We start from the raw sequence: 54,407 nt of genomic DNA, 5'->3' as shown, positions 1-54,407 counted from the left end.
TGCCGGAATGTGGCGGAGGAGACGGTTTCATGCAATTTCATCTCGACGGCTTCAAGACCGGTGATCCGGTCATTCATGAACCTATTTCCGACGCCACTGCCCTGGCGAACACAGACAGCCTGCCGGAAGAAGTCGATGTCCTCATTGTCGGTTGCGGTCCCGCGGGCCTGACGCTTGCCGCTCAACTTGCGGCTTTCCCGGACATCCGAACCCGTATCGTGGAGCAGAAAGCCGGCCCCCTGCAGCTTGGCCAGGCGGATGGTGTCGCCTGCCGGACAATGGAAATGTTCGAGGCGTTCGGCTTTGCCGAGCGACTGGAAAAGGAAGCTTACTGGGTCAACGAGACCACTTTCTGGAAACCGGACCCGGCGTCTCCGGACACGATCGCCCGCAGCGGCAGGGTTCAGGATGTCGAGGACGGTTTGTCCGAGTTTCCGCATGTCATTTTGAACCAGGCGCGCGTTCACGACTTTTATCTCGAGATCATGCGCAATTCGCCAAACAGGTTGGAGCCCAACTACTTCCGCCGGCTGGTCGATCTGGATATGGCGGTTGAAGCAGGGCAGGAGTGGCCGGTTACGGTTCAGCTGGAACGCATGGACCCCGGACACGAAAGTGAAACGGAAACGGTACGCGCAAGATACGTGGTCGGTTGCGACGGCGCCCGCAGTTCCGTGCGCAGGGCGCTGGGCCGCGAGTTGAAGGGCGATAGTGCCAATCAGGCCTGGGGCGTGATGGACGTTCTTGCCGTGACGGACTTCCCGGATATCCGCTTCAAGGCGTTGGTGCAGTCGGCCAGCGAAGGCAGCATCCTGATCATTCCGCGTGAAGGCGGATATCTGGTCCGCATCTATGTCGAACTCGACAAGCTGCGGCCGGACGAGCGGGTCGCGAACCGGAACATTACGGTCGATCATCTGATCGCCGCAGCCGGACGCATCCTTCATCCCTACTCTCTCGACGTGAAGGAAGTCGCCTGGTGGTCGGTCTACGAAATCGGTCAGCGGCTTTGCGACAAGTTCGATGATGTTCCGGCAGAAGGTGCTCCGGGCCGCTTGCCTCACGTTTTTATTGCGGGCGATGCCTGCCACACGCACAGTCCGAAGGCAGGGCAGGGCATGAACGTCTCCATGCAGGACACGTTCAATCTTGGCTGGAAACTCGCCCACGTACTGAAGGGACTGAGCGAACCGGAGCTGCTTGCCAGCTATTCGGCCGAACGCCAGGCGATTGCGCAGAACCTGATCGATTTCGACCGGGAATGGGCAAAGCTTGTCAGCGCGCCGGTGAGATCGGAAAGCAATCCCGATGGCGTCGAACCGGCTGAAGTTCAGAAATACTTTTTGCAGCATGGCCGTTATACCGCCGGCACGGCCTCGCGCTATCTCCCGTCCCTGTTGACGGGGGACGGCGCGCATCAGCAATTGGCGGAAGGTTTCCAGATCGGCATGCGGTTTCATTCCGCCCCTGTCGTTCGTCTTGCCGACGCCAAGCCGGTACAGCTGGGCCATGTCGTAAAGGCGGACGGTCGCTGGCGGATCTTCGCCTTTGCCGATAAAGGCGACCCGGCGGCGGAAACGTCGGCTATCCGTCGTCTTTGCAACTTTCTGCAAGACGATCAGAGCTCACCGGTTTTGCGTCATACGGCGGCAGGTGAGGATATAGATTCGGTTATCGATCTTCGCGCAGTCTTCCAGCAAAACCATCGCGATCTGACCCTTGAGCGCATGCCGTCACTGCTGCTGCCGGCAAAAGGCCGCTACGGGTTGAGGGACTATGAAAAGATGTTCTGCCCGGATCTCAAAAGCGGCAACGACATTTTCGAAATGCGTGGCATTGACCGGGATAAAGGCTGTTTGGTCATCGTCCGGCCGGATCAATACGTCGCCGAGGTATTGCCGCTGGATGCCCATGAAGCATTGTCGGGCTATTTCCAGGGCATTCTGAAAGAGCGGCGCTAAGTCTGCGTTTCCCAGCATAGGCGCAACGCGCCAGGCCGGTTTGACGTCATCCGTGTGGAACCTGGTATCAACGTGCGCCGATACGCCAGGCGACGGCCATGGACTTGAGCGCGGCGAGAACGGCGAAATAGGGCATGATGACCAGAGGCTCGGCAAACGAGCCCAGTGCGAAGGCCATCACGAGATAGAACAGGGAAACGATTGTCGCAAAGAGGCTGGCTGAAACAGCCTTGAACCCGCCGCCGCGGGCCTGGACGAACACGACCACCACCCAGACAATGGCAATTGCGAAGGCAATGCCGACGAATATGCTGACGATCAGATTGTCTTCCAGGAAATTACGCAGATCATACCAGTCGAACATGCTCTTCCTCCAGGTGATGGCATGACCGGAAGCTAATGCACGGTGGAGCTGGCCGCATTCCCCATTTGGGGCGTAAGTTGGAGGGCGCGTTGCCTACACTAACCCCCTCGCAACGCAGAAACAAAAAGCCCGGCATTGCTGCCGGGCTTTTCGCTTTCAACTCTCGTGAGAGAGACGAAAATCTTAGTCTTCGGACTGCTGCTTCAGAGCTGCACCGAGGATGTCACCGAGGGACGCACCGCTGTCGGAAGAGCCGTACTGAGCGACAGCTTCCTTCTCTTCTGCGATCTCGAGAGCCTTGATCGACACGGTGACCCGACGGGTCTTCTTGTCGAACTGGGTGATGCGGGCATCGAACTTGTCGCCAACGGAGTAACGCTCCGGACGCTGTTCCTCGCGATCGCGGGACAGGTCGGCGCGACGGATGAAGGCAGTCAGGTCGCTGTCTGCGATCTTGACGTCCAGGCCGCCGTCTTTGATTTCGATGACTTCACAGGTCACGACGGAATTCTTGCGCAGTTCGCCAGCTGCACCCGATTCCATCGGATCGCCGGAAAGCTGCTTGATGCCGAGGGAGATACGCTCCTTGTCGACGTCAACATCCAGAACGACGGCCTTGACCATGTCGCCCTTCTTGAACTCTTCGATAACCTGCTCGCCCGGGCGGTTCCAGTCGAGGTCGGAGAGGTGAACCATGCCGTCCACGTCGCCGTCGAGGCCGATGAACAGGCCGAATTCGGTCTTGTTCTTGACTTCGCCTTCGACTTCGGTGCCGATCGGGAACTGCTCGGCAAATGCATCCCACGGGTTCTGCAGGGTCTGCTTGAGGCCCAGGGAGATGCGGCGCTTGACCGGGTCGACTTCCAGGATCATCACTTCGACTTCCTGAGAAGTGGAAACGATCTTGCCCGGATGGACGTTCTTCTTGGTCCAGGACATTTCGGAAACGTGGATCAGGCCTTCGATGCCCGGCTCCAGTTCCACGAATGCGCCGTAGTCGGTGATGTTGGTCACGCGGCCAGTGAACTTGGCTTCGATCGGGTACTTGGCTTCGATGCCATCCCACGGATCGGTTTCAAGCTGCTTCATGCCGAGGCTGATGCGATGCGTGTCCTGGTTGACGCGGATGATCTGCACCTTGACGGTCTGGCCGATGGTGAGAACTTCCGACGGATGGTTGATGCGGCGCCACGCGATGTCGGTGACGTGCAGCAGGCCATCGATACCGCCGAGGTCGACGAACGCACCGTAATCGGTGATGTTCTTGACCACACCTTCCACGGTATGACCCTCTTCCAGGCTCTGGACCAGTTCCGAACGCTGTTCTGCGCGGGTTTCTTCCAGAACGACACGGCGAGACACGACGATGTTGCCGCGGCGCTTGTCCATCTTCAGGATCTGGAACGGCTGCGGGGTGTGCATCAGCGGGGTCACGTCGCGAACCGGACGGATATCGACCTGCGAACGCGGCAGGAAGGCAACTGCGCCATCCAGATCGACGGTGAAACCACCCTTGACCTGGTTGAAGATCTGGCCGTTGACCTTTTCGTTTGCTTCGAAAGCAACTTCCAGGCGGACCCAGCTTTCTTCGCGGCGAGCTTTTTCGCGCGACAGAACAGCTTCGCCAAGAGCGTTTTCAACGCGCTCCAGGTAAACCTCGACTTCGTCGCCGACCTTCATTTCGCCGTCACGGCCTTTTGCGCCGAATTCCTTCAGCGGCACGCGGCCTTCGACCTTCAGACCGACGTCGATGACTGCCAGGTCTTTTTCGATCGCGACGACGGTGCCCTTTACGACGGCACCTTCATACAGGTCGTTCTGAACGAAGGACTCTTCGAGAAGAGCGGAGAAATCCTCCATGGAGGGATTGTAATCAGACATATATGCTCCTGGCGCCTTCAGGCGCGCCGCCGGCGGGTTGGTGTTGCACTCCGGATCTGTCCTTCTCCCGGGATCGCGGTTTCCGCTGATCCTGCCGCTATCGAAAGCGGGCCGGCGGGGCGAGAGGCGGAAAATCCGGTCTCGTCACAGGTCGCCGGAAAAGGCGCCCTGCCGAAATTCTCTGGTCGTTCCGTAAAGAACTGATGGCCTGAGGCCACATGCGTTCCGGATGCACAAACAGGGGCGCACCGGTGGTGAACCCCTTGTCCTTATCAGGCACCCCTGGCGCGGGAGATGATATCCACAGCCGCCTGGAACGCGGTCTCTATATCCATTTCTGTCGTATCAAGCAAGACCGCATCGTCCGCCTGGCGCATCGGAGCTACGGTTCGCTTGGAATCGCGCTCGTCCCGGCGCTTGAGATCCTCCAGAACGGCGGCATATTGCGCGTCCTGGCCCTTGGAGACCATCTCGTCGGTTCGGCGCTTTGCGCGAGCCTCGGGAGAGGCGGTCACGAACAGCTTCACTGTTGCATCGGGGCACACCACCGTGCCGATGTCGCGCCCGTCGAGAACGGCGCCGGGAGGTGTCTGGGCGAAACGCCGCTGCAGTTTTACCAACTCGTCGCGAAGGCCGCCGAGAACTGCGATGCGTGATGCCGCTTCGCCGATCTCGTGAGCCGACAGGACGGACTTGTCCATCTGGGCCAGATCGAGATTATGCGCAATCTCGATGGCAACACCTTCGTCGCCAAGCGGCAGGCCATTGGCCAGAAGCGCGGCTGCAACCGCGCGGTAGGTCAGCCCGGTGTCCAGGTGGCGCAGTCCGAAATGATCTGCCAGCCGGCGGGAGAGGGTCCCCTTGCCGGAAGCCGCCGGTCCGTCGATTGCGATGATCATGCGGCCTCGCTGGTGTTTGCGGAAATCTTAGCGCCAAGGCCGTCGAAGAGACCGGTGAAGGTCGGAAAGCTGGTCGCGATCACAGCGCCGTCGTCAACCGTCACCGGCTTGTGGGCAGCCATGCCCAGCACCAGGAAGGACATGGCGATGCGGTGGTCGAGATGGGTCACCACCGTGCCGCCGCCGATTGCATCGGCACCACCGGTCACGGTCAGCGTGTCCTCGGTTTCAACGCAAGGGATGCCGTTGGCTTCCAGCCCGCGGGCAACAGCGGCCAGGCGGTCGGATTCCTTCACGCGCAGCTCCTCGAGCCCCGGCATGAACGTATCGCCTTCGGCAAATGCGGCAGCAATGGCCAGCACCGGATATTCGTCGATCATCGACGGCGCCCGGTCGGCCGGAACAGTGATGCCCTTCAGCTTGCTGGCCTTTACATGCAGATCGCCCACTTCCTCGCCGCCCGTCTCGCGGCGATTGACGATCGAGATGTCGCCACCCATTTCGATCAGGGTGGTGATGAGACCGGTGCGGTGCTCGTTCAGGAGAACGTTTTCGATGACGACGTCCGAACCCGGCACGATCAATGCCGCCACCAGGGGGAAGCCCGCCGAGGAAGGATCGCCAGGCACATCAATGTCCTGCGGCTTCAGTTCAGGCTGGCCCTGCAGCTTGATCACGCGCTCGCCGGCCTCGTTCACGGATACGGAAATGTCGGCGCCGAAACCTTTCAGCATCTTTTCCGTGTGGTCGCGTGTCGGGATCGGTTCGATGACGGTGGTTTCGCCGGCGGCATTGAGGCCGGCCAGCAGAACGGCCGATTTGACCTGCGCCGAAGGCATGGGCACCCGATAGGTGATCGGCAGTGCCTGCTCCGGGCCGCGGATGGATGCCGGCAGACGGTCGCCGTCGCGGGCAATCACGTTGGTACCCATGTCGCGCAGCGGATTGAGCACACGGCCCATCGGTCGTTTGGAAAGGGAAGCGTCGCCGACAAATGTAGCGGCGATGTTGTGGCTTCCGAAGATGCCCATCGTCAGGCGCACGCCGGTGCCGGCATTGCCGAAGTCGATGACATGCTCCGGCTCAAGCAGGCTGCCGAGGCCGATCCCGTCGACGGTATAGCTGCCGTCCTCGAGCTTGGTGATGGTTGCGCCGACAGCACGCATGGCGTCAGCCGTGGCCAGCACGTCTTCCGATTCAAGCAGTCCCTTCACGGTGGTGCGGCCGACGGCAAGCGCGCCAAACATCAGGGATCTGTGGGAGATGGACTTGTCGCCGGGCACGCGGATCGTGCCGGTCAAGGGGCTGCCCAGGCTGGAAGTCAGAGGCTTGGGCGCAGAATCGTGTGACATTTTCAATGTCCGCAAATTGGATCGGTTGTCAAAAGGTGACACGTCCTATCATGTGGATGCGCCTGCGTCATCCGTTCAGACCACCCTAATCCGAACTTCGCAAAATTTCCCGGCATTGGCAGAACGACAAGCAGATTCAAACGTGTGCCGGTCTGCAGGGCGTGTGGGTAACGCGGTCAGGTGCTTGAAATTTGAGTCACAACGTGCAGAACAATAATCCGAAGAATGTTTTTCGATTGATTTGCCTTTGACACCGGAACGGCTTGAGGCTATGGGGCGGCCCACGAATTCAAGTCGATTGCATAACGAAGAAGGGTGAGCACAGTGGCAAAACCTGAACTTGGCACAAAGCGGCTCTGCCCGAGCTGCGGCGCCAAATACTACGATCTCAACCGGAACCCGGTCACCTGCCCGAAATGCGGCACGGTGTTCGAGGCGGTCATGACCTCCCGTGCCGCGAAGGCTGCGAAGGTTGAAGAGACGCCGGAAGACGATGAAGAAGAAGACGATGTCGCAGCTCCGGAAATCGTGACCTTGGAAGAGGCCGATGCGGAAGCGGAAGGCGGCGACGACGATGTGCCGGATCTGGAAGATACGGACGTCGATCTCGACGACGACGAAAATAGTGACGACGACGACGACGTCTTTATCGACGATGAGGATGAAGACGAAGAATCCGTCCCGGGCATCCGCGTCGAAATCGACGAAGATACGGATCGCTAAGCTATTGTCCGGACAGGCTTTTCAGTCTGTCCGGGCTTTTCCACAAGCGGCAGAAAAGATCCTGATATTTTCTGCTTGATCTTGTGTGGAGGTGTGACTATAACCCGCCTCCATCGACGCCGGCACCCAAACCGGCTCTCATATGGAACATGGGGCCATAGCTCAGTTGGGAGAGCGCTACAATGGCATTGTAGAGGTCAGGGGTTCGATTCCCCTTGGCTCCACCATTCCAGTCTTTCTTCGAAAAATTTGCATTTTGAGCCGACCAGGCAGTAGGCCGTGTGGGGTTTGTCATTGCCGCGAGCGATCGCCGATTGACTGTTCTGCTGCCACCGGGAATCTGTTCCCGAACCCTTGCATCGCATCCCAGCGGTCGTTGGCACGGACACCTTCCACATATCCAGATCCATTGTCAGATTCGCCGATTAACGGCATTGAAACAATTCACCGCTAGTGTTTCCCGGCATGAGATAAGGTCGTTTCGGTCAGCCAGTTCGACGGAAACGGCTTCTTTGTTTTCAGGATGTGAACAGGTTTTTCCGATGCCGGCCGAGCGCAATTTCAGCATATGGATCGACCGTCTTTCCAGCGGTTGCTGACGGTGGTTTCATGAAGGACGCCGGGAGCGCATCTACTGTCGTGGAACGCGACGGAAACCAAAAGTCAGGGTCGTCTTCCTTGAACCGTTACAATGCGATCGCAAAGCGCTTCTCGGGATTTGCCCTGATCTCCGGCATAGGCTGGTGCCTGGATTTCCTGACCATGGCAACGCTCACGCAAAGTGGCCTGCCCGTGTTCTGGGCAAACTTCATCGGTGCCTTCTGCGGCGTGACCTTCGTTTTCTTCGTTGCCGGCAAGCACATCTTCGAGAAGGCGGGCAACAGGTCGACGACAGTGCTCCTGGCGCTCTACTGGATCTGGCAGCTTGTCGCGGTAACCGCCGCCTCGGCTCTGACGGCCGGGTTGAGCTGGGCTTTGATGTCGTTGCTGGTCACAGTTGACGGCACTGCCTTCGTTGCCGGTTTGGGACTGAAGCCAGTGACCTTGTGCGGGGTCACGGCCAAGATGCTGGTCACGCCTTTCACCCTTGTCGCGAATTTCTTTTTCATGCGGTTTCTGCTCGAACACCGCAAGTCAGATTGAGGTGGCCTTCATGACCGGCCGGGTTCTCGTTTTCATTCCCTGCTACAATTGCGAAGCGCAGATCCCGCGTGTGCTGAAGCAACTGGAGGCACCGGAGGTTCGGGCTGTCGTTGATGGTGTCCTGTGTGTCGACAACCGGTCGACGGATGGCACGCGCGAGGCGGCACAGGCGGGGTTGGCGAAACTCGGATATGCCGAAACGGCCCTGCTGCACAACGACGACAATTACGGTCTCGGCGGTTCGCACAAGGTCGCGATCAATTTCGCGATGGTGAACGGCTACGACTATCTTGTGGTGCTGCATGGTGACGATCAGGGCGCGATTGCCGATCTGGTGCCGCATATCGCGGCCGGCGGTCACAAGGATCTCGATTTCCTGATGGGCGCGCGCTTCATGAAAGGCTCCAAGCTGGAGGGTTATTCCTTGCTGCGCACGGCGGCCAACCACACCTTCAACCTGATCTTTTCGGCAATCAGCGGCCAGCGTCTCTTCGACCTCGGCTCCGGACTGAACCTGTTCAAGGTAGAGGCCTTCAAGTCCGGCTTTCACCTGAAATACGCCGACGACCTGACGTTCAACTATTACCTGATCCTGGGTGTTGTCCGGAACCGGTTCCGGCTGGGGTTCTTTCCGCTCACCTGGCGTGAAGACGACCAGATATCCAATGCCAAGCTGAGCAAGATGGGCTTTCAGCTTCTGCGCATTGTCAGCTTCCGTCTGTTCAAACCGGCCGCTTTCTTTGCGACCGATCACCGGCAGACACCGCGCGCCGCCTATCCCTCGACACGGATTGCCTGAGGTGAGGTCTGTGCGGACATCCTCACGCTTGCGGCAGGCCAGGTTGCCGGCCGGCCTTGCCCTGCATTACGCGGTCCTGTTCCTGCCGTTCGGTCTCGCGATCTGGTGGCTGGCCGAGCAGGGGCTGGGTGAGCTTGCGGGCAAGCCGTGGCAGGCGCTCTTTGTTGCAGGCGGCATCTATCTCGGCTCGCATTGTGTGCGAGCTGTTCGTCTTGCGATCATGGCCTCGCGGCTGCTCGGCATTTCCGGGCGCTCCAGCGCGCTGCTGCATCTGGTGACCAGCCCGGGTGCCCTCGTCATTCCGTTCAAGCTTGGCGAGATCCTGAGGCTGCACCAGCTCTGGTATCTGGGCAAAAGCTTTCCCGGCGCGCTGATTATCATCCTTCTGGAGCGGTTCTTCGACGGATTGATGATCCTCGTCCTACTCGTCGTCGTTTATGCCTACCACGGTCCGCTGGCCACCGGGCCGATGGTCCTTTTGGCCGTCACCAGCCTTGCAGTGCTGGCGGGCCTTGTCGTCTTCGTGCTTGGCCCCGGCATCCTGCGGGCCGTGCAACATTATGTGGTTCTGAACCACCGGAACCCGAATTCCCTGCGGCACCTGGGTCAGCTGGACGGATTGCGTCAGATCACGACACGTGGGGCCGATCTTTTCCGCGTACAGGGACCGGTGCTGCTGGTCATGTCCATGGTCATCTGGGGCCTGGAAGCCCTGGCGGCGACTGTGCTGGCATACACCTCCGCCAATTTTGTCGAAACCAGCGGGATCGTGCTTCTGGCCGAGCGGGTGTTCGAGGGGCCGGTTGCCAGTTTCCAGGGCGCCATCGGCGCCTGGAGCAGCCTGTGTCTTCTGTCCCTTGCGCTGGTCTGGCCGCTCGCCATGTGGATCTACCTTCCGCGAGTGCGCAACGAACCGCTACGTGCCCAGAACAGGACCGGTGCCTTATGACGAAAGCACTTTCCGTAATCCTAGACGACCGGGATCCGCCGGCAGAAAGCGTGCGGGCCGCGCTTGGCGAAGTCCGGTTCTCCGACATCATGCGCCGCCGCCAGACACTGGCTAAAGAACTGACGGCCATGTCCCTGGAGGCCGGTGCGGAAACGGTGGAACACCTGATGTCGCCTGAAAGCGGTGTCGAGCTTGCAGACCGCATCCGCGACCGGGGCGACGCCGCAATCTATCTGCGCGTGCCGCTCTGTCTGCCGCCGCTCGATCCGGAAGGCTTTTCGGTGCTGGTGCGCAAGGCCGGATACGCCTTGAAGACCATGCTCGCCAGCCCGGTCATCGACGATGAGGCCGTCGCCGTTCTTTTCCATGCCGAAGCTGCGTCGCTTCTATGCGCGGAAACGCCTGAGGCCCGCCGTCTCCTGCTGCTGTCGTTGCGCGATCGTACAGAGATCATCACGGACCACGCCCGCTTCATCGATATCCGCGAGCCGCGCAACCTGATGCTGTTTCTGTCCGGTGCGACGGAACTGCGTCATTTCAATTCCGCCCGTTCGGAAGACAACGTCTTTCACAAGCAGTCCACCGACATTGCAAAAATGCGTGCCGAGCACGGCTTCTTCCATGCAGCACCGCCTGAACTGCAACGTTTCCTGCTGCCCACGTTCGGGTTCTGGGAAGACGGCAAGAAGGCCGGCTACCAAATGGAGCATCTGGCGATCCCGGACGCGGCGTTGCAATGGGTGCATCACTCGTTCACGGAAGGTGATTTCAAGGTCCTGCTCGATCAGATCTTCAACTATCTGAACGCAAGAACGCCGGGAAAGAAAGATCGGGCGCGGGCCGAAACCCAGATCGTGGAAAAACTGGACAAGCGGCTTGCGGGGTTCCTGGAGACGGAGCGTGGCAGACAAACCAACCAGATTCTGGAAAAAGCCGGCCCGCGCGGTGGTTTGCCCGACATGCTGGAGCAGGCGCGCCCCTTCATTCGTAAGGCGGTCGGCACGACGGATCAGCTGGTGTTTTCCCACGGCGATCCGTGCTTTTCCAACGTCCTGTTCGACAGGCGGATCGGGCTGATGCGGTTGATCGATCCGCGCGGAGCGTTGGCCGCGGATGATGCGATGATGCATCCGCTTTATGATGTCGCCAAGATCAGTCACTCCATTCTGGGCTGCTATGACTACGTCAACAACGGCCTGTTCCGCGTCTATCTGAACAAGGAACTGCGGTTGGAACTCGACTGGACGATCGCGCCCCCCGCGGATTGGGCCGAGCGGCATTTCTGCGACAGGCTGGAGGCGGAAGGCCTCGACATCGCCCATGTGCGTGCGGTCGAACTGTCACTGTTCCTGTCGATGCTGCCGCTTCACACCGACCACCCCGACAAACTCGTCGGCTTTGCGCTGATCGCGGCCTCGATCCTCGATCAGCTTGAACGCGGACAGAAACGGCAGAGAAAGGCCAGCTGATGAGCGGCGTAGTAGCGATTACGATGGCCGGGATGGGCAGCCGTTTCACCAAGGCGGGCTACGACCGTCCGAAGTATGAAATCGAGGCGCTCGGCCGGCCCCTGTTCGACTGGTCCATGCTCTCGATGGAGGCCTACCGCGAGGCGGGCTGGTCGTTCTGCTTTGCCGTGCGCAGCGGATTGAACGCACCCGATTTCCTGACAGCCCGCTGCAAGGCGCTCGGCATTAAGGTTGACGGCATCGTCGAGCTTGACGAACTCACCGACGGCCAGGCGACAACAGCTCTGGAACTTGTTGCCACGGCTTCGGAAAACCAGCCACTCGCCATCTTCAACATCGACACCTACGTGGCACCGGGTGCGATGAAGCCGGCAGACCCGGCGGTTTGTGCCGGGCATGTGCCGTGTTTTCCCGGACCGGGTAACGGCTGGTCCTTCGCACGCACCGATGCGGATGGACGTGTGGTGGAGCTTCGCGAAAAGGAGCGCATTTCCGATCATGCGACCGTCGGCCTCTACTGGTTCGACAGCGTCGCCCGCTACCGGGACGTCTATGCCCGCTTCTTCCGCAACAGCGGCGAGGAGAAGGGCGAGCGCTACATCGCGCCGATGTACAACCAGATCATCGCGGACGGGGCGGCTGTCTCGATCAGCCAACTGGCGTTCGAGGATGTCGGAATGCTCGGTACGCCGGAGCAACTGGAGGCGTTCATCGCCTCTCCGCCACCTTCCGCAGCAAAGTGGACGATTGCCAAATGATTGCCCTTTCGACTTATGCCTTTGCCATCTTGCTGTTTCCGGTGCTTGTCGCAGTCTGGTATTTGCGAAAGGACTATGCCTCCGGCTTTATCGGCTTGCTTGGCCTGTTGGCCGCCGGTGTGCTGATTGCCGTCAGCGCGACGCTGCCGCACCTGTTCTTTGATCACGAGCGTTACCTGCACGACCTTTGGACCGCCTTCGATACGGCAAACAAATCTGCCTATGGTCAGGCCTCCAGCGTCGATTATTTCAGTCCGATCGGACCGGTCTATGACTGGGTTTTCCGGATCGCTGTCGAGCTGCGCCCGCAGGATGCGACGTCTGTTCCCCTGGCAAGTGCCATATTCGGGCTTGGAACCTTCGTTCTGGCGGTTCTCACTCTGACGCGACAGGTGAGTTTCGGGACGCTTGGCCTCGTTCTGCTGGTCGCGGTCGCGACAGTCGTGACACCGCGCGAACCGGACATGATCTTTGCCCAGACCAGCATGAGCTGGCTTGCCCCCTATAACCGTTGGGCGGCGGCCCTTGCAGCTGTCGTAACCGTGGCCTTTTGCTGTCCTCCGGGACGCAGGGGTGTGCCGGAGGCTTTTCTGCTGGGCTTTTCGATTGCCGTCGTCTTTCTGATCAAGGTCACATTCGGCGCCGCCCTCGTGGGCTTGCTGGTCGCGGCAACGGTGTTCCGGAACGTCTCGATCAAGCATGCTGTTGTGGTCTTGCTCGGCCTTGCGGCGTCGCTTGCGGCCGCAGAGCTGGTGACGGGCCAGGTCAGCGCGAACCTTGCGGACATCAAGACCGTCTCCGGATTTGCCAAGGAAACCTGGCGCATCATCAAGCTGATTACCCAGCTTGGGGAGGCTGCGGTCTGGGCCATCGGCAGCGCTGTGCTTTATCTCCTGCTGTGCGAAAACAGTGCTGAACCCAAACGCTTCACACCTGTCGTCCTGATCCTGGTCGCCGCTGCCATGGCCTGCGTCATTCTCATGCAGAACCATTGGCTGTCGGAAAGCCCGGTCTATGCCATGCTTCCGATCATCGCCGCACAGTGGGCCGGACTTTTCCGCAAGGGGGAAACAGCGGCGGTCTCCGTCGAAAGACAGTCGAAGGCCCTGACGCTGAAGATCCTGTCGGTCCTCACCATTGCGATCGCTCTCATCTATCCGGCCCGTGATGGCGGTGCCATGGTCGCGCAATTCCTGCAAAGCCGGCAGTATCCGGCAGACGAACGGCTGGCCAATACCGGGCAGGCAGGCTTCGTGCTGCATCCGCGCTGGCTCGAGCAGCCTGATGAGGAAGTAACCGTCGACTACAACAGGATGCTGGATGGTTTCAGCCTGCTGCAGGAAGTCGGGGCTGCAGATCCGGATGCCGGGCCGGTACTGGCACTCAACTTCGCCAATCCGTTTCCGGCCCTTCTCAACAAGCCTTCACCCGCCAGGGTGCCGATCTGGTTCCACAATGGCAGAACCTTTTCCAAAGAGATCCACCAGCCGGAAGAAGAGTTCTTCTCCGATGCGGAATTCGTGATCCTGGGTCATGGCGACCCGTCAGGAGAAGCGCTTTGGGAAATCTACCGGCCGTATGTGCAGGAGCACTACGAAGAAGCTGCCAGCAGCCCTTCCTGGACCGTCTACCGAAAGAAAGGTCAGGACGGTCAGAACCTGTAACACCGATAAATCAGCCGGCTAAAAGATAGACAGGCTTCGCGGTCAGCCGGCTGCGAAGCCTGTGTTGACGTCAGTTTTTCGGTGCGTTGTCGAGCAGGGTGTCGATCTCCGATTTTGACATGCGGACGAACTCGTCCGGCCGGATGGCGCGGTCGTCTACATAAAATCCTTCATGTCCGCACCAGGGCTTGCCGACGAAGATCTCGTCGTAGGGAATGTCGTGCTTTTGCAGCCACTCGATGATGATCGGCACCGTGTGTGCCGTGATCTTGCCGACATTGTTTTCATGAGTCCGCATGTTGCGTGCGGTCTGGATCACGATCTCGAAGCCCTGTTCCTTGTACTCCCGCAGCTTCTCGATGAGGGGCAGGTTCGGTGAGACGTTCCTGTAGTCGGACGTGTCTGCCAGGGTCAGAGTTCCGTCCAAATCGATAACAAGGCGCTTTATGGGTTCAACTCCCCGCTGGTCCGGCTTCTCAGAAGCCGGAACGTCATGAAAATTGTTGTTCGGGGTGTTGCTATAGCCAAAAATCATCAAGGCCGAGTAAAGCGCCCCTCCGTCTGTCGTCTCGCCGTCGTGATCGGCTTTTATGATCAAGATGAAGCCAGGGTCGTCGCATTGTCCGGCACCTGAAATTCGCAACGCTGTCACATGCCCGTAATACCCGCCCGCTAGAACCCGCTTTGCACACGTGTGCAAAACATGTTTATTTTTTCCACATGGCACTTCCGGGAGGGAGGTGTCGTAACACAGACAGCAGGCGAAATACGATGAGCATTCTCGTTTCCAAACTGCGCCAGTCCACAGCGGCTGCCGTCCTGGCTCTCACCACCGCGGCTTTTGCCGGAGACGCCCTGGCAAAAGACCTCACCATCACCGTCTGGGCAGGCGGTTCCAACGACAGCGACGTCTACCGTCTCGATGCCATCTCGATGGCAGCTGACATCCTGTCCCGCGAATATGCGATTGCTGGTGAAGACCTGAACATCACTGTCGAAAAGAAGCGTGACTTTGCCGGTTGGGAGGAATTCAAGCAGGCCGTGACCCTGGCCGCTGAAGCCGGCAGCGCCCCGAATATTGTTGTGACCAGCCACCTGGATATCGCTCCCTGGAGCCAGTCCGGCCTGATCGTTCCTGTCGAGGATTACGTCGACATGGACACCTGGCCGATCAACAACATCTACGAAAACCTGCTCGATATCACGACCTACAACGGCGTCGTCTACGGTCTGCCGCAGGATGCCGAAAGCCGTCCGTTCTTCTTCTGGCGCGAAACCATGAAGAAGATCGGTTACACGGATGAAGAGATCGACGCGCTTCCGGCCAAGGTCGAAGCCGGCGAATATACGCTCCAGAACGTACTGGAAGACGCCAAGAAAGCCGTCGACATGGAAATCGTCGAAGAAGGCTACGGCTTTTATCCGCGCGTTTCCAACGGGCCGGATTATGCCCAGTTCTACCAGTCCTTCGGCGGCGAACTGATGGACAGCGAAACCGGTAAACTGATCCTCGACAAACAGGCGATGACCGATTTCTACCAGTTCTTTGTGGACGCAGTCGAAGCGAAAGTGACCCGCAAGAACCACATCGGCACCGAGTGGGACCAGTGGTATGCGGAAGTGGCAGCCGGCAAGGCGGCCCTGTGGCACGGCGGCACCTGGCACTATGCGCGCTATACCGGTAAGGAAGGCCTGGACGATTTCTTCGGCAACATCCAGTTCTCGCTCATTCCGGCAGGCAATGAAAACGGCCAGGCCAACACCATCACCCATCCGCTGGCCTATCTGCTCACCAAGCAGGATGACGAAGACGATATCGAGATCGCCGCACAGCTGATCAAGATCGCGTCCGAACCGCGCATCAACACGCTGCACGCGATCAAGTCTGCACACCTGGGCATCGCCCGCGAGCAGTCCAACATCGAGCTTTACGCCAACGACCGTTGGGCGGCCGAAGCGACCCGTCGCCTGCTGCCGCACGCCAATGCACAGCCGAACAACCCGAATTACGGCAAGTTCTCGGAGATCATGTTCAAGGGTCTGGAAACAGCCTGGACCGGCACGAAGTCTCCGGCTGACGCAGTTGCCGAAGTGGAAGCGGAAATGACGACCGTGCTCGGCGACGACCTGATCGTCCGCTAAGCCATCCATCCTCCATCTGCCTTGCCGGGCGGTCCGCCGCCCGGCTCACATTTCAAGGGGACAAGATGCGACGCGCGCACCTGCTCGGGCTGGGGTTCATGGCCCCTGCGCTCTTCATCATTGTGTTTCTGTTTCTGGCGCCGGTGGCGCTGACAATGATGTTTTCCTTCACCAGCATGAGTTCCGGTACCGGCATTTCCTCCGGCGGTGCCTATGAGGTTACGGAACGCACGATCCGGATGCTCAAGGACCAGGGCTTTCCGGAAGCCACGGCAGATCGTCTGGCCGAGGACACCTACAAGATCGACGCGGCCGGTATCGCAGCCGTTGAAGCCGAATACGGCAAGGCTTTCGCGCAGGAGATCGAAGCCAGTTTGTCCGGCAAGAGTTTTGCCGGCCGGCGTGACCTGGAGCGCGAACTGAAGCGCCTGAAGGAACGCCCGCGCTCGACACGCGACCTGAAGAAAGCCGCCGATCTCTTCAAGCGCTCGATCCTCAACACGCGCTTTGAAACGGAAGAAGCCTTCTTGACGGGCATTGGCGAGCTGGGGCTCGGCCTTCCGGAAAGCGAAACCGACCAGCTTGCCAGGACCGCCTACACCGGCTGGGTCTGGACGACGGAAAACTACAGCCTGATCGCCTCGCTGCCGTCTTCGCTCCGGGCGGCCGGCAACACGCTGATCTACGTATCGCTGACGCTGTCCTTCAACATCGGATTCGGTCTCTTCCTGGCTGTGACGACCTTCTATCTGCCAGCCGCGGCCGCAACCACATTCCGGACGATCTGGTTCCTGCCGCGCATCCTGCCGCCCGTCATCTACGTGATGATGTGGAAGTGGATGGCCTGGGACACCGGTTTCCTGTCCAGCTTTCTGGCCAATTTCGGCGTACCGCCGCGAAACTGGATGCTGCATTCGGACATCAATGCCTGGGTGGTTGTCATCCTCATCAACGGTTTCGTCGGGGCGTCGCTCGGCATGATCCTGTTTTCCAGCGCCATCAAGGCGATCCCCGAAACCATGCTGCATGCAAGCGAGGTGGATGGCGCCAATCGCCTCCAGCAGATCCGCTACATCATCCTGCCGCAGCTCAGATGGCCGATCCTGTTCACCACCGCCTATCAGACGCTCTCGTTGCTGACGTCCTTCGACTACATCTACCTGTCGACGGACGGCGGACCGGGCAAGGCAACCGAAGTGTGGGCGCTCTACACCTTCCACACCGCGCTGAACAACTATGGCGGTGTTCTGCAATACGGTCTCGGGGCTGCGCTGGCGATGGTCCTGGTGGTCATCGGCATTGCCGCATCGCTGATCTATCTGCGCCTCTTCAATTTCAACGAACTCGTGGCCAAGCCGCGTATCGAGCAATAGGGGAGAGACGGACATGAGACCCAACTTCCGCGTCTGGCCTGTCCTGGTGCTGCTCAGCATCCTGTCGCTGCCACTGGTGCTAATGTATTTCTACCTGGTGGTGGACACGTTCACCGACACCACGGCAGGTTCACTCCTGCCGGACAGCTTCACCCTCGAACACTGGAAATTCCTGTTCGAAACGCCTGAAACCGGACGGGCAAGCATCTGGCCGGTCACGGCCAACACCTTCCTGTTTGCCGGTTCCACCAGCCTGATCGTGGTGATGGTGTCGCTGACGGCAGGCTACGCTCTGTCCCGATTGAACATGCCGTTCCGCAAGTTCTTCCTTGGCGGCGTCCTGACCCTGCACGCCTTCCCGACAGTGACCCTGATCATCGCCATCTTCCTGATGCTGCAGATGAGCGGCCTCTACAACACGCTGATCGGCGTGATCCTGGTGAAGACGGCTCTGGAGCTGCCGCTCGGCATCTGGATCATGAAGGGCTTTTACGACACCGTGCCATGGGAAATCGAAATGGCGGGCATCACCGACGGCGCCAGCCGCTTCACCGTGTGGTGGAAACTGGTTCTGCCTCAGGTGCAGCCCGGCATCGCTGCTCTGGCGCTGTTCTCCTTCCTGGAAGCCTGGAAGGAATTCATCCTGCCGCAGGTTCTGGCCCCCAGTGGTGCGTCGCAGGTGCTGGCGACCTATCTCCAGAACATCATCGCGGACGACCGCAAGCCGGACTTCAACCTCTTCAAGTCCATCGGGCTGTTCTACGCCCTTCCGGTCATTTTCATCTACGTGGTTTTCAACCGCAAACTCATGAACATCTACGGCGGAGGCACGAAAGGCTGATGCGTATCGCACTTGAAAACTTCACCAAGAAATTTGGTGAGACCACCGTCATCGACAACATGTCCCTGACGATCGACAGCGGCGAGATGCTGGCCCTGCTCGGGCCTTCCGGCTGCGGCAAATCCACGACGCTGTTTGCCGTGTGCGGCATTCACCGCATGGACGGTGGCCGTCTTCTGTTTGGCGAACGGGACGTCACGACCGTTCCCTCGCAGCAACGCAACGTCGGCGTCGTATTCCAGAACTATGCGCTCTATCCGCACATGACCGTCCACGAGAATATCGCGTTTCCGCTGAAGGTGCGCCGGGAGAACAAGGCCGATATTGACCGCAAGGTCCAGGAGATCGCCAGTCTCGTCCAGATCGGAGAGTTGATGGCGCGCCGCCCCGTGCAGCTGTCCGGTGGACAGCAGCAGCGCGTGGCCCTGGCACGGGCACTGGTCCGTGAGCCCGACATTCTGTTGCTCGACGAGCCTCTGGCGAACCTCGATGCGAAACTGCGTCTGGAAATGCGCTCGGAGATCCGGCGCATTCAGCAGGAAACCGGCATTACCGCGGTGCTTGTCACACACGATCAGGTCGAAGCCATGTCCATGTGCGACCGGATCGCGATCATGAAGAAGGGCGAGATCGTTCAACTGTCCAGCCCCTCGGAAATGTATGACAACCCCTCGTCGGACTTCGTCGCAGGCTTCCTCGGCAATCCGCCGATCGCGTTTCTGGACGGGGCCACGGAAGATGGTGGTTTCCGCCTGGCAAACTCGAAGGTCAAACTGCCGATCCCGTCCGGCATTGCAGCCCCCGGTCACGGCGCACCGATGCGTCTCGGCATTCGTCCGGAGTTCTTTCAGCCGGACCACCCGCTGAAGGTGACCGGAAAGGTCAGCTTCGTCGAGATCCAGGGCCGGGAAGAGCTTTACGACGTCACCCTGGAAAACGGTGCCGTGCTGCGGTCGATCCAGCCGCATGGCGGCAATTACAAGCTGGGTGACGAGGTCACCTGGGGCATTGCGGAAGACCGCATTCTTGCCTTTGGTCCGGACGGCGGCAGGCTCTGATGGAAACGGCATTGCAAGCTTTCAAGCCGGGCCGCGCCTGGCTCGGCGAACCGAGATCCGTTCCGCTTTCCATCGCCCACCGTGGTGCCAGCGCCTATGCCTTCGACAACACCTTGCGGGCATATGAAATCGCCCATGAGCTTGGGGCGGACATGTGGGAAGTTGATGTTCGGCTGACCGTGGACAGGATCCCGGTTGCCTTTCACGATGAAGACCTCAAGGCAATCTGCGGACTTGACCTCAAGGTTGCCGACGTGACCGCCGCCCGGCTGCAGGCTCTGACCGCCGAGTCTGGCCGTGAAGCTCCCCTGTTCTCGCAGATTGCCGGGCTTGCAGCCCGTCTTGGCGCGGGCATCTATCTGGATGCCAAGGAAGGCGAGGCGGCATCGCTGGCCATCGCGGAGCTTCTGGACCACCGGATCGAGCGGGTGATCGTTGGTGCAAACACGCCTGACTATGCATCCGAACTGATCTCTGGCGGCTGTCCCTATCCCGTGTCCATCCTGGTCGGGGTGGGCACGGATCCTTTTCCGATTGCCGATCAGTGCGGCGCCGAAATCGTCCATCCCTGCTGGGAGCGCGCGGGGCAACGGCCGGACCGTTTGCTGGATGAAGCGTTCTTTGCAAGGGCAAGAGAGCGCGGACTGCCGGTCGTGACCTGGCATGAAGAGCGTGTCGATGTGGTCGAAGCTCTGGTGAAGATGCCGATCCTCGGTATCTGTTCAGATCAGCCGGAAATGGTCGCAAGGTTCGCCCGCTCGGCTGTCACAAGCCCGGAAATCGTCTGCCATCGGGGAGCCTGCAAGGTGGCTCCGGAAAACACGCTGGCTTCAGCAAAGGCTGCCTGGGCAGCAGGTTTCGACTATGTCGAGATCGATGTCCAGGAAACGGCGGACGGGCAGCTTGTTGTCCATCATGACGCCACGCTGGACCGAACCACCAGTGGCAGTGGAGCAATCACGGAAAAGACGGGTGCGGAGTTGGCATTGCTGGATGCCGGCCGCAAGTTCGATCCGTTTTTCGAAGGAGAAAGCATCCCGCCCCTGTGTGCGGTTCTGGAAACGGCACTGCGAATGGGTGGCAAGCTCTATGTCGAGCTGAAACAGGCGGATCCGCATCAAACAGTGTCCAAGGTACTGCGAATGATGGCGGCCGAAGACGTGTTCTTCTGGGCCCACGATGTCGGGAGACTGCGAGCCATTCACGATGCCTTTCCGCAAGCGAAACTGATGGTGCGGGCGGAGGATTTCGAGTCCCTCGACACGTGCCTCTCCACCTTCCGTTCCGGGATTGTCGAATTCAATGCGACGAATGCCGGTCCGGCAGCCTTTGAGGCGGTGAGGGCGGCCGGGCGCAAGGCGATGATCGCCTACATGGGCAACGACCCTTCCGAGATCAAACGCCTGCTAGCCTTGAAGCCGGATCTCTTCAACGTGAATGAGCCCTTTCTCGTCGCCCGGATGCTCGGTAAAAGCATATAAACGGAAGAAACATGCCTGACGCTCCTGGTCACAAGAAAACAGTCAATTCCTTCGACGTCGCACGCCTGGCGGGCGTGTCACGGTCGGCTGTTTCCAGAACCTTCACCGACGGTGCCAGCGTCTCCAAGGAAACCCGGGACAAGGTGATCGCAGCCGCGCGTCAACTCGGTTATCGGGTCAACGTGCTGGCCCGCTCGCTGCACAAGCAGAAGTCCGACCTGGTGGGCGTCGTCGCGGCCGATCTCGACAATCCGTTCCGCTCGGAGCAGATAGACCTTCTGTCCAAGGGGCTGCTGGAATGCGGGTTCAGGCCGATCCTGCTGCGGGGAGAAAAATCGACGGATGTTGCCGACCTGATCGGGTCCCTGCTGCAATACAGTGTCGCCGGGGTCATCGTCACGTCCGATACCCCGCCGGAAGAGATCTGCATCGAATGTCTTGAAAACGGTGTGCCTCTGGTGGTGGTCAACAAGCGTGACCCGGGAGCACCGGTCGACCGGGTCGTGACCGCCTTCGAGGACGGTGGCCGGAAAGCGTATGAACACCTGATCGCAAGCGGATGCCGAAAGCTGGCGGTCGTCACGCCGGAACGCTCGTCCTTCTCCATCAACGGCCGCGCGCTCGCATTCGAACAGGCGGCCAATGACGGTGGTGTTCCGGTGATACGGATCGCCTGGGGCGCGCAGACCTATGACGGCGGACTGGCGGCCGCGGAATTCGTTCACCGGGTGCGCAGCGAGGTCGACGGCGTCTTTTGTACAGCTGACTACCTGGCGCTGGGGGTACTTGACGGCCTGCGCCACATCCACGGGCTGCGCGTGCCGCAGGACATTCAGGTGGTCGGCTACGACGACATTCCCCAAGCCGCGTGGAAGGCTTACGACCTGACCACCTTCTCCCAGAGCCGTCATGACCTGTGTGAAGCGACGCTCGATCTGCTGATGCAACGTCTGGAAAACCCTGACCTGCCGCAGCAGGTCAGGGTATGCGATGTACATCTTGTTCAGCGGGCAACCTCCCGGGGGCCAGCTGGCGATTGAGCGAGGTGCTTGTTCAGGGGTACCAATCGAACTGCTGCTGCCCAACAGCATGTTGGATTAGCAGCGCCGGTCAGCTGTTGGGCGCCATATCCGGCCTTTCTCCGAAGGGCTGTCCCGTGCCAAGCTCCGGAGAAATCTGGAGCAGATGATGAAAAGCATTCTTGCAACGATCGATATTGAAACCGGGTCGGAAACCGTTTTGTACGAAACGGACCGCCATCTGGAAGCGCCCAACTGGACGCCTGACGGGGCCGCACTGATTGTCAACGGTGGTGGCCGGCTCTACCGCTTCCCGCTCGACAATCCGGCGTTGATCGAGATCGGCACAGGCTTTGCCAAAGCTCTCAACAATGACCACGGCCTGTCACCGGATGGAACGATGCTGGCGGTCAGTGACGGGACAGAGACAGGGGAAAGCTGCATCTACACGTTACCGGTAACAGGCGGCGTGCCGCGGCGGATAACTTCGCAGACACCATCCTACTGGCACGGCTGGTCACCGGACGGAGAGACACTTGCCTACGTCGGCAAAAGGCCGGAAACCGGCGACACCTTCCAGGTGTTCACGATTGGCCAGAACGGTGGCGCGGAAAAACAGGTCACCCGTGACTTCGACCATTGCGACGGACCGGACTATACGCCTGACGGCAAGTGGATCTGGTTCAACGGTGAAAGATCGGGATCTGTTCAGCTCTGGCGCATCAGGCCGGACGGCAGCGATTTGCAGCAGATGACAAGCGACGAGCGGGTCAACTGGTTTCCGCATCCTTCGCCCGACGGCAGGTTTGTTGCCTATCTTGCCTATGAGGCTGGCACGACGGGACACCCGGCCAATCGGCCGGTCGAGCTTCGCCTGATGCCTGCCGACGGTGGTACTCCGCGTATCCTGCGGTCACTCTTCGGCGGCCAGGGAACGCTCAATGTTCCCTCCTGGGCCCCGGACAGCAGGCGCTTTGCCTATGTGAAATACGAGCCGTGACGGGACAGATGCGCGAGCGCTAGCGGGAGGTGGGCGGTACAAGCTGTGCATCGGCGGCTGTGGTCAGTCTCCGGACGCCCCACCGCAGCGTAACCGCAAGGCTGGACAGGATGATGAGCCCCAGGCCGGCAAGTTGCAGTGCGCTGATCAGATGGCCATAGGCAAGAGCATCCACCAGAACCGCACTGGCCGGATAAAGGAACAGCAGCACGGCAATGACTGGCGTCGTCAGTTTCGGCAAGGCCTTGTAGAGTACGACATAAACACCGCCTGTATGAACGAGGCCGATGATCGCCAGCCATCCCCATTGGTCTGCCGATAGGGTCAGTGGACCGGCCGGGCTGAAGGCTGCCAGCATCAAGGTACCGGTGGCAAACTGAACGGTGGCAAGTTGTGGAGCGGAAATTCCCGTCAGTCCCTTGGCGATGATTGTCACGCCGGCATAAAGAAATGCGGCCGCCAGGGTTGCGGCGAGGCCAAGGAAATAGGACCGGTCTGCCGTCAGTTCCATTCCGCTCAGCCCGGTGGCCAGTGCAAGGCCGACCAGAGCGAGACCGATCCACAGGAGGGTGACGGCCTGTAGCCTTTCCCGAAAGACGAAGGCGCCCAGAACCACCACGAGAAACGGCTGGATGTGGAACGTGATGGTGGCAACGGCAATACCGGTTCTCTGGATACCTTCGAAGAACAACACCCAATTGCCTGCCATCAGAACGCCGCTGGCAACAGCCATGGCCAGGATGCGCGGCGATAGTCTGGCAAGCCGGGCTAGATCACCCCGATACCAGCAGTAGAGAGCCAGGGCCAGACCTCCGATCGCACATCGATAGAAGGCGACGGTAACGGGGTCCGCACCACTTTCCAGAACGCACAATCCGATTGTACCAAGCAGGGTCTGCGCCGCGATAAGGCCGATCATGCCTTCCATCTGTCTGGTCATGGGACGTGTCCTGACTGGCGGCGATTGCACACCGCAAACTGATACAACATCGACGCATTTCCGCCGCTGGACTGTAAATTGAGGCCTCTTTCATTGTTTGGTCAAACGATATAATCTGAATATACTTGTTGAAAAAATTGAAGAATAATGCAGCTCGATCACGCTCTTCTGCGAACCTTTCTCGCCTGTGTCGACGCGATGAGCTTCTCTCGCGCGGCAACGCGCGTGCACAAGTCACCTGCGACCGTGTCCATGCAGATCCAGCGGCTGGAAGACCGCATCGGCAAGCCGTTGTTTGTGCGCGATACACGCAACCTCGCGCTCACGCGCGCTGGAGAGGAGCTGGAAGGTTACGCCAGACGGATCCTGCGCCTGCATGACGAGGCGGTGGAAGCCTTTCGCAGGCCTGACATGGAAGGCTCGGTCACCATCGGTGCGCCGGACGATTACATTGCCGCCATGCTGCCGGATGTTTTGCGACGGTTCGCAAGCCTGTTTCCACGTGTGGAGCTGAATGTCGTCTGTGCCCAGTCGACGGCACTGCTGCCGCAGGTCGATGAGGGCAAGATCGACCTGGCGATCGTTACGCGTACGGGCGGCACGGAAGGGCGTCTGATCCGCCGGGAGCCGATGGTCTGGATCAGCTCCCGCGATGGTCAGGCGCTGGAGCGTGACCCGCTCCCCGTAGCCCTTTACGAGCCTGGCAGCCAGGCTCGGACAGTGACCCTGGCGGCGCTGGGCCGCAGCGGCCTGCGATACCGCTCCGCCTATTCCAGTTTCAGCCATTCAGCGCTGGTCACGCTTGTCGAGGCGGGCCTTGCCGTTGCCGCCGTCGTGCAGATGGCGGTTCCCCCAACAGTGGAACGTGTAGATCAGGACCGAGGTCTGCCGCCACTGGAGCCGCTGGACATCATCCTGGTACGCAGCAAACGGGCTGAATCCAGAGCTTGTGAAGCCCTTGCAACAGCCCTCCTGGAAGGGGAGGTGAAAACGAGATGAACGGATGTCCTGAATGCACAGGACAGGCATCGTTCAATCGTCGTCCTTCAGCCCGTCAAAAGCCGCCAGTGCTTCAGCGCCGTAGATCATGGACGGACCTCCGCCCATATAGACCGAGACGCCGATCACTTCGAGGATCTCGTCCCTGTTCGCGCCGAGGCGTGCTGCGGCACGAGCATGATAGGCAAGGCAGCCGTCGCAGCGCGCGGTAATGCCGATGGCCAGTGCGATCAGTTCCTTGGTTTTTGCGTCGAGCGCGCCGGGAGCAGTCGCGGCTTTCGCCAGGGATCCGAAGCCTTTTGCGACCTCCGGAATGCCTTTGCGCACGGCGGCCATGCGTTCATCGGTTTGTGCAACGAATTCGTTCCAGTCGGAAACGGCCATACATCATCTCCATGTTGCCGGAAATCACGTCGGGCAGCCTAGGCTCGGACCGCAATACAGGCGTTGATGTGGCTCAAGCTTTGGTTGGCAGAGGATGACTTTGTCAGCCAGACAGCAAACGCCGCCCGAAACCGGGACGAAGCGATGGGCGCGGAGCCGATGTTGGTGACCAGACTGCGCCCATCGTCAATTTCAGCTCATGCGCAGTCTCAGTGAGCCGTCATTTCATGGACGATCTCGTCTCCGTTCAATGCCGCCGGATAATAGGTCGGCCAGTTGGTCAGTTCCTGGAGGATTTCCTGCCGGTCTTCACCCCAGTAAAGATGATAGTGATCGGACTTCGACGGTGCGATCCGGTGATCGCTGAACTGGATGAAGGCCGGGGCACTGTCATCACCTGCGGTTTTCCTGAAAATGAAGCGGACGCCGCGATTGCCTTTTTTGTAGTTCAGGATCTCGAAGCCGTCGGCAATGTACTGCCCTTCGAAGGCGCCGGCTTCGGTCTGGAAGGTCACGCTGTCCGCACCGATCACGATCCGGTCGACATCGGTGCGATAGCCCGTCTCGTAGTAGGCTTTGTACTCTTCAGCCGACTTGCTGCCATGTTCGGCCTTGTGGGCCATGACAGGATCGAGCGTTCCATCCTGAAGGTATGGATAGACGGATTGCCATTCGCCTTGCCAATCGGTGAGCTGACGCGGCTGGATCTGGCTGTCCTCGAAGTAACCCTTGTAAATCTGCCGCTCGGCATCACTCGAGTGATCATGTGAATGCTTGTGCGAATGGTCGTGTTTAGCCGAGTTGTCCTTGGCTTCTTGCGCCTGGATGGGAGCGGCCACGAGAAACGACGCTATGAGCGCACATGCGCCCGCCAGCCTGCCAAACCGTGATTGCATGGATCTGATCCTCTGCTGATTGGGGGAGGGAAAGTATCAAAATGATTAGTAATGTTATTACATTACTAAAACTGCCTACCGCAATCCACGTGGCCTGGCAATGTCAAAGTTACAATTTCCAGCCAGCCAGCCAGACAGACAAGCAGCCACGCCGCGGAGTGGGAGATAATCAGAAGGGATAAAGAGCGGGGTGTTCTTCTTGGGAAGACGCGCCTTCTGAAGGACAGCCGTCCGCAAGAGGGCGTACACGCCTGATAGCGAGTTGTTCGCTTCGTTTGAAAAGGTGCTGTAGATCGCTTCCGGGGATCAGGATCCGGGCAGGGCCTTCTCGATCGCGGCGGTCACGTCCGATGAAGTCGGCGGCACAGGCGTCGGGAACCAGGCAAGGATGCTGCCGTCTGGCCCGACGAGATACTTGTGGAAGTTCCAGTAGGGGCGTGCCGTGGGGCCAAGCTCGCTTGCGGCCCATCGATAAAAAGGATGGGCCTTTTCGCCTTTCACGACCGTCTTGGCGGCAAGTGGAAATTCGGCACCGTACTTGGCTTCGCAGAACTTTGCGATGTCGCCGTCAGCGCGCGGTTCCTGGCCGCCGAAATCGTTGGACGGAACCCCGAGTACAAGCAAGCCGCGGTCCGAATAGGATTCATGCAGCTTCTGCAAGCCGGCCAGTTGCCCGCTGAAGCCGCATTCCGTTGCCGTGTTAACGATCAGAATGGCCTTGCCGGCGTAATCCTTGAGCGCAATCGGTTCGCCATAGGGCATTTCGAAGGTGAAGGCATGGGCCGACTGAGCTGCTTCGCCTTGGCCCTCGAGATCCTTGGCTTGAGCAACGGCACAAAGACACGTTGCCGCCAGACACCAGACGAAAGAAAGAAGCCGGTACATTTCAACACCCTCACGCTTTGGCAATGGTACGCGCCGGGGCTGGCAACAGATCACCGCGTGTGTGCCGCAGTACCTGAATGCCGGTTGCCTTCTGTCGGCCGTTACCCGCCGCGGAACCCGGAACTCGACCGACTGCCGAAACCGCCACGTGAAGCGACGGAAGTCCTTGTCTGGACTTTTGCCGGCTTGGGCGGTGTCTTCACCGCATCGTCATAGGTACGCCAGCTGCCGCCGCCATAACTGCCGACGTAATAGCCGCCGGATGTGTAGTAGCGTTTGCTGCCGCGTTCCGGATAAACCGGGCGCACGTTGCTCTGGATCAGTTGGTTGGTAACGGCGCCGGTCAGTGCCCCTGCCAGGAAATAACCTGCCGGAAACGGCGTGTAGTAGGAAGATCCGTCGGTGGCACTGTCGTAGGCGCAAACGTTGTTGCCGTGTTGCTCGTTACACAGGTTGACGGTGTCATAGCGTGGTCCGGAGGCCTTGTGGATTGACTTGCCGGCGGTAATTGCCTCGACACAAACCTCGTCCGGGACGTAGCTGTCGGCGACACATTCCGCCTCGGTCTTGTAGACCCGGCCATCCAGCGTCGGTTCGTCCGAGCAGCCTGCAATGGTCACGGTCGTCGTTGCCATGACCACCAGCTTGATCGACTTGGAGCGTTTCATGAATTTTCTCCCGACCTTCAAACGGTCTGATGAAATGCTTTGCGTGATACGGTTCGGGGCATCAGCGCAGGGCGGCCCGTACCGCCACGGTCAGTAGGTGATGCAGGCGGCGTTCAGCAGGCCGACCGTCAATGAAATGGCAGCAAGATTGGTGCTGATTGCCATTTCACCACCCTTGATCCGGTCCGTGACCTTCGGGAAGAACCGGCGGAAGACCTGGTAGACCACAAGCTGTGCGGCACAGGCGATGATGCCCCAGATGATGAAGTCGATGATGCTCACGGAATTCGCCGCGGCGCTGGCCAGCGGCAGCGAAAAGCCGAGGAAGGCAGCGCTGAAGACCACCGAAGCGGCAACGTTGTTTTCCTTGATCAACGCCATTTCGTCATGCGGTGTCATGACGGTATAGATTTTCATGAAAATCAGCAGCATGACGATGGCTGTAATGAAATAGGCAATAAAAGGAACAATGCCTGAAAGGGACGCCTGAAGGTCTGCCATATTGGTCTCCACTATTCAGTTCAGACAGAAAAATTGTGCCGCTCAAGCGGGAAGCCTAGCATGAACGCGACGCTGCGTTCCGCATTTTCCGGCTCTTCCATGTTGACGAGCAGCATTTCGTCCCGGCCGTCCTGCAGGGGGCGGGCAAAAAGCATGGCGGTCTGGAATATCTTGCGCCTTCCGCGGCCTTCGCGGTCGTCGCACACTTCCTCCCAGTAGGTCATCGGATCTTCCGGCGCAGTCGACGTATCGAACCAGGCCCGCTCGAAACGGTAGTCGCGATCTTCGCCCGGCAGTGAAAAGCTCGTCTGTCGGATCGCGGATTTCACCCGGTTCCACTCGGTGTCGCCGGTCGGGTACTGCACGTCATAGAAGTACCACAGCATGATCTCGTCGACCCGCTCGTCGTTCTTGCCGTCGCCGCCCTGAAACTGGATCAGGAAGCGGTCGTCGTCAGGATAGAAACGATGCATGTGCGATTGTTCGCCAAGGTCGCAATGCCCCTGGGCGGTGATCATCAGCGTGGTGTCGGGACGTTCGATCAGACTGTCGGCAGGCAGCAGGCGAAGCGCGATCGGATCAAAGGAAATGCCTCTGCCGATGGTCAGACCGAGAACTTCCGGCGGCTGCCAGCCTTTGTCCTTCTTGTTAAACAGTGATCCGAACATCAGCTCCCCCCAGACCGGCCGTGATCTCGCCCGCCGCGAGACGTTTGTTGGCGAGATAATAGATCGAGCCGCCTGTCTTCAACGTCTTGGGGAAAGGTCTGAACAGGAAATCCGGATCGTCCGGCTGGGAAACCGCAATCAGCGTACCTTCAGCGCCTGAAAGGGCCTGTTCCAGTTTGTCGGTTTCGGTGCCGCCACCGCTTTGGACGATGGCCGAATAAATGGTCGCGCCGAGGCCCGCTGTGGAAAGGGCCATCAGGATCTGACCCGCGCCGGGGTCCTGCGCAGCGCGTACCAGTGCTTCGCAGGCGTTCGACACCACCGGTTCGATTCGCGCAAGGTTGCCTGCGCGCCGGGCGGTGTCTCGGTCCTCGAAATAGGCCGCAATGTGAACGGTCTCGTTAAGTTCGCGAATGGCAAGGCAGGTGTTGAAGGTTTCCGCATCCGAGCCGGCGTAGACCAGCACTTTCTGCGCACCTGGAATGGCCGCACGGCGCAGCGACTGCAGGGCGTCCATGCGTTCGGCCCGGATCAGCCGCACGCCCTCCGGCACTTCCACGTTCTTGGAGTCCGCAAGCAGAATGATCTTGTCGTCTCCGTCCTGGCCGGCAACCAGGTTCTCCACCATCAAGGGTGTCTTGTCCCGGTGATAGCCGACAATCACCGTGGCGTTCTGCACGCGCTCATAGTTTCCGTTGCCGTCAGCCATACGCCTCACTCCTTCCACAAGGACACCCGTCAACCGGCCCAGGACGGCCGAGAAAATCAGCAACGCACCCGGAAAGAACCAGAAGGCGGCCACCATCCGGCCTGCTTCCGTCGACGGAGACAGGTCGCCGTAACCGACCGTCGAGGCGGTTGTCGCGGCAAAATAGATGAAGGTCAGCGGATTGCCCGTCAGGCCTGTTTCACCAGCCAGGAAAAACAGGATCCACGAGATCACCATATAAGCGCATATCAGCGTCGCAAGCAGCCAGAGCTTGAGCTCGAGGACGTGTTGGTAGAGCCGAGAAATGATGAGTTGCAGGATTGGCACCGCTGAAATTTGCCCCCTGTTTCGGTCGCCGGCTACTCTGACCAGAGCCCGCCCTATTGTCAATTCGGCATAGCTTTCCGAATAATCGCTTGAAACGGCTAGACGGGGCTTCTACTTGTTCGAGGCCGGATCCCGGCACCGGATTTGAAATGGAGGGCTTTGGATGAGTACGCGGCAATCTCCCTGGACACTTGCGGAGCTGAAGGAAGCTCTGGAGCAATCGGATTCCTTCGCGGCAGGTGAAATCAGCTGCACGGTGAGTTCCGATCAGGCCGGCGTGCTGGAAGTCCAGCTTCACTCGGCCGGTGAAATCACCCTGTTCATGGTTGTCGGCGAAACCCAGATCCTTACGTCCACGGTTCTGTGGCCTTGCGATGCCCAGGAGGACCCGGCCTCCTTCGAGGCGATGATGCTGCGCAATCACAAGAAGCTGCTGCCGCTCTGCGCCCTGTCCATCGATATGATCGACGGACGCGAATATTACGAGCTCTTCGGCGCCATGTCCGTGCGCTCGACACTGGATTCGGTCGAGACGGAATTGCGCACCATCGCCAACAGCGCTCTGGAGCTGGCCGCCGACGTCGGTCCCAAGGCCGCTGCCTGATCCCGCCGCCAATTTGAAGAAGGACATTTGAAAATGAGTGTTTGGGGCAAATTGATTACGGCGTTCAAGGGCCACGCCCACAATGCCGCGGAATCCGTTCAGGACGCCAACCTGATGACGATCCTGGAACAGGAAATCCGCGAAGCAAAACAGGCGATCGGTGCAGCCAAGGACGAAAAGGCGCGCATGGCGGCTAACCGCAAGCTGAAGGAAAAATCCGTCGCCGAACTGATGAGCGAAATCGAGCGGCGCACGGAAGCAGCCCGCAGTGCCAAGGCACAGGGCGACGAGCCGCTGGCCATCGAGATCATCGAGAGCGTGCTGAAACTGCGCGACAAGGCGGAAGCCGACCAGGCTCTGTTCGATCAGTACAAGTCCACCGAAGAGCGCATGGACAGCACCATTCGCCAGTCGATGAACAAGATCGAGACGCTGCAGCGCAAGATGGAAAGCGCAAAGGCCAACGAAGCGTTGATCAAGGCCCAGAAGGCGGCGTCCACCAACACCACGGCTTCCGACGGCCGGCTGGCCAGTGCGGTCGACAGCCTCGCACGCCTGGAACAGCGCCAGGCGGAACAGCAGGCCATGCTGGAAGCGGCTGAGGAAGACGCTCGCCTGGAAAGCGGCGCCGATCTGGAAGCCAAGATCAAGGCCCTGGAGAATCCGGCCCGCAACGACGTCCAGGCTCTTCTGGCGAAACTCTGACGCCCCGCTTGCACCATGAAGCGGATCGCAGTTCCTGAAAGACCGGGGTGGAAGGAAGAAGCCGAGCGCCTCGGCTTCGGCTTTCATACCATGTACGGCGCACCGTACTGGGACGAGACCCACGCCTATCAGTTTACTCTGCGCGAGATTGAGGACGACCTCGAGGACCCCTCGCAGGAGCTCTACGGCATGTGCCTCGATCTGGTGGATCGGGCTGTCCGTGACGACAGTCTCATGGACAAGATGGCGATCCCGGAAAAATACCGCTCCTGGATCCGCAATTCCTGGGAGCAGCAACAGCCCTCGCTTTATGGCCGCTTCGATTTCTTCTACGACGGCAACGGGCCAGCAAAGCTTCTCGAATTCAATGCCGACACGCCAACGGCGCTTTACGAAACCGGCTTCTTTCAGTGGATCTGGCTGGAGCAGCAGATGGCGGCTGGCGTTCTGCCGACCGACAGCGATCAATTCAACTCCGTTCAGGATCGCCTGATCGAGCGGTTCGCCGCCATGTTCGCGCCCGGCTATCACATCCACTTCGCGTCATCGAAGGATCACGATGAAGATCGTGCAACCGTGCGCTATCTGGAAGACTGCGCGCGGCAGGCGGGGCTGATACCGCATTTTGTTGCTGTGGAAGAGATCGGGCTCGACGGCGAGGGCCGGTTCGCCGACGCCGACAGTTTCGTGATCGACGCCCTGTTCAAGCTGTATCCCTACGAAGACATGCTGCGCGAGGATTACGGCCCCTATCTGCCCGATGCGCCGATACAGTTGCTTGAGCCACCCTGGAAGGCCGTGCTTTCGAACAAGGCAATCCTGCCGCTGCTCTGGCAGATGTTTCCGGACCATCCGAACCTGCTGCCGTCCTACTTCGAGGCGGAGGCGGATGAGGCATTCCTGAAGGGCCCGCATGTGCGCAAACCTTTCTTCAGTCGGGAGGGTGCCAACATCACGGTGCGCGGTATCGGATCTGAAGAACTCAGCACACCCGGCGGGTATGGCGCGGAAGGCCACATCCTGCAGGCCTATGCGGAACCGCCGAAATTCGTCGACGACTACGTCATGATCGGTTCATGGATTATTGGCGGCCAGGCATCGGGCATCTGCCTGCGTGAGGACAAGGCACCGGTGACGCAAGACCTGTCGCGGTTTGTGCCGCATGTCATTCTGGAAAGCTGATTGCCGAAAACGCGCTAGTTGACGGGGTATGGTTGGATGTGAAACCGACCCGGCGGCCGGGCGCGACCGTTATTATGGGTCGTTCTTGTTTTCGTGCGCCTCACGGCCGCCGGTCGGTTCACAGGCAGGCTGTGTCAGCCCGCCCTGAAGTGAAACCCGGTATCAGGACCGGCCGGCGGCAACTGATCTCGGCGGTGCCATGCCGTCATCCTGTTCCTGTCCGAAAAACGTTCCACCAAGCTGTCCGCCGGCGTTGGACTTGTCAGCGACCCGCTTGATCTTTTCTGCCTCCTGTTCGGCTTCCTTGCGAAGCTTCGGGCTGAGATCGTTCATGGAAAGGTCCATCTGGTCCTCCTGTGTTAGTTATGGGTCCATGGAATAAACGGAGCGCGCACAGGATGGTTCCTTGTCCGGCCTGGAGAGGGGGACGGCGGAACGGATTTCTGGACGGACAGAAACTCTGTAAATCGCGAAAAAGCGGGCTGTCTGGACGGTTCATGTTCCAGGCAGATTTTTTGCGGAAAATTTAAGTCGCGGGATGGAGAGACGCAGCTCCTCAAGAAGCTGCGTCTCTCGGCAAAAGGCCGTTTACAACGGTTGGAACGCTCCGTTCCAGTAAACCAGCGCGCCCGATGACTGGCTTTGCCGGATTGCACGCACCTTGCCGATGACAATCGAATGGGTCGCCCGGTCGATCATCTCCTCGACCTCGCAATCGAAAGCGGCCGGAGCATCTTCCAGCAGAAGAGCCCCGGTTTCCGCCGTGCGCCATGTGGCTCCGGCATAACGTTCCGCTCCCTTGACGCCGCCGAACCCCGAAAAGTTTTCGGCAACCTTGCGGTGCTCGGGCCCAAGCGAAGACCAGCCGAATTTCGGATACTTCTTCAGCAAGGGCCAACTGGAGGAAGCCTTGTTGACGCAGGCAAGCACCAGCGGCGGATCGGCGCTGAGAGACATTGCCGATGTGACGAGGAGGCCTGAAATGTCCTCTCCCTCACCGACCGTGATGATGGAACAATTGCCCACCAACGCCCGCATGGCGTTGGTGAATTCTCTGGACGGCACGGGGTCCATCACCGGATACCGGCTTCCGCAAGCAGCGGCAGAACATTGTCACGGAAATACGGGAACTCCTCGACATAGTCGACAAAGGAGAGCGTCGTTCCGGCAAAGCCTGTTTCGTGCAGTTTTAGGATGCCGTCGGCCACCTGCCGCGGAGTTCCAACCAGCGGGAACCCGCCGTGGCCCATGGCGAACAGGTTCTTGATCTGGGCCAGCAGGTCGTGCGGAAACGACTGCGCATGCGCGAACTGCAGATTGACCAGATTGTCCACCGCTTCCCAGTCTGCCAGATCGCCCATCAGCCGGTCTCGGAGGGCGGTCGCCTCTTCCTCAGTTTCCCGGCAGATGACGTGGCTGAAGGTCAGAACACCCACATCGCGCCCCTTCTCCGCCGCCTGCGCTTTCAGTTCCTTGATTTCATCGACGGACCGGTTGAGATCGATGGCAGGCGTGAACAGGTAGTCGGCATTGTCGGTGGCAAAGGTCCGTCCGGTTGCTGATCCTGCCGCGTTCAGGATCGGTGGCCGGCCGTTGACGGGCTTGGGGTCGCCAGCAACGTGCTTCAGGTTGAAGTATTTGCCCTCCCAGTCGAAATACTCCTTCGAGGTCCAGAGCTTCTCGACCACATCGAACCATTCCTGGGCGTAGCCGTAGCGGGTTTCGTGATCGTCGGGCAGGGTCAGGCCCAGGGCTTCGTATTCCGGCTTGTTCCAGCCCGCGACAATGTTCAGTCCCGCGCGGCCATTGCCCACCTGATCCATCGTGGCAATCTGCTTGGCGACGACCACCGGATTGTTTGCAGCTGTATGCACCGTGGCGAACACAGTGATGTTTTTCGTTGAGGCCAGCAGCGCGGTTGCCCAGGTGACCGTTTCCAGCACGCTGCCGTGAAAGTCCGTCTCGCCGCCGTAACCGATCCAGCGGGCGATCGGCAGCATGAAGTCGATGCCGGCATCATCCAGCATCTGGCCGAGTTTCAGGTTGTTTTCCCAGCTATTGACCCATCTGGACGGCGATTTGGTGACCGTCATCCCGGACGAGCAATTGGACGAAAAGGTCCCGAGTTTGAAGCCGTTCTTGTCTTGCATCATGTTGGTAGGCATGGATCCCCTCCATTTAGGATAGATTTTCAATTGTATTTTTTATTTGAAACTATGTGCAAAAACGCCCTTACGTCAAACTGAATCGCAGCTATATTCGATCTGAAAAAACGAAGAGGGACCGATGACCGGCAAGTCGGACGATCAGAAGCTCAACTATCACTGGCACCTTTCGGAGAACGATGCGGAGGTCGTCTGCACCGAGCTGGAATTCGCGTTGATGCGCTGTTTCGAGGCGTTCGGGCGATGGCAGACAGAATGCCTGGCGTCTGTCAGCGACGTTGGGGCGACCGGCCCGGAAAACGCACTGCTGCATATCGTGCGCATGAACGACCGGGCAAAAAGCATCAAGGAACTGGCCCGGCTTACCAACCGCGACGACATTCCGAACATCCAGTATTCGATGCGAAAACTCGTGGCGGCGGGGCTGATTGAAAAGCAGGGCTCGGGCCGCACGGGTGTGACCTATCAGGCGACACCGGAAGGCAAGAAGATCACCGATGATTACGGCGCTGTGCGCAAACGGCTGCTGATTGAGCAGATCTCAAGTCTGCCCGAATTCGACAAGCGCCTGAAAGAGGCAGGGCAAAGCCTCAATATCCTGGCGGGCATCTACGAAGAGATATCCCGCATCGCCGCGACCTACCGCCGGTAACGGTGGTTCCATACCATTGACGTGTATGGCCAGGCTTATCGCGCTGTTCCAGCGAGGAGCCGTCTCGCTGCGGCTCTGCTGCGGTTGGTGAGGTAAGTTTGCGCACTGTTGCGTTGCGGCTCTGGCAAGCGGGAGGAACTGTGATATGAGCGGGCCAGACGGCCTGGTCGAGACGGGCCACACCTTCAGCGCGGGTTAATTTTCAAAAATGTTGTCAGGGGTTTGTATCGGCGCCAACGATCTTTCGGCTGCCGGCCGGTTTTACGACGAAGTGCTTGCGACTATTGGCATGAAGCGGGTTTTTTCCGATCCCCGCGAGCTTGGCTATGCAGGTGCCGATGGCCGTATATCGCTGTTTGTCTTGTTGCCGTTTGACGGGCGGGCAGCCACATCGGGCAATGGTACGCAGGTCATGTTCTATGCGCCGGATGCGGAGGCCGTCAGGGCGTTTCATGCTGCTGCACTGCGGTGCGGTGGACGTGATGAAGGGGCACCCGGCCCTCGTTCCTATCACCCGGATTATTTCGGCGCTTATGTGCGTGATCTCGACGGTAACAAGCTGAATGTCTCCGTCAGCCTGGAAAACGGCACCACCGCCTGAACACGCAGTGTTGATCATCAGGCAAAGGAGTTGTCTTGATCGGGCCGGCCATTTTGGGTGCAAGAGGCGCTGGCCAGTTTCAGGAGATGCCAGCCCATGCCCAGATCAAGTCAGTCGATAATCGAGTTTGTGCGCCTGCCGGACATTCCGCTGGAAGAGCTGGTCGCGCATATGTCCGACCCGCGTGTCGGCACCCACATGCCGCTTCTGACCTTCTCATGGGATCTCGAGATGGCTGCGAAGTTCGTAGCGGCCAAGGAAGCCTGCTGGCAACGCGACGGACTTGGTCACTGGGCCTTTCTGGCAGACGGCCGCTATGTCGGCTGGGGTGGTTTTCAGAAAGAAGGCGAGGAGTGGGATTTCGGGCTGGTGCTGCACCCGGCAGCCTTTGGCCTCGGCATGCCGATCACCAGAAAGGCGCTGGCCTTTGCCAGTGAAGACCCGCGCATTCCATTCGTCACCTTCCTGCTGCCGCCGTCCCGACGGAACCTCGGTGCACTGCGTCGGATGGGGGCACGTTTCATCGGCGAGACCGATTATGACGGCACGCGTTTCCTGAAATACCGGCTGGAAACATCAGGCCCCGTTGGCGCGGTCAGCCGGACAGCTTGACCGTCTCCACATTGACGTGACTTGCCTTTCCGGCGAACCAGCCGTTGATGGCGGCGCCAAGGCCAAGCGCCACGAACAGCACCGCACTCCAGGCAAAGCTTCCCGTCCAGCTTCGGATGAGGCCGACGATCAGTGGGCCGATGGCGGCAAGCGTATAGCCGACGCATTGGGCCATGCCCGAAAGCTGCGCAGCGGAATGGGAATCCTGTGTCCGCAACACGATGACCGTAAGCGCCACCGCAATCAGTCCGCCCTGGCCGATGCCCTGCAGCACCGCCCAGATCCAGACGGTGGACAGTGGCGCGAATTGCAGGCCGAGCAGGGCTATAACCGCTATGGCGCAAAGTGCGACGTTGATCAGCCGCTGGTCCTTGCCGCGAACGGCAAGATGCGGTGCTATCAGGCAGGCGGCAGCCTGCACCATCACCGACACCGACACGATTGCGCCGGCAGTGACGCCGTCCAGCCCGCGGGCGCGGAGGATCGGTACCAGCCAGCCGAAGACGCAATAGGCAAGTGCGGATTGCAGACCCATGAACAGGGTCACGTGCCAGGCCAGCCTGTCACCCCACATGCCCTTCACCACATAAGTCGGACCCTTGGGGCGCTTGCGCGTCGCCATGACCTGCGGAAACCACAGGACGGCCACCACGAGTGCCGGCACGGCCCAGATCGCAAGCGCGCCCTCGATCGAACCACCGAGGGCCGCTTCAAACGGAATGGTCAATCCTGCGCCGGCGGCAGCGCCCGCGCAAAGTGCCATGGTGTACCACCCGGTCACCAGTGCGGCCTTGTCGGGGAAATCGCGCTTGACGAGCCCGGGCAGAAGTACGTTGCCAACCGCGATACAGGCACCCGCCAACGCCGTTCCAAGAAACAGCAACGGCACGGAGGACGTTCCTCGTGCTGCCGTTCCAATGGCCAGCAAAACCACGACAGCAAGCAATGTGCGTTCCGTGCCGATGCGGCGGGCAAGGCGTGGAGCCAGCGGTGAGAACAGGCCGAGACACACAACGGGCAGTGTCGTCAGAAGGCTTGCGCCCGTTGGCGACAGGCCAAAATTTTCGCGGATTTCCAGAAGCAGCGCCGACGCGCTGGAAAAGACCGGACGCAGGTTGAAGGCGATCAGTACCAGACTTGCGCCCAGCAGAAACCGCACCAGTCCGCTCTGCGTCGCCGGCTGGGATTGCTCAGCGGAAACGTCAATGTCTTCGGCATCGATCAGTTCGATCGAGCCGGGATCGATTTCAGATGCCTGTGTCATGAGCCGAGCAGTCGCTCCAGGTCTCTCAGGACAGGGGCCATGAACCGGCGGACGGCGGCCTCGGCCAGTTCCGGGTCGCCTGTCTCGATGGCATCGACAATGGCCGCGTGGGCCGCCATATCGGGTTCCTGCAGGTCTTTTCCAAGCGTAGCCTCGATGGTCTCGCCGATCAGACTGGAGAAGAATTCGTACATGTTGACCAGAACGAAGTTTTGCGAGGCCGCGACAACAGCCCGGTGAAAGGCAAGGTCGCGCTCCACGAAACCGGCCTTGTCGTGACCATCATAGTTTCCGCGCTCCGTGAGCAAGCGGCGCAGCTCCGAAATCACCTCTGGTGTCTGGCGATGAGCGGCCAGCCTGGCGGCCTCCGCATCCAGCGCCAGCCTGGCCTCGAACTGGTCACGCAGGGTCGCGCGACGCGCCATGGTCAATGGCCCGATGGCATCGACGACCGACAGCACATAGGTGCCCGAGCCCTGCCGTGTTTCCAGGTAGCCTTGCGAAACAAGCACGCGCACGGCTTCGCGCACGGTGCCACGGCTGATGGAAAGCTGCGCCGAGAGCTGAGCCTCGTTGGGCAGCTTTTCCCCCACGGACCAGCGATTGCCCACGATTTCCGCCCGGATCGCCTCGGCTGCGCTGTCAACCAGGCTCGTTTTTGCCAGAGATTGCATTTGAAGTCACCAAATCATCAGATGACTTGATCATAGGGGTGATGACGCGGCTTGTCCATCGGCGAAATCGCGTGACGGAAAGACGCCTTTTCAGGTGTTGTCCCTGTCGAACAGCTCATGTGTCCGGTCGCGGGGATGTCGAGGCTTCAGTTGCCTCGCAAGGGCGCATCGCCTTGATCGCATCTTGCTGGCCGAGATCCCTCAAAAGGTGTGATGCTGCGCATTGCAACAATGACAAATAATGTGACGTGGAAGACAGACGCATTCGCGGGGGACGTGGCTATTTGGCTGCACCGGCAAGCCTACGAAAGACGCCGATTACGCATACAGCTTCAGGGGCCATTGAGGGGGCCTAACCAAGGGAGAGTGAATGTGGCCGAGTCTTTTTTTCTGCCTTACGAATACGTCGACGTTCTGACAAATCCTGGCCTGCAGACCAGCGCCGGCCGGGTCAAGCTTACGCAGTATCTTTGCAAGGACCGTGGTAACGGCGGCAACGACAGCGCAACCAGTTTTTTCAAGAATTTCCGTTGGATCAAGGATCCCCACGGCATCACGCTGAACCAGCATGTCGGCGGCCGCGAGATCGACCTGGCGCTGAAAGGCCAGGGAAACGACAAGACATTCGTCAAGATCTGGAACTTCATGCTGAAGAACAAGGATCTTTTGGACAAGTACAAGGTTGAGGTCTGCGGCCGCGCGAACAAGGACGGCTCCAAGGATGTCGAGCAGACCGGCAAGATCAAGAAACTCTACTTCGACAAGATGTCCGATCAGGCGGCACTGCAACAGATGGTGCAAGACCGCTTTTTCGGTATGGATTGCATAGGTTTTATCGCCAATTTCCTGATATTCACTGGTGAGTGGGACAAGTATTACGGTGTTTCACCCCGGCGGTATCCGGATCATGTCGCCAAGACCAACATCGACGACATCAACGAGGTCAAGCCACTCGATTTCATGGTCTGGAACGGACATGTGGCGATGATCGACTGGGTCTGGGAAGTTCTGGACGAGAAACGCGCGCGTATCGACATGTGCCAGAGCTCCAGCGGTGGTCCGCAATGCAACGAATACGTGATCCTGCGCCGTACCGGTGGCAAGGGTCTAAAGGGCGGTTGCGAATTCACGATCGACGGCGGCACCCCGGCCCCACCTGTGCGTGGCCATTTCACCATCTGGCGGCGGGAAGGGTTCTGGTATTGAGCACCAAGGTCCATTGGCGCGACAGGTTCATGTTGTCACTTGCCGCGCCGTTCAGGATTGCCCGTCAGACCAGGGTTGGGTTGAGCTGTGCGAAAGCCTCCTGCCTCTGATAGGGAAAATGCGGATAGGGAGCAGTCCGCGCGCTCGAGGCATCAAGACGGGCAATCTGCTCGTCCGTCAGCGCCCAACCCGTTGCTCCCAGATTGTCGCGAAGTTGCGCTTCGTTGCGCGCCCCGATGATGACCGACGCGACAGTGGGGCGTTGAAGCAGCCAGTTGATCGCCACTTGCGGGACTGTCTTGCCGGTTTCTTCTGCAATCGCATCCAGAACGTCGACGACCGAATAGAGCAGATCGTCTTCCACGGGAGGTCCGAAACTTGCGGTCTCATGCAGTCGGCTGCCCTCGGGGATCGGATTGTTCCTGCGGATCTTGCCGGTCAGCCGACCCCAGCCAAGCGGGCTCCATACCATGGCGCCCAGGCCCTGGTCTGCGCCGAGAGGCATCAGGTCCCACTCGTAGTCCCGTCCGACGAGAGAATAATAGACCTGGTTTGCGACATAGCGCGGCCAGCCGTGTTTTTCCGCAACGGCCAGTGATTTCATGATCTGCCATCCGGAGAAGTTGGAAACGCCGATATAGCGGATTTTCCCGTCGCGGACGAGCTGGTCGAGCGTCGACAGCACCTCTTCCACCGGGGTGAACGCGTCGAATGCATGCAGTTGCAGAAGATCGATATGGTCCGTTCCAAGGCGCTTGAGTGCGGCCTCGACACCCCTGATCAGCCTGAAGCGTGAAGACCCTGCCTCATTGGGGCCGTCCCCCAGGGGGAGGCTCATTTTCGTGGAGAGCAGCACCGCGTCGCGGCGGCCCTTGATTGCTTCACCGAGCACTTCTTCCGAAGCACCTTCGGAGTAGTTGTCCGCGGTGTCGAACAGGTTGACGCCGGCCTCGAGGCAGATGTCGACGAGGCGGCGCGCTTCTGCGACGTCCGTTGTGCCCCAATGACTGAAGAGTGGGCCGGAGCCGCCGAATGTGCCGGCGCCGAAGCTGAGGGCGGGAACCTTGAGCCCGGAGTTTCCAAGATTGCGATAGTCCATGTCGGTGATATCCTTTCTAGCTGGCAGTCTGGTGAGTGGAGATCGGGGAGGGTATGCGCCGCTCGATCGCGAAGGAGGTAAGCGCGACCACGATTGCGAGGAGGGGGAAACCCGCGGCGACCAAAGGCAGGTTTTCAAGTCCCGGCCCACGGGAGATGGCCAGGCCGCCGGCCCAGGCCCCAAGTGCGTTGCCGAGATTGAAGGCGGCAATGTTCAGGCTGGACGCAAGGCTTTCTCCGGCGCCAACGGCCTTCGACAGAACCCAGGACTGAAGCGGAGGAACCGTTGCAAAACCCGCCACGCCGAGCAGTCCCGTCAGCACCACGGCCGCGGTCTGGTTTCCAAAGGCGGCGGACATGACCGCTAGCACGAGTGCAAGGGCTGCCATGCTGCCGATGAGCGCGGTCTTCAGTCTGATGTCGGCAAGTTTTCCGCCCAGGAGATTTCCGGCGACCAGCCCCCCACCGAAGATCAACAGGATCGGGGATACCGCCGTGTCGGCAAATCCACTGACCTGCGTCAGCAACGGGGCGATGTAGGTGAACAGGGTGAAAACGCCTGCAAACCCCAGGACCGTGGTCAGGAAACCGAGAAGGACGGAGGCGCGCGACACGGCCTTCAGATCGGCCCGCCAGCCGGATTGTGCGGCGCGCGAACGATCGGTCGGAACGAGCAGAATGAGCACGGCCAGTGCGGCCAGGCCGATCAGCGTCACGGCCCAGAAGGTCATGCGCCAGCTGAATTGCTGGCCAAGCCAGGTTCCGGCAGGCACGCCGAGGATGTTGGCAAGCGTCAGCCCTGTAAACATGATGGCAATTGCGGACGCCTGCTTGTCCTTGCCGACCATGGAGGCGGCAAGGACCGAGCCGACACCGAAATAGGTTCCGTGGGCGAGGGCCGTGAGGATACGGGCTGCCATCAGCAGGTCGTAGCTAGGCGCAAGCGCGCAGGCAGCGTTCCCGATGATGAAGGTCACCATCAGGCCGATCAGCACGCGCTTCCGGTTCCAGGTCGCGGTGAAGACGGTCAGGATGGGCGCGCCGACCACGACCCCGAGGGCGTAGCCGGAGATGAGCATTCCTGCTGCAGCGACCGAGACACCAAGATCGCGGCTGACCTCTAGCAGAAGGCCCATGATGACGAATTCTGTGACGCCGATGCCAAAGGCTCCGGCCGCCAGTGCATAAAGAGCAAGGGGCATTTTGGATCCGGTCCATGAAATTTCGATGGACGGAACCTAGGCAGTGCTCATATCATGAACTATACGCCCGAAATGAATATAATAAGTGAATTGAAGTCATATGTCGCGCGCCAGCATAAACCGCAGCGGTGAGATGGAGGTCTTTGTTCAGGTTGTTGAACTGGGCGGGTTTTCCCACGCGGCCAGGCACCTGGGGATGACCCAGTCTGCAGTCAGCAAGCTGATTTCCCGGCTCGAGACACGGCTTGGCGCACGGCTTTTCAACCGGTCCACCCGGCGTCTGGATCTGACGGCCGAAGGATGTGTCTTTTACGAGCGTGCGCGAGAAATTCTCTCAAGCATCGATGAAGCGGAACGGCAGGCAGGGTTGGGCGAGCAGCCGGTCGGCCGCATTCGGCTGAACACCAGCGCCTCCTATGCGACCCACATTCTTGAGCCCGTCCTGCCTGTGTTCCTCGAGCAGTACCCCGACATCTCTCTCGAAATCGTTCTGACCGACGCCTTGATCGACCTTCTCGCGGAGCGGACGGATGTTGTGGTGCGGGCAGGGCCGCTCAAGGACTCCAGCCTGGTAGCACGCAAGCTCGGCGAAACACCGATGCTGATCGTCGCCTCACCTGACTATCTTCAGCGTGTCGGGGAACCTGCCTCCATCGCGGATCTGGAGGGGCACAGGAAAATCGGGTTCAACTATCCGCGGGAAGTCGATACCTGGCGCTTTCTGCGCGACGACGAACCGATAGCAGTCTGCCCGCCCGGGCGCGTTCAGGCGAGCGACGGCGAGGCCATCCGCCGGCTGGCGATCAACGGCCTTGGGTTGGCGCGTCTGGCCGCCTTTACCGTACGTGCTGACATCGCCGCGGGACGTCTGAAGCCGGTTCTTGAAAAGTGTTATGCAGACGACAGCGAAGCCTTCCACGCGGTCTACACCGGCCAGGGCGGTCCTTTGCCTGCACGTGTCCGCGTGCTGCTGAATTTTCTCGCTGAACATGGCGCCGTGTCCTAATGGTCACAATTGCATTTGTGCGGCCGTGATTGAGAAACGGCGACGATACTGAGGTGCGTTTTCGCGAAAGTCAGCAAGATGAAACACCTATGGGAGGCAGCCCGTAAGTCCTTGAAGTTTCAAGAATGACACAACTGCCCTGGTAGACTAATCTGCCAAATATGAGGTTGGATGACTGGTCAGACACGGAGAATGACGCCGTTGTGGCGTCGTATTTTGCAATGCTTAGCGATGAGCTTGCTGGCCAATCTTATGTCAAAGCTTCCCACAATCGCCTGCTGCAAGAGCAAATTGGCCGTACTCGCGGTTCGATCGAGTTCAAGTATTGCAACGTGTCAGCGGCAGCCAAGGGATTCGGGCTCCCAATCATCAAGGGATACCAACCACGCTTCAATTTTCAGATGACGCTGGCCGAGGCGATTTCACGATGGTTGGCAAAACATCCAGAGTGGGAAACAGCGCTTCATAATCCTCTTCACTCTGAATTCGCTGAAGCAACAACACTGTTTGTCGGAGTGGCGCCCACGCTTAGAAACACTCCGCCTCCAGAAGAAACGGAAAAATTGCGTGCAGTCGCTATGCGCTTTGATATCGCTGGGCGCGACGAACGTAACCGGAAACTGGGTCGTGCCGGTGAAGAGGTTGTTTTTCACCGAGAGCGTGCTCAGCTGAAAGAACTTGGCCTTCACGACTTGGCAAGACGAGTCCGCTGGACATCGCAAGAAGACGGAGACGGCGCAGGATACGACATCCTCAGTTTTTTGCCAGATGGAGGAGAGCGCCTCATTGAGGTAAAAACCACAAATGGCTGGGAACGCACGCCGTTTCATATTTCCCGGAACGAGTTGGAGGTTGCCAATGCCCGTCGCGATGACTGGTACCTTTTCCGCCTCTATGATTTTGCAAGGGCTCCCAAAGCTTTTGAGATCCGGCCGCCTTTAGAGGCGCACGTGGCGCTGACCGCCACGAGTTTTCAGGCCAGTTTCGGGTGAGTGAAGCGGACAGGAATGGCGAGTTGTCAAATGATTTTGGCTTTGCTTGGACTGTAGAAACCAGAACGGATCAATGAACCTGTTAAACCCGTCACGCCAATTAGTTCCTTACTTGAAACACTCCAGATGAACGCCTTCGAAATCGCTTGAGCAGGCCACCAGGCTCATGAGGGATTTCTGGGCGTTGGTGAGGCCTGCTGCCGGTACGGGCGCTTCAACGCGAATGGTGGCGGCCCGGTTGCCGGTGCGAAGGGCGAGCCAGTAGTAGGAGGTGCCGGTTTCGGTGTCTTCGCCGGACCGTACCAGAGTGTCCGGCTTGTCCTGGCTATAGAGAATGCTGGTTCCTTCCGCCTGCTCGGCCAGCTCTTCAAAGAGCTTCGCCGGGCCGGTCTGTTCGACAATCGTCAGCCCTTCGCCAAGGTAGCTGCGCGACCATTGTGTGGCGGCCATGGTTTCCACGGGCCAGGGGCGGCTGTGGCTCGGCAGGTGCGGGTTGGCGACCCGGCCTTTGGCGGCTTCTATTTCTTCCCAAACCGCGCGTGGCATGTCGTTCAGCTTTTCGTCCGGAGCCATCAGCACATGGTTGAGCGGCCCCAGCTTGATGAAAGCGTCCGTTGCCCGTCCTCCCCGATAACCAAGCGACGACCAGCCGCCGTCTTTCGAATTGTGAAACGACAACAGCGGCTCGAAGATTTCGCCGTCGCTGACCAGCCGGTAGAGTGACATGGTATCGATAGTGCCGGACTGCTTGTCACGCGGAACGCCGCAGCCAGCAACGTTGAGCGGCCGGTCGGCAAGGTCGTAGAGCCTGATCCTGTCGCCCTCCGGTGTGCGGCCATCGTTGGTATCTTCCAGCAGCGACGCATCGAGCAGGCCCAGGGGTTGCTCGTAGTGCAGCGCGGCCAGACGGCTGCACACGTGCAGGATCTGGTTCTCGAACGGGATGTTCAAAAGGGCCGGGTCGAAGCTGGGCAGTTGCGCCCTGATCGCAAAGAGCGCGGCGGGCGTATCGACTTCATAAAATCCTTCCGGGCCCATGCTGATGATCCGGTCCAGCACATGCTGACTGACCGAATAGCGCGTCAGGTTCTTGACGATGTCGGCAATCGCAAGCCGGGTCAGCTCGAGCAACTGACCCAATTGACCGCTGCGGACGGCGGCAACCGCAGTCTCTTCGGTAAAATAGGGCGAGTGGAAACCGACCCTTGCACCCGGTTCAATGGTGCGGTCGATGAAGGTGCCGATGCCGCCGGTCGGCCAGAAGGACGAGCCGCCCAGAAACGCCATGGCACAGGCCGAAACGCAGCTGTCTCCAGCTTCGACCACTGTTGCGATGGTGTTGTTTCTGAAGAAATCCGCCAGCTTTACCCCGGCTGAATAGGAACCACCGGGGCTCGACAGCGAGACGACGGCACGCGGCCCGCCAAAATCGTTGTTGCAAGCCGCACCTGAGCAGCGCGCCAGCTGCGCGAAGGCCTCCTCCACGCGCTCACCGTCCTCCGCCCGTATTTCCCCTTCCAGCCGCAGATGCACCACCGGCGCATCGTCGCTGTAGCGGAAGGAGATAAGCGTCAACTCAGCGGATGAGGCGCTCTGGGCGCACAGCAGCAGTGTGGCAAGAAAGAAAAAGGGCCGGGCAGGAAAACGGAAGGGCATGGCAAATCAGGCTTTCGAAAAGGGCGCAGCAGCTCCACTGGTCCTCTGGACGAAATTCCTCAGGCGAGACAACAGGCGGGCTGCTCTTTCGTTTGAAACATAATTCCGGAAAAAACATAGCACGGGAACGGCCGTTCACACACGGCTTGAGACGCGGCGCTCCGGCGCAAAATTTACATTAGAAATTGCGGAAAAAGGCAGACAAGCGACGTGCGGCGCTGCCATTTCGAACTGAGTACTTACGCAACGTGAAATGATGAACCTCGACGTATCCTCTCTTCGCCAGAGGCCCTTCCGGTGTGGTCGTCAACGAACTTTTACGTGTTGATTTGCGAAAGACTTCGGGACTATTTTCTTCAACGAGAAGTTTTTTCGATGGTTGTATTTGATACTTTTTGTTGGGGGGTAAAATGGCCGGTAACCTGAATTCAGTTGACGACCCAAACAGCGTGTCTTTGTTTGATTTGTCATGCAAAGGCCTCGGAGCTGCTATCTCCGAAGTTCCCTTTGCGGAGTATGCCGTTGATGTCATTTGCGGTCGCGTACTAGCGCGTGAAGACTATTTAAAAATCTATCCGCTCCTGATGGAAAACGTGGATTTAAAAACTCCAAGCACCAGAACGGTTCTGTATCTTTGCGAACAGATTATCCGCACGGCGGAATTCGGTGCGTGCAGGCAGAATTTTCGGCGCCATTACATCGACGGAAAGAACAGCGGGCCCTTGAAGAACCCGCAAACAGCGTTGATTAAGAAATTGCCACAGGATCCGAAAAACATAACCTTCGGCTACTGGGCATCCCAGTTCTAGGGTTCATGAGCTGATGAATTGATGCCTGGCCCGCTGCGCGAGGGAGTTTCAGCTTTCCCCGCGTGAACGCCTCGCCCAGATCTTCAGGTCAACAATCACCTTCACCGTCGCGGCCACGGCCAGCGCGCAAAGTGCGGCTTTGGAGTAAGTCTCCATGGTGCCTTCGATCAACAGCGCATGAACCACGCTGCCGGCGACGATCACCATGGCCAGCAGAGTGTGCAGACGGCGCCAGAGGCGGGGGGAAAGGGCAAGGCTCCGCCGGAAGGCGGCAAGAAAGGCTGCGGCAAAGACCGCCCACATGGCAAGCACGCCCCAGACGGAAAAGGGTGTCGGTGATCTGAAGAGAAGGGCGTCGATGACATCCGGCGGACTGGTGATCCAGAGCCCGCCGACATGCAGGATGATTGCCAGCACCAGCAACGAGCCGGTCCAGCGGTGCAGGCGCCTGCCCTTCAGGCCTTCAGCACCAGGGAGATAACCTCCAGCCAGCAAGGGCTGCAACAAGAGCAGCGCCATCGCTGTGATGCCGGCAAAGCCTGCCGCGATATAGATCGGCTGGCGCCATTGCAGCAGCGGGCTTGCCGCCGCTGCGAGCAGGGGCACAGCAAGGATCGTTGCCAGGATGGCCCATATCAGAAGAGCACGAAGGCGGTTCATGCCGTCGGGCAAGTCCGGGTCAAGCAGGCTGCAGCACGAAATGTGCTTCCAGGCTGGTATCGGCCGAGCTTCTCATCACCGGTCGCAGAAAGACGGTTTCAAATTCCCCGCTGTCATAGGCCAGATGCCCGTGGGGCTGGCCGAAGGCCGGAACGATCTGCGGCATTTCCAGGCGGAAGACGCCATTGGCATCGGTGAGCGTCGCGCCATGGCTGCGCTGGTCGCGTTCGTTCCCCTCGGTCGTATGTGCCCAGATTTGGATGCGCTGGCCTGCCAGAGGGGCACCGTCACCTGCGCGCCGCACGGTTCCGCTCATCCAGAAGCCGCCACCGCCAATCCTGTCGACAATGGGCGCACCGGGCCGATAGTTGTTGGACCCGCCCCGCATCGACGCTGTCGGCGCCACGCCTTTGGCCTGTGCGGGAACACTCAACCCGGATGCACCCGACACCAGCAGGGCGGTTCCGGTGACAAGCAGGTTTCGGCGGGTAATGAGACCGGATGTCATGAGTAATCTCCTGTCGGGCGTTTGGGCCCGGCTCCTTGTGGGCACCGGGCGCGTCCGATGTTCAAGTATAGGGTGTTTCCGGGCATTTCCGAGGCATCGGGACGTTTCATTCGGCCGATCGTGCTCACACCTGCGTGAGCAAACGGCATCGCTTTCGGGCGGTTGGACTGTTGCAATTTTTCAATCGCTTGAAATTTTCTCGGGATTTCGCGTCTGCATGGGATTTTTCCGGATTTTCTTCGCCGGCAATGTGACGTAACGTTCGGCACAGATGCAAGAAGCCGAGAGTTGCCTTGGTGTTGGCTCTTGGATGCAGGCCTGAGGGCCTTCGCAAGGCGCGGTAAAGCTGCCGCATTGTAAACTGATCCAGGACGCGGCCTTGGCGTTACGGTCAGCAGTCTTACCCGACCCTTGAACGACCAAAGAGTGAGACATTGAAGACCGGCTTCATTTTCCTCATCGCTGCAATTGTGACTTTTTGTTCATTGGTTCCTTCACTGGCAGGCAACGCTGCAGGTTTTGCCCCGCTCAAGCTGGAAGGACATCTCGTGAAATGGGGAAAGGCGGAGCTCGGCACGCCGGCTCACGTCACCTATGCCTTCGTGCAGCAGCCCATCGTGCAGGAGAAAGCACGAAATTGCGGGGCGATGGACAGCCTTGCGCGCCTTGCGCGCTTGAGTTCCCTGGGCCTTGAGGACGTGCGGCGCCAGGCGTCGCTCGCTTTCCAGCTTTGGCAAAATGTCAGCGGGCTCACCTTCGAAGAGATCGCGGACGTGAACGCAGCAGATATTCTGCTGGGCGTGCAGTCCATTCCAAGGGGATTTGCGTTCACCAACGTCAGGTTTCAGTCCGACTTTGCAGATCGTCCGAAGTCGAATGTGACCGACGTTTCGGACCGGGGTCTCGGAAAACCCGGCCGGCAACCGGAAGCACGGTCAGGTGCCACGGCGGCGGCCAAGCTTGCCCGCATCACCCGGTCTGCCGTTTGTCTCAATCCGGTTCACAAATGGAAAATCGGCTTCGACGGTGATTTGAAGACCTACGATTTGCAGTACACCTTTGCCCATGAAATCGGTCATGCGATTGGCCTTGATCACTACCTTCGCAAGAGCTCGATCATGCACTTCAAGTACCGGGAAACCTTCGAGGGTCTGCAGCCGAGCGATATCGAGGGAGTGCGGTGGCTATATGGTGCCCGTATAGATTGAATCGATCATAAAATTGACACGTTTTGCGGGTATGCCCCGTCAAGCGTCAATGGGTAACATGCTGATATTTAATAGCTAATTTTATCAGGCCTTTGCCCGAAAAGGTCAATTTTGCTTCCTATCTGTTTGTCTACGCATCGGTGAGGGCGAACGGGTTGTCTGCTCTGCCGGCGCGGCAACAAGGGAGTGAATCATGAAACGCAACATCGTTCCGGCCACAATCGCCGCCCTGGCGCTGTCGCTCAGTCCCGCGCTGGCGCAGGAGACCTCTCAACCCCGCGAAGCAGACCCGATGATCCAGGAAACAATGCCCGAGGGCGATGCGCCTGAGATCGCGTTCGAAGGTGTGACCCCGTTTCTTGCCCAGCAGGAATCCGGCCATTGGCTTTCCAGCAACCTGATCGGGCAGGAAGTCACCAATCCGGCTGGCGACACGATTGGCGAGGTGGCCGCGCTTGAAATCGATGGCGAAGGCAAGGTCGTTGGTGTCGTGATCGAGGCAGGAGGCTTTCTGGGTCTCGGCACCAAGCTGATCGGCGTTCCCTATGATGCGGTCGAGCACAGCAAGGTGGAGCCGGGTGACCAGACGCTGGTGATCAAGGCCTCTCTGGACGAGGTTGATGCAGCTCCTGCGTTTCTGACGTCTCTGCAGATTCGCCAGGCGGAAGAAGCTGCAAAGGCACGGCAGGAGGCCGAGCAGCTGAATGCCCCCGCAGTGGGGGAACCTCAGACGGCGCAGTAACCATGGCTGCCTGCGTTCTCATCTGGAACGCTAAAGGATGGATCGGACCGGGTCACGCAATGTGGTCCGGTCTTTTTTGAAAGTGTCAGCTTCCGGCTCCGTCCCTGAAGCGCCACGGCGGATCTATTCATTGGATTTCGGCCGGCAGCCCCGGCCGGAAGATTGCCCGCCCAAGGCTTCGCACGTAGGATGCCGCCATGGGGCGCATTCTGGAAACCGAGCTCTATCCGCCGGTCAAAGCTTTTCTTGTTGAGCAGGGATATGAGGTGAAGGCCGAAGTCGGTTCGGCCGATATCGTCGCGTGCCGCGAGGGTGCGGATCCGGTGATTGTCGAACTCAAGACAGGGTTCACCTTGAGCCTGTTTCATCAGGCGGTCGTGCGCCAGTCGGTGACCGACGCAGTCTATGTCGCGGTCGTCCGGGGCAAGGGGCGGCAGTTCCTCCAGTCTCTGAAGAAGAACCTGCAGCTTGCCCGAAGGCTGGGCCTTGGCGTGATCACGGTCAGGTTGCCGGATGGCGTTGTCGAGGTGCACCTGGACCCGGCGCCTTTCACCCCGCGCAAGTCCAAGGCGCGCAAGGATCGGCTCCTGCGGGAGTTTGCCCGCCGGGTCGGTGACCCGAACACCGGCGGTTCGACGCGCACCACGCTCGTGACGGCCTATCGGCAGGACGCGATCCGCTGCGCAGAACATCTTTCCACCAACGGCCCCAGCCGCGGTGCGGATGTCGCCATGGCAACCGGCGTTGCCACCGCAACCCGCATGATGGCCGACGATCACTACGGCTGGTTCGAGCGGGTCGAAAGAGGCATCTACGCCCTGACGCCCAAGGGACTGGCGTCTCTGAGCACGCCGGAAGAAGCCGCCGAGTAGCTGTTCTAGAGCCCGTCGATCGGCGTGTTGAGCGAGTAATACTCGATAATGTTGCCATCCGGATCGGTGACCTTGAACAGACTGATCGGCCCTTCGCTGATCAGGCCGGGCGCCTTCAGCGCATCGGGGGCGATTGTCTCGACATGCTGAAGGGCCATCTGAATGTCGTCGACCTTCAGATAGGGCACAGTGTTGCCGCCGAGCTTCGCATCCGGCGCGAAGGTCTGTTTCGAAATGACGGCGAAGAGGCCGCCCGCCACATCGAAACCGATGAAGACATCCGTCTCGATTTTTGGCGCTGTGCCGAAGATCGCTCCATAGAACTCCCTGGAGCGTTTCAGGTCGCTGGACAGAACATAGACGCCAAGTCTTTGAACGGTTGCTGCTTGTGAATTTGTCATGTCTGTCTCCTGCGCATGAAGCGCGGTTTCGCTGGTCAGAAGAAGGATCGCAAGGATCCTCAAATGGTGTTTTTTCAGGTTTCGGGTCATGGTCTCCGGACGCTTTTCAAATCTGTTGCTTGGGTCCTATAAAGGCCCCCTGCTGACACCGTGTTGGCAGCATCGTGCCGGGGAGACGGGCCATGCGGCGCGCGGACAGACTGTTTGAAATCATCCAGATCCTGCGCCGGGTGCGCCGGCCGGTGTCGGCGCAGGCGATCGCGGATGAACTGGAGGTTTCCAAACGCTCGGTCTATCGCGACATCGCCACCTTGACCGCGCAGCGCGTGCCGATCCGGGGGGAGGCCGGTGTCGGCTATGTTCTGGAAGAAGGCTTCGACATGCCGCCCCTGATGCTGACAGCCGAGGAAATCGATGCCGCGGTTCTGGGGGCCTTGTGGGTTTCCACCCGCGCCGAGCCGGAACTCGCCAGGGCTGCGGAAAACCTGATCGCCAAGATAGAGGCCATCACGCCGGGGCCCTTGCGCCGCCACATCGCGGCAGCCGCGATGAGCGTGCGGCCCGTCAGCCCGGCATCAGAGGACAAGGTCGATGCGGCCATGCTGCGTCAGGCCATTCTGGAAGGCAGGAAGGTGTCGCTGGGGTACCGCGACGGTGATGGCAAGGAGAGTAAGCGCGTGGTCTGGCCCGTGTTGCTGGGCTACCGGGACGAAGGCCGCATCCTTGCAGCCTGGTGCGAGCTGCGCCAGGGCTTCCGCTATTTCCGCACCGACCGCATGACCTTTGCCGAGGCGCTGGATGAACGCTATCCGGAAAGCCGCGGCTCTCTAAAGGACCGCTGGCGGAAGGCCATGGATGCCGAGCGGGAAAGCTATTTCCCGCGCGCCTGAGCGCAAGCAACTCACCCCTTGCGCCCCAGATAGACGGCCTGGGTCACCTCGCGCCCGTCCTGCAGGGGATTTGCGAACACCACCGGCTCGGCCCAGGCCTCGTCAAACGCCTGGCCAAGCAAGGCCGTGATGGCCTCGTCCGGGGCTTCGTCCGACCACAGCCCGACGATCCCGCCCGGCTTCACGAACCGCTGCACGGCGCGCAGGCCCTCGGGCGTGTAAAAGCCTTTGGAACCGCCATGCAGCAGCCGTTCCGGAGTGTGGTCGATATCGATCAGCAGGGCGTCATACTGGCGGCCGGGCTGGTCTCTATCAAAGCCCACTTCCGAGGCTGCCATGGCGAAGAAATCGCCCTGCACCAGCCGGCAGCGCGGGTTGTCGGCAAGCTCGGTTTTCATCGGCACGAGACCTTCCTCGTGCCAGCGAATGACAGGTGCCAAGAGGTCGACCACGGTAAGGTCGGCAACGCTCTCATGGGCCAGAACGGCCTGCGCGGTGTAGCCAAGCCCAAGTCCGCCCACCAGCACGTCCAGCTTGTAACCGTCGAGGGCCGCAAGCCCCTTGTCCGCCAGCGCGATTTCCGACGCGGTAAAAAGGCTCGACATCAGATGTTCCTCGCCAAGGAGGATTTCGAAGACGTCGGTCTTCAGCGCCAGGATATGTCGCCGGCGCAGGGAAATCGCGCCGATCGGTGTCGGCGCGTAGTCCAGTTCTTCAAACAGCTTGCTCATCTCAGCAATAGCGCTCCGGCCCGATGCTTTGCACGTCCGAGTAGCGGTCGCCGTGGGCCCAGCCGACGGGCAGCACAGCCTCGATACGCTCCAGATCCGTCGCCGTCAGGGTCAGCGCCGCGCCCGAGATGCATTCCCGCAGGTGCTCCACGGAGCGCGTTCCCGGGATCGGGATCACATGCGGCCCGCGGGTCAGCAGCCAGGCATTGGCCAGCCCCGCCGCCGTCGTGCCCATCTCCGCCGCAAGCTTGCGGAAGCCTTCCATGATGCGCAGGTTCTCCGTCAGGTTCGGCTCCATGAACCGCGGGTTGGTGCTGAGGAACGGCAGGTCGGCGATCCGCTCGCGCGGGATCGGATGGTCCGTCAGCAGCGAGCGGCCCACGGGTGAGAACGCCACCATGGCAACACCAAGCTCGGCGCAGGCCTGCACCAGCCCGAGATCGGGCGCGCGCGTGGAGAGCGAATATTCCGATTGAACGGCCGCGACAGGAAACACCTTCATGGCGCGCCGCAGGGTAGACGGCGCGATTTCCGACAGGCCGATGGCGCGGGTCTTGCCCTTTTCAACCAGCCGGCCGAGATTGGCCGCCGTTTCTTCCGGGGTGAAGCGCGGATCGCGGCGATGGGCGTAGAACAGGTCCACGCACTCCACGCCAAGCCGCTGCAGAGACTTGTCCAGCTCAGCTTCAAGGTGCTCCGCCGAATTGTCGAAGCTGCGGTTGCCGTCCGCATCGGTGGTGATCGTGGCCTTGGTCGCGATCACGAATTCGTCCCGCGCGCCCGGATTGGCTTTCAGATAGGTGCCGAGGGCGCTTTCCGATTTGCCCATGCCGTAGACATTGGCGGTATCCAGATGCGTGACACCCAGATCGCGGCAGGCATTCAAAATGGCGTGGCTTTCCGTTTCGTTCGTCGGCCCATACATGTCGGAGAAGGACATCGCCCCATAGCCGATGGCACCCACTTCCGGCCCGTTGGCGCCCAATCTGCGTTGTTCCATGTATCCCCTCTATGCGCTGGAAAAGCTGAAGAGTTCTTTTCTTAAGCCATTGTCCCGGGCGCTGAAAGGGCGGAAGTGGCAGGTCAGCCGGTGTTGGTTTCCAGGCGGATTGCTGACAAGTCTTTCAGGCGGTCTCGTGCAGTCGGTGCGGAGCCGACCTCTAGACTGACCTCAACAGCGGCTGTATTTCTGAACTCGAGGCGGTGCATTTGCTACTTGAAAGAGCAGCTACTTCCTTGGTTACTGCTCATTTCCGATAAGGGAAGCTCACGTCGGAAACCTCGGTCAAGAGGAAACCATTTTTGCAGAACCAGAGCACAGGCCTCTTCGAATTTTCTAGCCACTTAGTACGCGCGATATGGTTTCCTACGGCTCAATCTATTCGGAAACAGTCCGTCCGACGTTATGCAGGTTTTCCGGTGAGCTATAAAACTCTCAAAGACCAAAGGTTTCTCAGCGAGGGGAGTCATCAGAACTGGTCAACGTCCAAGCTACCCGTAGAAGTTCAATGGATCGGGTGTTTTCAGGTGCGCTTTGACACCATAGACCAATCATCAGTTGACTAAAACGTAGCGACGTGGGTAAATTTAAATCGTTTTACGAGCCCACTCGACCCACCTGTAGAAAGCAATTAGGCCCTGCGGCGATTAATCTCGTCGACGCGACCAGATGATTTTTGATAAGTGGTTGTGATTCTTTACTTCACCTTTGTCGTATTATTGCTTTTTGATAGATAGTGGCTTCAGGACTAGAGGGATTGGATGGACATCCAGAAATCAGACATCGAAAGCTTGGAAGAGCGCGTCAAAAAGCTTTCCTATCAAAGTTACTTGCCAACCCTCCGTATGTCGAATGTCCGGAGTTTTAAGCATCAGACAATTACGTTCGACTTCCCAGTAACAGCGATTATTGGAACAAATGGTGGTGGAAAATCCACCGTTCTAGGCGCAGCTGCCATCGCTTATAAGTCCGTCAAGCCTGGAAACTTCTTCCCCAAGTCGAACATCGGTGACAACAGCATGGCAAATTGGCGGATCGACTACGATATAGTTGATCGCTCAGTGAATAAGTCTGGAATATTTACACGCAACGCACGGTTCGCGTCAGCAAAATG

The 54,407-nt window shown here is 59.5% G+C and carries 57 protein-coding genes and 1 tRNA gene (1 of these 58 only partly in view); 32 read left to right on the top strand and 26 right to left on the bottom strand.

All coding sequences use genetic code 11. The annotated features are described in order from the left end of the window. The first annotated feature begins 29 nt into the window (after nucleotides 1-29). The gene (locus HEP89_RS05445; RefSeq protein ID WP_168691499.1) at nucleotides 30-1,961 is read left to right on the top strand and encodes an FAD-binding monooxygenase; all 1,932 of its coding nucleotides are present in this window, start codon (nucleotides 30-32) and stop codon (nucleotides 1,959-1,961) included. Nucleotides 1,962-2,028: 67 nt separating this feature from the next. On the opposite strand, the gene HEP89_RS05440 is transcribed toward HEP89_RS05445, so the two are convergent. The 4 genes from HEP89_RS05440 to aroA form a co-directional block, all read right to left on the bottom strand. Beyond that, entirely contained in the window at nucleotides 2,029-2,325 is a 297-nt protein-coding gene (locus HEP89_RS05440; protein ID WP_168691498.1) for a hypothetical protein, read from the bottom strand. 183 nt (nucleotides 2,326-2,508) lie between these two features. After that, on the bottom strand, nucleotides 2,509-4,206 hold the full coding sequence (gene rpsA, locus HEP89_RS05435) for a 30S ribosomal protein S1 (RefSeq protein ID WP_031268654.1): 1,698 nt from the start codon (nucleotides 4,204-4,206) through the stop codon (nucleotides 2,509-2,511). 272 nt (nucleotides 4,207-4,478) lie between these two features. After that, complete coding sequence (gene cmk / locus HEP89_RS05430) at nucleotides 4,479-5,105, bottom strand: (d)CMP kinase (protein WP_022998949.1); 627 nt, start codon at nucleotides 5,103-5,105, stop codon at nucleotides 4,479-4,481. After that, nucleotides 5,102-6,457: a 3-phosphoshikimate 1-carboxyvinyltransferase gene (gene aroA, locus HEP89_RS05425; RefSeq protein WP_022998948.1), complete on the bottom strand. Its 1,356-nt coding sequence runs from the start codon at nucleotides 6,455-6,457 to the stop codon at nucleotides 5,102-5,104. The genes cmk and aroA overlap by 4 nt, the downstream gene beginning before the upstream one ends. Before the next feature lie 324 nt (nucleotides 6,458-6,781). Between aroA and HEP89_RS05420 the strand changes: the two genes are divergently transcribed. The 8 genes from HEP89_RS05420 (at nucleotide 6,782) to HEP89_RS05385 (ending at nucleotide 13,962) form a co-directional block, all read left to right on the top strand. Continuing rightward, entirely contained in the window at nucleotides 6,782-7,180 is a 399-nt protein-coding gene (locus tag HEP89_RS05420; RefSeq protein WP_062490752.1) for a TIGR02300 family protein, read from the top strand. Between the two features lie 151 nt (nucleotides 7,181-7,331). Next, nucleotides 7,332-7,407: transfer RNA gene (locus HEP89_RS05415), tRNA-Ala, on the top strand. Between the two features lie 382 nt (nucleotides 7,408-7,789). After that, on the top strand, nucleotides 7,790-8,323 hold the full coding sequence (locus HEP89_RS05410) for a GtrA family protein (RefSeq protein ID WP_168691497.1): 534 nt from the start codon (nucleotides 7,790-7,792) through the stop codon (nucleotides 8,321-8,323). A 10-nt stretch (nucleotides 8,324-8,333) separates the two neighbouring features. Then, on the top strand, nucleotides 8,334-9,122 hold the full coding sequence (locus HEP89_RS05405) for a glycosyltransferase family 2 protein (RefSeq protein ID WP_168691496.1): 789 nt from the start codon (nucleotides 8,334-8,336) through the stop codon (nucleotides 9,120-9,122). A 10-nt stretch (nucleotides 9,123-9,132) separates the two neighbouring features. After that, nucleotides 9,133-10,071, top strand: coding sequence for a lysylphosphatidylglycerol synthase domain-containing protein (locus HEP89_RS05400; RefSeq protein ID WP_168686486.1), 939 nt, complete (start codon nucleotides 9,133-9,135; stop codon nucleotides 10,069-10,071). Next, a complete protein-coding gene (locus tag HEP89_RS05395) occupies nucleotides 10,068-11,540 on the top strand; it encodes a hypothetical protein (protein WP_168691495.1) in 1,473 nt (490 codons plus the stop codon). The genes HEP89_RS05400 and HEP89_RS05395 overlap by 4 nt, the downstream gene beginning before the upstream one ends. Next, nucleotides 11,540-12,298 carry a glycosyltransferase family 2 protein gene (locus HEP89_RS05390; protein WP_168691494.1) on the top strand — a complete coding sequence of 253 codons (759 nt, stop codon included), beginning with the start codon at nucleotides 11,540-11,542 and terminating at the stop codon, nucleotides 12,296-12,298. Before HEP89_RS05395 ends, HEP89_RS05390 begins: the two co-directional genes overlap by 1 nt. Beyond that, entirely contained in the window at nucleotides 12,295-13,962 is a 1,668-nt protein-coding gene (locus HEP89_RS05385; protein ID WP_168691493.1) for a hypothetical protein, read from the top strand. Before HEP89_RS05390 ends, HEP89_RS05385 begins: the two co-directional genes overlap by 4 nt. 70 nt (nucleotides 13,963-14,032) lie before the next feature. Here the strand turns inward: HEP89_RS05385 and HEP89_RS05380 are convergent, their stop codons facing one another. After that, nucleotides 14,033-14,560, bottom strand: a complete 528-nt coding sequence (locus HEP89_RS05380) for an HAD hydrolase family protein (RefSeq protein ID WP_286201022.1) — start codon at nucleotides 14,558-14,560, stop codon at nucleotides 14,033-14,035. A gap of 173 nt (nucleotides 14,561-14,733) precedes the next feature. On the opposite strand from HEP89_RS05380, the gene HEP89_RS05375 reads away from it, so the two are divergent. From HEP89_RS05375 to HEP89_RS05345, 7 genes are all read left to right on the top strand, one after another. Beyond that, the gene (locus tag HEP89_RS05375) at nucleotides 14,734-16,104 is read left to right on the top strand and encodes an extracellular solute-binding protein (protein WP_168691492.1); all 1,371 of its coding nucleotides are present in this window, start codon (nucleotides 14,734-14,736) and stop codon (nucleotides 16,102-16,104) included. A gap of 65 nt (nucleotides 16,105-16,169) precedes the next feature. Further along, nucleotides 16,170-17,477 carry a sugar ABC transporter permease gene (locus tag HEP89_RS05370; protein WP_168686483.1) on the top strand — a complete coding sequence of 436 codons (1,308 nt, stop codon included), beginning with the start codon at nucleotides 16,170-16,172 and terminating at the stop codon, nucleotides 17,475-17,477. Between the two features lie 13 nt (nucleotides 17,478-17,490). Next, nucleotides 17,491-18,318, top strand: coding sequence for a carbohydrate ABC transporter permease (locus tag HEP89_RS05365; RefSeq protein WP_022998937.1), 828 nt, complete (start codon nucleotides 17,491-17,493; stop codon nucleotides 18,316-18,318). Then, nucleotides 18,318-19,376, top strand: coding sequence for an ABC transporter ATP-binding protein (locus HEP89_RS05360; protein ID WP_055657263.1), 1,059 nt, complete (start codon nucleotides 18,318-18,320; stop codon nucleotides 19,374-19,376). Before HEP89_RS05365 ends, HEP89_RS05360 begins: the two co-directional genes overlap by 1 nt. Continuing rightward, nucleotides 19,376-20,857: a glycerophosphodiester phosphodiesterase family protein gene (locus tag HEP89_RS05355; RefSeq protein ID WP_168691491.1), complete on the top strand. Its 1,482-nt coding sequence runs from the start codon at nucleotides 19,376-19,378 to the stop codon at nucleotides 20,855-20,857. The genes HEP89_RS05360 and HEP89_RS05355 overlap by 1 nt, the downstream gene beginning before the upstream one ends. 11 nt (nucleotides 20,858-20,868) lie before the next feature. Next, nucleotides 20,869-21,897: a LacI family DNA-binding transcriptional regulator gene (locus HEP89_RS05350; protein ID WP_168691490.1), complete on the top strand. Its 1,029-nt coding sequence runs from the start codon at nucleotides 20,869-20,871 to the stop codon at nucleotides 21,895-21,897. Nucleotides 21,898-22,045: 148 nt separating this feature from the next. Then, nucleotides 22,046-22,876, top strand: coding sequence for a PD40 domain-containing protein (locus HEP89_RS05345; RefSeq protein ID WP_168691489.1), 831 nt, complete (start codon nucleotides 22,046-22,048; stop codon nucleotides 22,874-22,876). Between the two features lie 19 nt (nucleotides 22,877-22,895). Here HEP89_RS05345 and HEP89_RS05340 read toward each other — a convergent pair whose 3' ends face one another. After that, nucleotides 22,896-23,816: a DMT family transporter gene (locus HEP89_RS05340; RefSeq protein WP_168691488.1), complete on the bottom strand. Its 921-nt coding sequence runs from the start codon at nucleotides 23,814-23,816 to the stop codon at nucleotides 22,896-22,898. A 147-nt stretch (nucleotides 23,817-23,963) separates the two neighbouring features. Between HEP89_RS05340 and HEP89_RS05335 the strand changes: the two genes are divergently transcribed. Then, nucleotides 23,964-24,815, top strand: a complete 852-nt coding sequence (locus HEP89_RS05335; protein WP_062490736.1) for a LysR substrate-binding domain-containing protein — start codon at nucleotides 23,964-23,966, stop codon at nucleotides 24,813-24,815. Nucleotides 24,816-24,848: 33 nt separating this feature from the next. On the opposite strand, the gene HEP89_RS05330 is transcribed toward HEP89_RS05335, so the two are convergent. The 7 genes from HEP89_RS05330 to HEP89_RS05300 form a co-directional block, all read right to left on the bottom strand. After that, on the bottom strand, nucleotides 24,849-25,199 hold the full coding sequence (locus HEP89_RS05330) for a carboxymuconolactone decarboxylase family protein (RefSeq protein WP_022998930.1): 351 nt from the start codon (nucleotides 25,197-25,199) through the stop codon (nucleotides 24,849-24,851). Nucleotides 25,200-25,408: 209 nt separating this feature from the next. Continuing rightward, a complete protein-coding gene (locus tag HEP89_RS05325; RefSeq protein ID WP_168691487.1) occupies nucleotides 25,409-26,095 on the bottom strand; it encodes a metal-binding protein ZinT in 687 nt (228 codons plus the stop codon). A gap of 306 nt (nucleotides 26,096-26,401) precedes the next feature. Then, nucleotides 26,402-26,980: a glutathione peroxidase gene (locus tag HEP89_RS05320; RefSeq protein ID WP_168691486.1), complete on the bottom strand. Its 579-nt coding sequence runs from the start codon at nucleotides 26,978-26,980 to the stop codon at nucleotides 26,402-26,404. Between the two features lie 101 nt (nucleotides 26,981-27,081). Next, nucleotides 27,082-27,648, bottom strand: coding sequence for a DUF1190 domain-containing protein (locus tag HEP89_RS05315; RefSeq protein WP_022998927.1), 567 nt, complete (start codon nucleotides 27,646-27,648; stop codon nucleotides 27,082-27,084). A gap of 90 nt (nucleotides 27,649-27,738) precedes the next feature. Continuing rightward, nucleotides 27,739-28,149 carry a DUF350 domain-containing protein gene (locus HEP89_RS05310; protein ID WP_022998926.1) on the bottom strand — a complete coding sequence of 137 codons (411 nt, stop codon included), beginning with the start codon at nucleotides 28,147-28,149 and terminating at the stop codon, nucleotides 27,739-27,741. A 20-nt stretch (nucleotides 28,150-28,169) separates the two neighbouring features. Continuing rightward, nucleotides 28,170-28,817, bottom strand: coding sequence for a DUF2491 family protein (locus tag HEP89_RS05305; RefSeq protein ID WP_022998925.1), 648 nt, complete (start codon nucleotides 28,815-28,817; stop codon nucleotides 28,170-28,172). After that, nucleotides 28,798-29,853 (bottom strand): ion channel, encoded by a 1,056-nt coding sequence (locus tag HEP89_RS05300; RefSeq protein ID WP_022998924.1) that lies wholly within the window; start codon nucleotides 29,851-29,853, stop codon nucleotides 28,798-28,800. The genes HEP89_RS05305 and HEP89_RS05300 overlap by 20 nt, the downstream gene beginning before the upstream one ends. 163 nt (nucleotides 29,854-30,016) lie before the next feature. Between HEP89_RS05300 and HEP89_RS05295 the strand changes: the two genes are divergently transcribed. The 3 genes from HEP89_RS05295 to HEP89_RS05285 are packed head-to-tail and all read left to right on the top strand — an operon-like array spanning nucleotide 30,017 to nucleotide 32,344. Next, on the top strand, nucleotides 30,017-30,457 hold the full coding sequence (locus HEP89_RS05295; RefSeq protein WP_022998923.1) for a DUF2170 family protein: 441 nt from the start codon (nucleotides 30,017-30,019) through the stop codon (nucleotides 30,455-30,457). A 33-nt stretch (nucleotides 30,458-30,490) separates the two neighbouring features. Beyond that, nucleotides 30,491-31,162 carry a PspA/IM30 family protein gene (locus HEP89_RS05290; protein WP_168691485.1) on the top strand — a complete coding sequence of 224 codons (672 nt, stop codon included), beginning with the start codon at nucleotides 30,491-30,493 and terminating at the stop codon, nucleotides 31,160-31,162. Nucleotides 31,163-31,177: 15 nt separating this feature from the next. After that, complete coding sequence (locus HEP89_RS05285) at nucleotides 31,178-32,344, top strand: glutathionylspermidine synthase family protein (RefSeq protein ID WP_168691484.1); 1,167 nt, start codon at nucleotides 31,178-31,180, stop codon at nucleotides 32,342-32,344. Between the two features lie 162 nt (nucleotides 32,345-32,506). On the opposite strand, the gene HEP89_RS05280 is transcribed toward HEP89_RS05285, so the two are convergent. The 3 genes from HEP89_RS05280 to HEP89_RS05270 all read right to left on the bottom strand — a co-directional run bounded on the left by HEP89_RS05280 (nucleotide 32,507) and on the right by HEP89_RS05270 (nucleotide 34,509). Beyond that, nucleotides 32,507-32,689, bottom strand: a complete 183-nt coding sequence (locus tag HEP89_RS05280; protein WP_022998920.1) for a hypothetical protein — start codon at nucleotides 32,687-32,689, stop codon at nucleotides 32,507-32,509. 243 nt (nucleotides 32,690-32,932) lie between these two features. Next, on the bottom strand, nucleotides 32,933-33,418 hold the full coding sequence (locus tag HEP89_RS05275) for a flavin reductase family protein (protein ID WP_077290958.1): 486 nt from the start codon (nucleotides 33,416-33,418) through the stop codon (nucleotides 32,933-32,935). Beyond that, complete coding sequence (locus HEP89_RS05270; protein ID WP_077290957.1) at nucleotides 33,418-34,509, bottom strand: LLM class flavin-dependent oxidoreductase; 1,092 nt, start codon at nucleotides 34,507-34,509, stop codon at nucleotides 33,418-33,420. The genes HEP89_RS05275 and HEP89_RS05270 overlap by 1 nt, the downstream gene beginning before the upstream one ends. A gap of 121 nt (nucleotides 34,510-34,630) precedes the next feature. On the opposite strand from HEP89_RS05270, the gene HEP89_RS05265 reads away from it, so the two are divergent. From HEP89_RS05265 to HEP89_RS05255, 3 genes are all read left to right on the top strand, one after another. Continuing rightward, complete coding sequence (locus tag HEP89_RS05265) at nucleotides 34,631-35,161, top strand: winged helix DNA-binding protein (protein WP_022998917.1); 531 nt, start codon at nucleotides 34,631-34,633, stop codon at nucleotides 35,159-35,161. A 208-nt stretch (nucleotides 35,162-35,369) separates the two neighbouring features. Beyond that, nucleotides 35,370-35,762 (top strand): VOC family protein, encoded by a 393-nt coding sequence (locus tag HEP89_RS05260; protein ID WP_022998916.1) that lies wholly within the window; start codon nucleotides 35,370-35,372, stop codon nucleotides 35,760-35,762. Between the two features lie 96 nt (nucleotides 35,763-35,858). After that, a complete protein-coding gene (locus HEP89_RS05255) occupies nucleotides 35,859-36,374 on the top strand; it encodes a GNAT family N-acetyltransferase (RefSeq protein WP_077290956.1) in 516 nt (171 codons plus the stop codon). On the opposite strand, the gene HEP89_RS05250 is transcribed toward HEP89_RS05255, so the two are convergent. Next, nucleotides 36,358-37,638 (bottom strand): MFS transporter, encoded by a 1,281-nt coding sequence (locus HEP89_RS05250; RefSeq protein WP_077290955.1) that lies wholly within the window; start codon nucleotides 37,636-37,638, stop codon nucleotides 36,358-36,360. The two genes, HEP89_RS05255 and HEP89_RS05250, sit on opposite strands and share 17 nt — an antisense overlap. Further along, on the bottom strand, nucleotides 37,635-38,312 hold the full coding sequence (locus HEP89_RS05245) for a FadR/GntR family transcriptional regulator (RefSeq protein WP_077290954.1): 678 nt from the start codon (nucleotides 38,310-38,312) through the stop codon (nucleotides 37,635-37,637). Before HEP89_RS05245 ends, HEP89_RS05250 begins: the two co-directional genes overlap by 4 nt. A gap of 372 nt (nucleotides 38,313-38,684) precedes the next feature. On the opposite strand from HEP89_RS05245, the gene HEP89_RS05240 reads away from it, so the two are divergent. Continuing rightward, entirely contained in the window at nucleotides 38,685-39,518 is an 834-nt protein-coding gene (locus HEP89_RS05240; RefSeq protein ID WP_077290953.1) for a hypothetical protein, read from the top strand. 64 nt (nucleotides 39,519-39,582) lie between these two features. Here HEP89_RS05240 and HEP89_RS05235 read toward each other — a convergent pair whose 3' ends face one another. Both HEP89_RS05235 and HEP89_RS05230 read right to left on the bottom strand, forming a co-directional pair. Beyond that, nucleotides 39,583-40,617, bottom strand: a complete 1,035-nt coding sequence (locus HEP89_RS05235; RefSeq protein ID WP_077290952.1) for an aldo/keto reductase — start codon at nucleotides 40,615-40,617, stop codon at nucleotides 39,583-39,585. 16 nt (nucleotides 40,618-40,633) lie between these two features. Then, nucleotides 40,634-41,818, bottom strand: coding sequence for an MFS transporter (locus HEP89_RS05230; protein ID WP_077290951.1), 1,185 nt, complete (start codon nucleotides 41,816-41,818; stop codon nucleotides 40,634-40,636). Between the two features lie 100 nt (nucleotides 41,819-41,918). Between HEP89_RS05230 and HEP89_RS05225 the strand changes: the two genes are divergently transcribed. Next, nucleotides 41,919-42,824, top strand: a complete 906-nt coding sequence (locus HEP89_RS05225; RefSeq protein WP_077290950.1) for a LysR family transcriptional regulator — start codon at nucleotides 41,919-41,921, stop codon at nucleotides 42,822-42,824. Nucleotides 42,825-42,985: 161 nt separating this feature from the next. Further along, nucleotides 42,986-43,816 (top strand): DUF3883 domain-containing protein, encoded by an 831-nt coding sequence (locus HEP89_RS05220; RefSeq protein WP_077290949.1) that lies wholly within the window; start codon nucleotides 42,986-42,988, stop codon nucleotides 43,814-43,816. 108 nt (nucleotides 43,817-43,924) lie between these two features. Here the strand turns inward: HEP89_RS05220 and HEP89_RS05215 are convergent, their stop codons facing one another. Beyond that, entirely contained in the window at nucleotides 43,925-45,472 is a 1,548-nt protein-coding gene (locus HEP89_RS05215; RefSeq protein ID WP_168691483.1) for a hypothetical protein, read from the bottom strand. 410 nt (nucleotides 45,473-45,882) lie between these two features. On the opposite strand from HEP89_RS05215, the gene HEP89_RS05210 reads away from it, so the two are divergent. Next, nucleotides 45,883-46,281, top strand: a complete 399-nt coding sequence (locus tag HEP89_RS05210; protein WP_075284369.1) for a hypothetical protein — start codon at nucleotides 45,883-45,885, stop codon at nucleotides 46,279-46,281. Nucleotides 46,282-46,329: 48 nt separating this feature from the next. Here HEP89_RS05210 and HEP89_RS05205 read toward each other — a convergent pair whose 3' ends face one another. Together HEP89_RS05205 and HEP89_RS05200 are read right to left on the bottom strand one after the other, a co-directional pair. Beyond that, nucleotides 46,330-46,941: a ferric reductase-like transmembrane domain-containing protein gene (locus HEP89_RS05205; protein WP_168691482.1), complete on the bottom strand. Its 612-nt coding sequence runs from the start codon at nucleotides 46,939-46,941 to the stop codon at nucleotides 46,330-46,332. A 19-nt stretch (nucleotides 46,942-46,960) separates the two neighbouring features. Beyond that, complete coding sequence (locus tag HEP89_RS05200) at nucleotides 46,961-47,449, bottom strand: hypothetical protein (protein ID WP_055657313.1); 489 nt, start codon at nucleotides 47,447-47,449, stop codon at nucleotides 46,961-46,963. Between the two features lie 548 nt (nucleotides 47,450-47,997). Between HEP89_RS05200 and HEP89_RS05195 the strand changes: the two genes are divergently transcribed. The 3 genes from HEP89_RS05195 (at nucleotide 47,998) to HEP89_RS05185 (ending at nucleotide 50,271) form a co-directional block, all read left to right on the top strand. Then, nucleotides 47,998-48,657, top strand: a complete 660-nt coding sequence (locus tag HEP89_RS05195; protein WP_145915840.1) for a matrixin family metalloprotease — start codon at nucleotides 47,998-48,000, stop codon at nucleotides 48,655-48,657. 193 nt (nucleotides 48,658-48,850) lie between these two features. Continuing rightward, nucleotides 48,851-49,399, top strand: a complete 549-nt coding sequence (locus HEP89_RS05190; protein WP_062490698.1) for a PRC-barrel domain-containing protein — start codon at nucleotides 48,851-48,853, stop codon at nucleotides 49,397-49,399. A gap of 197 nt (nucleotides 49,400-49,596) precedes the next feature. Beyond that, nucleotides 49,597-50,271, top strand: coding sequence for a DUF2161 family putative PD-(D/E)XK-type phosphodiesterase (locus HEP89_RS05185; RefSeq protein WP_168691481.1), 675 nt, complete (start codon nucleotides 49,597-49,599; stop codon nucleotides 50,269-50,271). Between the two features lie 5 nt (nucleotides 50,272-50,276). Here the strand turns inward: HEP89_RS05185 and HEP89_RS05180 are convergent, their stop codons facing one another. Next, the gene (locus HEP89_RS05180) at nucleotides 50,277-50,672 is read right to left on the bottom strand and encodes a VOC family protein (RefSeq protein ID WP_168691480.1); all 396 of its coding nucleotides are present in this window, start codon (nucleotides 50,670-50,672) and stop codon (nucleotides 50,277-50,279) included. Nucleotides 50,673-50,854: 182 nt separating this feature from the next. Here HEP89_RS05180 and HEP89_RS05175 point away from each other — a divergent pair, with 182 nt between their 5' ends. Beyond that, on the top strand, nucleotides 50,855-51,562 hold the full coding sequence (locus HEP89_RS05175; RefSeq protein ID WP_168691479.1) for a YafY family protein: 708 nt from the start codon (nucleotides 50,855-50,857) through the stop codon (nucleotides 51,560-51,562). A gap of 11 nt (nucleotides 51,563-51,573) precedes the next feature. On the opposite strand, the gene HEP89_RS05170 is transcribed toward HEP89_RS05175, so the two are convergent. Further along, nucleotides 51,574-52,293, bottom strand: a complete 720-nt coding sequence (locus HEP89_RS05170; protein WP_168691478.1) for a spermidine synthase — start codon at nucleotides 52,291-52,293, stop codon at nucleotides 51,574-51,576. A gap of 1 nt (nucleotide 52,294) precedes the next feature. Then, nucleotides 52,295-53,293, bottom strand: a complete 999-nt coding sequence (locus HEP89_RS05165) for an aldo/keto reductase (protein WP_168691477.1) — start codon at nucleotides 53,291-53,293, stop codon at nucleotides 52,295-52,297. Nucleotides 53,294-54,054: 761 nt separating this feature from the next. Here HEP89_RS05165 and HEP89_RS05160 point away from each other — a divergent pair. After that, nucleotides 54,055-54,407: the 5' portion of an AAA family ATPase gene (locus HEP89_RS05160; protein WP_168691476.1), read on the top strand. 1,114 nt of this gene lie beyond the right edge of the window; 353 of the gene's 1,467 nt are visible here — the first part of the coding sequence; its start codon is at nucleotides 54,055-54,057; the stop codon falls past the right edge of the window.

This window comes from Labrenzia sp. 5N (assembly GCF_012395805.1).
Taxonomy (GTDB): Bacteria; Pseudomonadota; Alphaproteobacteria; order Rhizobiales; family Stappiaceae; genus Roseibium; species Roseibium algicola.
This window is presented reverse-complemented; position numbering and strand designations above follow the sequence as displayed.

What these genes read in the sequence shown, in the direction of transcription:
- HEP89_RS05445 (WP_168691499.1), top strand. Translation starts at nt 30, where the DNA reads ATGCAATTTCATCTCGACGGCTTCAAGACCGGTGATCCGGTCATTCAT.
- HEP89_RS05440 (WP_168691498.1), bottom strand. Translation starts at nt 2,325, where the DNA reads ATGTTCGACTGGTATGATCTGCGTAATTTCCTGGAAGACAATCTGATC.
- rpsA (WP_031268654.1), bottom strand. Translation starts at nt 4,206, where the DNA reads ATGTCTGATTACAATCCCTCCATGGAGGATTTCTCCGCTCTTCTCGAA.
- cmk (WP_022998949.1), bottom strand. Translation starts at nt 5,105, where the DNA reads ATGATCATCGCAATCGACGGACCGGCGGCTTCCGGCAAGGGGACCCTC.
- aroA (WP_022998948.1), bottom strand. Translation starts at nt 6,457, where the DNA reads ATGTCACACGATTCTGCGCCCAAGCCTCTGACTTCCAGCCTGGGCAGC.
- HEP89_RS05410 (WP_168691497.1), top strand. Translation starts at nt 7,790, where the DNA reads ATGAAGGACGCCGGGAGCGCATCTACTGTCGTGGAACGCGACGGAAAC.
- HEP89_RS05405 (WP_168691496.1), top strand. Translation starts at nt 8,334, where the DNA reads ATGACCGGCCGGGTTCTCGTTTTCATTCCCTGCTACAATTGCGAAGCG.
- HEP89_RS05395 (WP_168691495.1), top strand. Translation starts at nt 10,068, where the DNA reads ATGACGAAAGCACTTTCCGTAATCCTAGACGACCGGGATCCGCCGGCA.
- HEP89_RS05390 (WP_168691494.1), top strand. Translation starts at nt 11,540, where the DNA reads ATGAGCGGCGTAGTAGCGATTACGATGGCCGGGATGGGCAGCCGTTTC.
- HEP89_RS05385 (WP_168691493.1), top strand. Translation starts at nt 12,295, where the DNA reads ATGATTGCCCTTTCGACTTATGCCTTTGCCATCTTGCTGTTTCCGGTG.
- HEP89_RS05375 (WP_168691492.1), top strand. Translation starts at nt 14,734, where the DNA reads ATGAGCATTCTCGTTTCCAAACTGCGCCAGTCCACAGCGGCTGCCGTC.
- HEP89_RS05370 (WP_168686483.1), top strand. Translation starts at nt 16,170, where the DNA reads ATGCGACGCGCGCACCTGCTCGGGCTGGGGTTCATGGCCCCTGCGCTC.
- HEP89_RS05365 (WP_022998937.1), top strand. Translation starts at nt 17,491, where the DNA reads ATGAGACCCAACTTCCGCGTCTGGCCTGTCCTGGTGCTGCTCAGCATC.
- HEP89_RS05360 (WP_055657263.1), top strand. Translation starts at nt 18,318, where the DNA reads ATGCGTATCGCACTTGAAAACTTCACCAAGAAATTTGGTGAGACCACC.
- HEP89_RS05355 (WP_168691491.1), top strand. Translation starts at nt 19,376, where the DNA reads ATGGAAACGGCATTGCAAGCTTTCAAGCCGGGCCGCGCCTGGCTCGGC.
- HEP89_RS05350 (WP_168691490.1), top strand. Translation starts at nt 20,869, where the DNA reads ATGCCTGACGCTCCTGGTCACAAGAAAACAGTCAATTCCTTCGACGTC.
- HEP89_RS05345 (WP_168691489.1), top strand. Translation starts at nt 22,046, where the DNA reads ATGAAAAGCATTCTTGCAACGATCGATATTGAAACCGGGTCGGAAACC.
- HEP89_RS05340 (WP_168691488.1), bottom strand. Translation starts at nt 23,816, where the DNA reads ATGACCAGACAGATGGAAGGCATGATCGGCCTTATCGCGGCGCAGACC.
- HEP89_RS05335 (WP_062490736.1), top strand. Translation starts at nt 23,964, where the DNA reads ATGCAGCTCGATCACGCTCTTCTGCGAACCTTTCTCGCCTGTGTCGAC.
- HEP89_RS05330 (WP_022998930.1), bottom strand. Translation starts at nt 25,199, where the DNA reads ATGGCCGTTTCCGACTGGAACGAATTCGTTGCACAAACCGATGAACGC.
- HEP89_RS05325 (WP_168691487.1), bottom strand. Translation starts at nt 26,095, where the DNA reads ATGCAATCACGGTTTGGCAGGCTGGCGGGCGCATGTGCGCTCATAGCG.
- HEP89_RS05320 (WP_168691486.1), bottom strand. Translation starts at nt 26,980, where the DNA reads ATGTACCGGCTTCTTTCTTTCGTCTGGTGTCTGGCGGCAACGTGTCTT.
- HEP89_RS05315 (WP_022998927.1), bottom strand. Translation starts at nt 27,648, where the DNA reads ATGAAACGCTCCAAGTCGATCAAGCTGGTGGTCATGGCAACGACGACC.
- HEP89_RS05310 (WP_022998926.1), bottom strand. Translation starts at nt 28,149, where the DNA reads ATGGCAGACCTTCAGGCGTCCCTTTCAGGCATTGTTCCTTTTATTGCC.
- HEP89_RS05305 (WP_022998925.1), bottom strand. Translation starts at nt 28,817, where the DNA reads ATGTTCGGATCACTGTTTAACAAGAAGGACAAAGGCTGGCAGCCGCCG.
- HEP89_RS05295 (WP_022998923.1), top strand. Translation starts at nt 30,017, where the DNA reads ATGAGTACGCGGCAATCTCCCTGGACACTTGCGGAGCTGAAGGAAGCT.
- HEP89_RS05290 (WP_168691485.1), top strand. Translation starts at nt 30,491, where the DNA reads ATGAGTGTTTGGGGCAAATTGATTACGGCGTTCAAGGGCCACGCCCAC.
- HEP89_RS05285 (WP_168691484.1), top strand. Translation starts at nt 31,178, where the DNA reads ATGAAGCGGATCGCAGTTCCTGAAAGACCGGGGTGGAAGGAAGAAGCC.
- HEP89_RS05280 (WP_022998920.1), bottom strand. Translation starts at nt 32,689, where the DNA reads ATGGACCTTTCCATGAACGATCTCAGCCCGAAGCTTCGCAAGGAAGCC.
- HEP89_RS05275 (WP_077290958.1), bottom strand. Translation starts at nt 33,418, where the DNA reads ATGGACCCCGTGCCGTCCAGAGAATTCACCAACGCCATGCGGGCGTTG.
- HEP89_RS05270 (WP_077290957.1), bottom strand. Translation starts at nt 34,509, where the DNA reads ATGCCTACCAACATGATGCAAGACAAGAACGGCTTCAAACTCGGGACC.
- HEP89_RS05265 (WP_022998917.1), top strand. Translation starts at nt 34,631, where the DNA reads ATGACCGGCAAGTCGGACGATCAGAAGCTCAACTATCACTGGCACCTT.
- HEP89_RS05260 (WP_022998916.1), top strand. Translation starts at nt 35,370, where the DNA reads ATGTTGTCAGGGGTTTGTATCGGCGCCAACGATCTTTCGGCTGCCGGC.
- HEP89_RS05255 (WP_077290956.1), top strand. Translation starts at nt 35,859, where the DNA reads ATGCCCAGATCAAGTCAGTCGATAATCGAGTTTGTGCGCCTGCCGGAC.
- HEP89_RS05250 (WP_077290955.1), bottom strand. Translation starts at nt 37,638, where the DNA reads ATGACACAGGCATCTGAAATCGATCCCGGCTCGATCGAACTGATCGAT.
- HEP89_RS05245 (WP_077290954.1), bottom strand. Translation starts at nt 38,312, where the DNA reads ATGCAATCTCTGGCAAAAACGAGCCTGGTTGACAGCGCAGCCGAGGCG.
- HEP89_RS05235 (WP_077290952.1), bottom strand. Translation starts at nt 40,617, where the DNA reads ATGGACTATCGCAATCTTGGAAACTCCGGGCTCAAGGTTCCCGCCCTC.
- HEP89_RS05230 (WP_077290951.1), bottom strand. Translation starts at nt 41,818, where the DNA reads ATGCCCCTTGCTCTTTATGCACTGGCGGCCGGAGCCTTTGGCATCGGC.
- HEP89_RS05225 (WP_077290950.1), top strand. Translation starts at nt 41,919, where the DNA reads ATGTCGCGCGCCAGCATAAACCGCAGCGGTGAGATGGAGGTCTTTGTT.
- HEP89_RS05220 (WP_077290949.1), top strand. Translation starts at nt 42,986, where the DNA reads ATGAGGTTGGATGACTGGTCAGACACGGAGAATGACGCCGTTGTGGCG.
- HEP89_RS05215 (WP_168691483.1), bottom strand. Translation starts at nt 45,472, where the DNA reads ATGCCCTTCCGTTTTCCTGCCCGGCCCTTTTTCTTTCTTGCCACACTG.
- HEP89_RS05210 (WP_075284369.1), top strand. Translation starts at nt 45,883, where the DNA reads ATGGCCGGTAACCTGAATTCAGTTGACGACCCAAACAGCGTGTCTTTG.
- HEP89_RS05205 (WP_168691482.1), bottom strand. Translation starts at nt 46,941, where the DNA reads ATGAACCGCCTTCGTGCTCTTCTGATATGGGCCATCCTGGCAACGATC.
- HEP89_RS05200 (WP_055657313.1), bottom strand. Translation starts at nt 47,449, where the DNA reads ATGACATCCGGTCTCATTACCCGCCGAAACCTGCTTGTCACCGGAACC.
- HEP89_RS05190 (WP_062490698.1), top strand. Translation starts at nt 48,851, where the DNA reads ATGAAACGCAACATCGTTCCGGCCACAATCGCCGCCCTGGCGCTGTCG.
- HEP89_RS05185 (WP_168691481.1), top strand. Translation starts at nt 49,597, where the DNA reads ATGGGGCGCATTCTGGAAACCGAGCTCTATCCGCCGGTCAAAGCTTTT.
- HEP89_RS05180 (WP_168691480.1), bottom strand. Translation starts at nt 50,672, where the DNA reads ATGACAAATTCACAAGCAGCAACCGTTCAAAGACTTGGCGTCTATGTT.
- HEP89_RS05175 (WP_168691479.1), top strand. Translation starts at nt 50,855, where the DNA reads ATGCGGCGCGCGGACAGACTGTTTGAAATCATCCAGATCCTGCGCCGG.
- HEP89_RS05170 (WP_168691478.1), bottom strand. Translation starts at nt 52,293, where the DNA reads ATGAGCAAGCTGTTTGAAGAACTGGACTACGCGCCGACACCGATCGGC.
- HEP89_RS05165 (WP_168691477.1), bottom strand. Translation starts at nt 53,293, where the DNA reads ATGGAACAACGCAGATTGGGCGCCAACGGGCCGGAAGTGGGTGCCATC.